The organism is Chitinophaga sp. 9-1-y (genome assembly GCF_059511905.2).
In genome coordinates this window covers 4,033,915-4,091,585 of the sequence record NZ_CM197955.1, presented here as the reverse complement: position 1 = coordinate 4,091,585, position 57,671 = coordinate 4,033,915, and the positions used below count along the sequence as shown (strand labels likewise).

The 57,671-nt window shown below is 45.8% G+C and carries 53 protein-coding genes (2 of these 53 only partly in view); 36 read left to right on the top strand and 17 right to left on the bottom strand.

The genetic code is table 11. The features are described 5' to 3' along the window. The 3 genes from AC5ZC7_RS16035 to AC5ZC7_RS16025 form a co-directional block, all read left to right on the top strand. Positions 1–78, top strand: partial view of a DOMON domain-containing protein gene (locus tag AC5ZC7_RS16035; RefSeq protein ID WP_496157909.1) — the 3' end only. 3,432 nt of this gene lie to the left of the window's left edge; 78 of the gene's 3,510 nt are visible here — the last part of the coding sequence; its start codon lies off the left edge, out of view; its stop codon occupies positions 76–78. 145 nt (positions 79–223) lie between these two features. Then, complete coding sequence (locus AC5ZC7_RS16030) at positions 224–781, top strand: lipocalin family protein (protein ID WP_496157910.1); 558 nt, start codon at positions 224–226, stop codon at positions 779–781. Between the two features lie 246 nt (positions 782–1,027). After that, positions 1,028–2,998, top strand: coding sequence for an FAD-dependent oxidoreductase (locus AC5ZC7_RS16025; protein WP_496157911.1), 1,971 nt, complete (start codon positions 1,028–1,030; stop codon positions 2,996–2,998). An 84-nt stretch (positions 2,999–3,082) separates the two neighbouring features. Here AC5ZC7_RS16025 and AC5ZC7_RS16020 read toward each other — a convergent pair whose 3' ends face one another. The 4 genes from AC5ZC7_RS16020 to AC5ZC7_RS16005 all read right to left on the bottom strand — a co-directional run bounded on the left by AC5ZC7_RS16020 (position 3,083) and on the right by AC5ZC7_RS16005 (position 6,716). Continuing rightward, on the bottom strand, positions 3,083–3,214 hold the full coding sequence (locus tag AC5ZC7_RS16020; RefSeq protein WP_496157912.1) for a hypothetical protein: 132 nt from the start codon (positions 3,212–3,214) through the stop codon (positions 3,083–3,085). 64 nt (positions 3,215–3,278) lie between these two features. Then, positions 3,279–3,407 carry a hypothetical protein gene (locus AC5ZC7_RS16015; RefSeq protein ID WP_496157913.1) on the bottom strand — a complete coding sequence of 43 codons (129 nt, stop codon included), beginning with the start codon at positions 3,405–3,407 and terminating at the stop codon, positions 3,279–3,281. A gap of 10 nt (positions 3,408–3,417) precedes the next feature. Beyond that, positions 3,418–3,555 (bottom strand): hypothetical protein, encoded by a 138-nt coding sequence (locus tag AC5ZC7_RS16010; protein ID WP_496157914.1) that lies wholly within the window; start codon positions 3,553–3,555, stop codon positions 3,418–3,420. Positions 3,556–3,587: 32 nt separating this feature from the next. After that, a complete protein-coding gene (locus AC5ZC7_RS16005; RefSeq protein WP_496157915.1) occupies positions 3,588–6,716 on the bottom strand; it encodes a thiopeptide-type bacteriocin biosynthesis protein in 3,129 nt (1,042 codons plus the stop codon). Positions 6,717–6,969: 253 nt separating this feature from the next. On the opposite strand from AC5ZC7_RS16005, the gene AC5ZC7_RS16000 reads away from it, so the two are divergent. The 4 genes from AC5ZC7_RS16000 to AC5ZC7_RS15985 all read left to right on the top strand — a co-directional run bounded on the left by AC5ZC7_RS16000 (position 6,970) and on the right by AC5ZC7_RS15985 (position 9,705). Further along, positions 6,970–7,131, top strand: a complete 162-nt coding sequence (locus AC5ZC7_RS16000) for a hypothetical protein (RefSeq protein ID WP_496157916.1) — start codon at positions 6,970–6,972, stop codon at positions 7,129–7,131. A gap of 224 nt (positions 7,132–7,355) precedes the next feature. Continuing rightward, complete coding sequence (locus tag AC5ZC7_RS15995) at positions 7,356–7,544, top strand: hypothetical protein (protein ID WP_496157918.1); 189 nt, start codon at positions 7,356–7,358, stop codon at positions 7,542–7,544. 209 nt (positions 7,545–7,753) lie between these two features. Then, positions 7,754–8,965, top strand: a complete 1,212-nt coding sequence (locus AC5ZC7_RS15990; protein WP_496157919.1) for a lanthionine synthetase LanC family protein — start codon at positions 7,754–7,756, stop codon at positions 8,963–8,965. Positions 8,966–9,090: 125 nt separating this feature from the next. Next, entirely contained in the window at positions 9,091–9,705 is a 615-nt protein-coding gene (locus tag AC5ZC7_RS15985; protein WP_496157920.1) for a response regulator, read from the top strand. Between the two features lie 17 nt (positions 9,706–9,722). Here AC5ZC7_RS15985 and AC5ZC7_RS15980 read toward each other — a convergent pair whose 3' ends face one another. Then, positions 9,723–10,583: a universal stress protein gene (locus AC5ZC7_RS15980; RefSeq protein WP_496157921.1), complete on the bottom strand. Its 861-nt coding sequence runs from the start codon at positions 10,581–10,583 to the stop codon at positions 9,723–9,725. Between the two features lie 238 nt (positions 10,584–10,821). Between AC5ZC7_RS15980 and AC5ZC7_RS15975 the strand changes: the two genes are divergently transcribed. The 12 genes from AC5ZC7_RS15975 to AC5ZC7_RS15920 all read left to right on the top strand — a co-directional run bounded on the left by AC5ZC7_RS15975 (position 10,822) and on the right by AC5ZC7_RS15920 (position 22,333). Beyond that, the gene (locus AC5ZC7_RS15975) at positions 10,822–13,236 is read left to right on the top strand and encodes an ABC transporter permease (RefSeq protein WP_496157922.1); all 2,415 of its coding nucleotides are present in this window, start codon (positions 10,822–10,824) and stop codon (positions 13,234–13,236) included. Between the two features lie 858 nt (positions 13,237–14,094). Then, positions 14,095–15,033 (top strand): hypothetical protein, encoded by a 939-nt coding sequence (locus tag AC5ZC7_RS15970; protein WP_496157923.1) that lies wholly within the window; start codon positions 14,095–14,097, stop codon positions 15,031–15,033. Then, positions 15,008–15,598 carry a hypothetical protein gene (locus AC5ZC7_RS15965; protein WP_496157924.1) on the top strand — a complete coding sequence of 197 codons (591 nt, stop codon included), beginning with the start codon at positions 15,008–15,010 and terminating at the stop codon, positions 15,596–15,598. Before AC5ZC7_RS15970 ends, AC5ZC7_RS15965 begins: the two co-directional genes overlap by 26 nt. Positions 15,599–15,780: 182 nt before the next feature. After that, entirely contained in the window at positions 15,781–16,884 is a 1,104-nt protein-coding gene (locus tag AC5ZC7_RS15960) for a deaminase domain-containing protein (RefSeq protein ID WP_496157925.1), read from the top strand. Positions 16,885–16,889: 5 nt separating this feature from the next. Beyond that, entirely contained in the window at positions 16,890–17,318 is a 429-nt protein-coding gene (locus AC5ZC7_RS15955) for an SMI1/KNR4 family protein (RefSeq protein WP_496157926.1), read from the top strand. 117 nt (positions 17,319–17,435) lie between these two features. Continuing rightward, complete coding sequence (locus AC5ZC7_RS15950; RefSeq protein WP_496157927.1) at positions 17,436–17,711, top strand: hypothetical protein; 276 nt, start codon at positions 17,436–17,438, stop codon at positions 17,709–17,711. Between the two features lie 231 nt (positions 17,712–17,942). Next, on the top strand, positions 17,943–18,335 hold the full coding sequence (locus AC5ZC7_RS15945) for a hypothetical protein (protein WP_496157928.1): 393 nt from the start codon (positions 17,943–17,945) through the stop codon (positions 18,333–18,335). A 46-nt stretch (positions 18,336–18,381) separates the two neighbouring features. Continuing rightward, entirely contained in the window at positions 18,382–18,801 is a 420-nt protein-coding gene (locus AC5ZC7_RS15940; RefSeq protein ID WP_496157929.1) for a DUF4279 domain-containing protein, read from the top strand. Between the two features lie 36 nt (positions 18,802–18,837). Continuing rightward, entirely contained in the window at positions 18,838–19,338 is a 501-nt protein-coding gene (locus AC5ZC7_RS15935) for a hypothetical protein (protein ID WP_496157930.1), read from the top strand. 627 nt (positions 19,339–19,965) lie between these two features. Then, a complete protein-coding gene (locus AC5ZC7_RS15930) occupies positions 19,966–20,544 on the top strand; it encodes a hypothetical protein (RefSeq protein ID WP_496157931.1) in 579 nt (192 codons plus the stop codon). Between the two features lie 102 nt (positions 20,545–20,646). Beyond that, complete coding sequence (locus AC5ZC7_RS15925) at positions 20,647–21,528, top strand: oxidoreductase (RefSeq protein ID WP_496157932.1); 882 nt, start codon at positions 20,647–20,649, stop codon at positions 21,526–21,528. A gap of 19 nt (positions 21,529–21,547) precedes the next feature. After that, positions 21,548–22,333 carry a helix-turn-helix domain-containing protein gene (locus AC5ZC7_RS15920; protein ID WP_496157933.1) on the top strand — a complete coding sequence of 262 codons (786 nt, stop codon included), beginning with the start codon at positions 21,548–21,550 and terminating at the stop codon, positions 22,331–22,333. A 43-nt stretch (positions 22,334–22,376) separates the two neighbouring features. Here the strand turns inward: AC5ZC7_RS15920 and AC5ZC7_RS15915 are convergent, their stop codons facing one another. The 4 genes from AC5ZC7_RS15915 to AC5ZC7_RS15900 form a co-directional block, all read right to left on the bottom strand. Continuing rightward, entirely contained in the window at positions 22,377–23,288 is a 912-nt protein-coding gene (locus AC5ZC7_RS15915) for a bestrophin family protein (RefSeq protein ID WP_496157934.1), read from the bottom strand. Between the two features lie 14 nt (positions 23,289–23,302). Next, positions 23,303–25,666 (bottom strand): FdhF/YdeP family oxidoreductase, encoded by a 2,364-nt coding sequence (locus tag AC5ZC7_RS15910; protein WP_496157935.1) that lies wholly within the window; start codon positions 25,664–25,666, stop codon positions 23,303–23,305. A gap of 114 nt (positions 25,667–25,780) precedes the next feature. Continuing rightward, the gene (locus AC5ZC7_RS15905) at positions 25,781–26,566 is read right to left on the bottom strand and encodes a glucose 1-dehydrogenase (protein WP_496157936.1); all 786 of its coding nucleotides are present in this window, start codon (positions 26,564–26,566) and stop codon (positions 25,781–25,783) included. A gap of 70 nt (positions 26,567–26,636) precedes the next feature. Continuing rightward, positions 26,637–27,539, bottom strand: a complete 903-nt coding sequence (locus tag AC5ZC7_RS15900) for a helix-turn-helix domain-containing protein (protein WP_496157937.1) — start codon at positions 27,537–27,539, stop codon at positions 26,637–26,639. Between the two features lie 165 nt (positions 27,540–27,704). On the opposite strand from AC5ZC7_RS15900, the gene AC5ZC7_RS15895 reads away from it, so the two are divergent. The 13 genes from AC5ZC7_RS15895 (at position 27,705) to AC5ZC7_RS15835 (ending at position 49,595) form a co-directional block, all read left to right on the top strand. Then, positions 27,705–28,313, top strand: coding sequence for a sterol desaturase family protein (locus AC5ZC7_RS15895; protein WP_511911596.1), 609 nt, complete (start codon positions 27,705–27,707; stop codon positions 28,311–28,313). Between the two features lie 161 nt (positions 28,314–28,474). Then, complete coding sequence (locus AC5ZC7_RS15890) at positions 28,475–31,705, top strand: S41 family peptidase (protein WP_496157939.1); 3,231 nt, start codon at positions 28,475–28,477, stop codon at positions 31,703–31,705. Between the two features lie 340 nt (positions 31,706–32,045). After that, positions 32,046–32,600, top strand: a complete 555-nt coding sequence (locus AC5ZC7_RS15885; RefSeq protein ID WP_496157940.1) for a sigma-70 family RNA polymerase sigma factor — start codon at positions 32,046–32,048, stop codon at positions 32,598–32,600. A 99-nt stretch (positions 32,601–32,699) separates the two neighbouring features. Then, positions 32,700–33,848 (top strand): FecR domain-containing protein, encoded by a 1,149-nt coding sequence (locus AC5ZC7_RS15880; protein WP_496157941.1) that lies wholly within the window; start codon positions 32,700–32,702, stop codon positions 33,846–33,848. 407 nt (positions 33,849–34,255) lie between these two features. After that, a complete protein-coding gene (locus tag AC5ZC7_RS15875; protein ID WP_496157942.1) occupies positions 34,256–37,687 on the top strand; it encodes a SusC/RagA family TonB-linked outer membrane protein in 3,432 nt (1,143 codons plus the stop codon). Positions 37,688–37,705: 18 nt separating this feature from the next. Further along, positions 37,706–39,127, top strand: coding sequence for a RagB/SusD family nutrient uptake outer membrane protein (locus tag AC5ZC7_RS15870; RefSeq protein ID WP_496157943.1), 1,422 nt, complete (start codon positions 37,706–37,708; stop codon positions 39,125–39,127). Between the two features lie 21 nt (positions 39,128–39,148). Next, positions 39,149–40,234, top strand: coding sequence for a redoxin domain-containing protein (locus tag AC5ZC7_RS15865; RefSeq protein ID WP_496157944.1), 1,086 nt, complete (start codon positions 39,149–39,151; stop codon positions 40,232–40,234). 21 nt (positions 40,235–40,255) lie between these two features. After that, the gene (locus AC5ZC7_RS15860; RefSeq protein ID WP_496157945.1) at positions 40,256–41,464 is read left to right on the top strand and encodes a redoxin domain-containing protein; all 1,209 of its coding nucleotides are present in this window, start codon (positions 40,256–40,258) and stop codon (positions 41,462–41,464) included. A 104-nt stretch (positions 41,465–41,568) separates the two neighbouring features. Beyond that, positions 41,569–42,285, top strand: a complete 717-nt coding sequence (locus tag AC5ZC7_RS15855; protein WP_496157946.1) for a response regulator — start codon at positions 41,569–41,571, stop codon at positions 42,283–42,285. Further along, positions 42,282–43,601 carry a PorY family sensor histidine kinase gene (locus AC5ZC7_RS15850; protein WP_496157947.1) on the top strand — a complete coding sequence of 440 codons (1,320 nt, stop codon included), beginning with the start codon at positions 42,282–42,284 and terminating at the stop codon, positions 43,599–43,601. The genes AC5ZC7_RS15855 and AC5ZC7_RS15850 overlap by 4 nt, the downstream gene beginning before the upstream one ends. Before the next feature lie 121 nt (positions 43,602–43,722). After that, positions 43,723–45,105, top strand: coding sequence for a TolC family protein (locus AC5ZC7_RS15845; protein ID WP_496157948.1), 1,383 nt, complete (start codon positions 43,723–43,725; stop codon positions 45,103–45,105). Between the two features lie 61 nt (positions 45,106–45,166). Continuing rightward, positions 45,167–48,445, top strand: coding sequence for an efflux RND transporter permease subunit (locus tag AC5ZC7_RS15840; protein ID WP_496157949.1), 3,279 nt, complete (start codon positions 45,167–45,169; stop codon positions 48,443–48,445). Positions 48,446–48,473: 28 nt separating this feature from the next. Beyond that, positions 48,474–49,595, top strand: a complete 1,122-nt coding sequence (locus AC5ZC7_RS15835) for an efflux RND transporter periplasmic adaptor subunit (protein WP_496157950.1) — start codon at positions 48,474–48,476, stop codon at positions 49,593–49,595. A gap of 58 nt (positions 49,596–49,653) precedes the next feature. On the opposite strand, the gene AC5ZC7_RS15830 is transcribed toward AC5ZC7_RS15835, so the two are convergent. From AC5ZC7_RS15830 to AC5ZC7_RS15820, 3 genes are all read right to left on the bottom strand, one after another. Further along, positions 49,654–50,388: a hypothetical protein gene (locus tag AC5ZC7_RS15830; RefSeq protein WP_496157951.1), complete on the bottom strand. Its 735-nt coding sequence runs from the start codon at positions 50,386–50,388 to the stop codon at positions 49,654–49,656. A gap of 70 nt (positions 50,389–50,458) precedes the next feature. Then, positions 50,459–50,860, bottom strand: coding sequence for a sugar phosphate isomerase/epimerase family protein (locus AC5ZC7_RS15825; protein ID WP_511911600.1), 402 nt, complete (start codon positions 50,858–50,860; stop codon positions 50,459–50,461). A gap of 1 nt (position 50,861) precedes the next feature. Then, on the bottom strand, positions 50,862–51,299 hold the full coding sequence (locus AC5ZC7_RS15820; RefSeq protein WP_496157952.1) for a hypothetical protein: 438 nt from the start codon (positions 51,297–51,299) through the stop codon (positions 50,862–50,864). A gap of 127 nt (positions 51,300–51,426) precedes the next feature. On the opposite strand from AC5ZC7_RS15820, the gene AC5ZC7_RS15815 reads away from it, so the two are divergent. Together AC5ZC7_RS15815 and AC5ZC7_RS15810 are read left to right on the top strand one after the other, a co-directional pair. Then, positions 51,427–51,564: a hypothetical protein gene (locus tag AC5ZC7_RS15815; protein ID WP_496157953.1), complete on the top strand. Its 138-nt coding sequence runs from the start codon at positions 51,427–51,429 to the stop codon at positions 51,562–51,564. Positions 51,565–51,599: 35 nt separating this feature from the next. Beyond that, entirely contained in the window at positions 51,600–52,331 is a 732-nt protein-coding gene (locus AC5ZC7_RS15810) for a DUF481 domain-containing protein (protein ID WP_496157954.1), read from the top strand. On the opposite strand, the gene AC5ZC7_RS15805 is transcribed toward AC5ZC7_RS15810, so the two are convergent. Then, positions 52,332–53,087: a hypothetical protein gene (locus AC5ZC7_RS15805; protein WP_496157955.1), complete on the bottom strand. Its 756-nt coding sequence runs from the start codon at positions 53,085–53,087 to the stop codon at positions 52,332–52,334. A 120-nt stretch (positions 53,088–53,207) separates the two neighbouring features. On the opposite strand from AC5ZC7_RS15805, the gene AC5ZC7_RS15800 reads away from it, so the two are divergent. Both AC5ZC7_RS15800 and AC5ZC7_RS15795 read left to right on the top strand, forming a co-directional pair. Next, complete coding sequence (locus AC5ZC7_RS15800; protein WP_496157956.1) at positions 53,208–54,326, top strand: helix-turn-helix domain-containing protein; 1,119 nt, start codon at positions 53,208–53,210, stop codon at positions 54,324–54,326. Between the two features lie 88 nt (positions 54,327–54,414). Next, the gene (locus AC5ZC7_RS15795; RefSeq protein WP_496157957.1) at positions 54,415–55,593 is read left to right on the top strand and encodes a serine hydrolase; all 1,179 of its coding nucleotides are present in this window, start codon (positions 54,415–54,417) and stop codon (positions 55,591–55,593) included. A gap of 147 nt (positions 55,594–55,740) precedes the next feature. On the opposite strand, the gene msrB is transcribed toward AC5ZC7_RS15795, so the two are convergent. The 4 genes from msrB to AC5ZC7_RS15775 all read right to left on the bottom strand — a co-directional run. Then, on the bottom strand, positions 55,741–56,256 hold the full coding sequence (gene msrB, locus AC5ZC7_RS15790) for a peptide-methionine (R)-S-oxide reductase MsrB (RefSeq protein ID WP_496157958.1): 516 nt from the start codon (positions 56,254–56,256) through the stop codon (positions 55,741–55,743). Positions 56,257–56,365: 109 nt separating this feature from the next. Further along, positions 56,366–56,755, bottom strand: coding sequence for a DUF302 domain-containing protein (locus AC5ZC7_RS15785; protein ID WP_496157959.1), 390 nt, complete (start codon positions 56,753–56,755; stop codon positions 56,366–56,368). Next, positions 56,745–57,296 carry a carboxymuconolactone decarboxylase family protein gene (locus tag AC5ZC7_RS15780; RefSeq protein ID WP_496157960.1) on the bottom strand — a complete coding sequence of 184 codons (552 nt, stop codon included), beginning with the start codon at positions 57,294–57,296 and terminating at the stop codon, positions 56,745–56,747. Before AC5ZC7_RS15780 ends, AC5ZC7_RS15785 begins: the two co-directional genes overlap by 11 nt. Before the next feature lie 110 nt (positions 57,297–57,406). Beyond that, on the bottom strand, positions 57,407–57,671 hold the 3' portion of the coding sequence (locus AC5ZC7_RS15775) for a TetR family transcriptional regulator (RefSeq protein ID WP_496157961.1). Its footprint extends 296 nt past the window's final position; the window shows 265 of its 561 coding nt (coding positions 297–561); its start codon lies beyond the right edge, outside the window — the gene reads right to left on this strand; its stop codon occupies positions 57,407–57,409.

Sequence of the window (57,671 nt, the reverse complement as noted above, 5' to 3'; positions counted from 1 at the left end):
AAACGCAATGCGAGGGCCTTTCATCCGGACTGGAAAGCACATTGGGCCAATGAGGTGGAATTTGGTGTAGCACGATAACGCCCCTGTTTTATGATGAAATATCCCCGGAGTGTAGCGGAAAAGCCACAGTAGTACCCGGCTGACTATTGTCAGCGCCTGCTGGTAGCGGGGGATGGTAAAGGCAATGTATTTGCATGCATTTATCGACAAAACGGAGATATGTATGAATAACAAAAAGTTGCTTGCGATTGCGGTAACAGCAGGTGTATCTGCTGCTGCAGCCATTATTTTATACAATAGCTTTAAAGTATCTATCCCCAGGGGCGCCAGGGCAGTATCGCCTTTTGACGTCCGGAGGTACCTGGGAACCTGGTTTGAAATAGCCCGGCTGGATTATAAGTTTGAACATAACCTCACCAATGTAACAGCTACCTATTCCTTAAATGATCAGGGAGAACTGGAAGTAGACAATAAGGGCTTTAGCCCGGAGAAACAACTTTGGAGAGAAACCACCGGTATCGCAAAGTTTGTGGAAACACCAGATGTAGCACGACTGAAAGTATCTTTTTTCGGACCGTTTTACGCAGGGTATAATGTCATCGATATCGATCAACATTATAAGCATGCGTTGGTAGTGGGCAACAACCGGAAGTATCTGTGGATTTTATCCCGTACTACCACGTTGCCGGCATTAACTAAAAAACGTTTCCTGGAACAGGCGGAAGCCCTGGGTTATGATACCGATGCGCTGATCTGGACGAAACATGATTTATACGCATGATGAAAAGTAAAAAATTAGATTTGTTTTTACTAAAAATATTAGTATTTTTGTAACAGAAAGCAAATGAATAATGCAGAAAAGTCTTAAATGCCATGCTGTAGTGGTGTTTGAGGCTTTCCTGTTTTTATGAAATACTAAATAAATTAGTGCCGGTGAAGCCCGTTTGTCCTGTTAAAGAATAAGCACATTTCCTTTTTTACTTAATCAGCGGTATATTGATCTGTTCAACAACAGTAAATACTTACTATGCTACTGAAAAAAATCATGACGCTACCCTGCGTACTGTTACTGTCAGCAGGCCTGGTCCACGCAGGCACACCCAAAGAAGTAGATGTTTGTGTATACGGCGGCACCTCCGCCGGTGTAATTGCGGCCTATACGGCGAAGCAACTCAACAAAACTGTGTTGCTGGTTTCTCCGGATAAACAATTGGGGGGACTTAGTGCCGGAGGTTTAGGTTATACCGATATTGGCAACAAATCAGCGATTAGCGGTATCTCCCGTGATTTTTATCGCCGGGTGGGCCGTCACTACGGTAAGTTCGAGCAGTGGATTTTTGAACCTCATGTGGCCAGCGAAACCTTTCAGCAATATATCCGCGAAGGCAAAGTAGACGTGCTGTATGATGCCCATCTCAGCAGCGTTAAAAAAGAACAGGGATACATCACCGAAATAAAACTGGACGGCCAGGTGGTGAAAGCCAAAATGTTTATCGATTGCTCCTACGAAGGAGACCTCATGGCCAAAGCCGGGGTGTCGTATACCGTAGGGCGCGAAGCCAACAGCCTGTACAACGAAACCTACAATGGCGTACAGCTAATGAAAGAACACCAGTTCCCCGATGGCATTGATCCTTACCAGGTACCTGGCAAACCGGAAAGTGGACTGTTATGGGGCATTAGCCCTGCTACGCTGGATGCACCAGGTACCGGCGATAAGAAAGTACAGGCCTATAATTATCGTATCTGTTTAACCAACCAACCGGAAAACCGGATACCCATTACCCAGCCGGATAATTACGATGCTGCCCGGTATGAATTGTTATTAAGGGTTGTAAAAAAGATAGATCCCAAAGTCCTGAATAATATCCTCATCATTAGCAAAATGCCCAACGGGAAAACGGATATCAATAACAATGGTTCTTTTTCTACGGATATGATTGGGATGAATTATAATTATCCCGAGGCAGATGAAGCTACCCGGAAAAAAATAATCGCCGATCATGAGGCCTACACCAAAGGATTCCTGTACTTTATTGGTCATGATGAACGCATGCCTTTACATCTGCGCCAGGAAATGCAAACCTGGGGTTATCCTAAAGATGAGTATGTGAACAACGGGCATTGGTCGCCCCAGCTCTATATCCGCGAAGCGCGGCGTATGGTAGGCGCTTATGTTATGACACAGGCCAACTGCCAGGGCAAGGCAACTGTGACCGATGGCGTAGGGATGGCTGCCTACACGATGGATTCCCATAACTGTCAGCGTATAGTCGTAAACGGTATGGTGAAAAATGAAGGGGATGTGCAGATAGGGGGCTTCGGTCCGTACCCTGTTTCTTATCGTTCCATCATTCCCCAGGCAACGGATTGTAAAAACCTGTTGGTACCGGTTTGTTTATCTGCTTCGCATATTGCCTATGGATCTATCCGCATGGAGCCGGTATTCATGGTGCTGGCACAATCTGCAGCTACCGCCGCTGTGGAAGCGATTAACAGTAAAACCACGGTGCAGGAGGTGAATGTAAAGAAAGTACAACAGCAGCTCACCGATAATCCGTTGGCCAACCATCATACCCCGGAAATCCTGGTGGATAATGATGATCAGCAGCAGGTGGCTGTTACTGGTAACTGGCAGCGTATTACCTGGGGTGGATATGGGCCTTCCCTGCTCAAAGCGGATCCGAAAGATGGTGGCGAAAAATCCGTTCGCTTTACGCCGGCGATTAAAAAAGGAGGACGTTATCACGTGTATACTTATGTGCCGCGTGTGGATGCACATGCCACCAGCACTGTTATTAGTGTAAATGACGGTAAAACAGTGAAGGCGGTGCCATTATTATCCGGCTCGGTAAAAGTAGAAGGACAAACTTCCGGTGAGTGGGTAGATCTGGGTACTTACCAGTTCAAAGCGGGTAAAAGTGCTTATGTAGAAATCAGCAATCATGGTGCTGATGGCGCAGTAGTGGCGGACGCCGTGCTGTTTATAGCAGAATAATAAAACAATACCGGGTAACTTGTCTACTGTAGGAGAAAGTAAACAAGCTACCCGGTATTAGTAATTCATCAAATCACCGGTTTGTTAGCAGTCGAAAGTACGATGGGTAGTCGTCGTAAAAATGGTGTGATCTTTCTTACCTGCTTCTTTGATAGCATCTAATTTGGCTACCTTAACGGAACCCAGTTTCATTTTTTTCTCGATTTTCTTTTTCATACAAGCTTTTTTTGATAGATTTTAAAAATGATGAGGATAGGCTTTACGCTATTCCTGGCAATACTCATCCGCAGTTAAAGCTAACGTGGGTAAGTATAGTATGATAGGTTTTACCTGCCCGTTCGTTGCTGGCATTTAAGCTGGCCACTTTAACGGCGCCCAGCTTCATTCTCTTTGCGGTTTTCTTCTTCATATAAGATTGTTTAGCAATCAAAAGTCCGGTGCGTTGTTGTTGTATAAACAGTGGTGGTAGGGATTTTACCAATTTGCTCATTGGTAGCATTTAACTTAGCCACTTTAACTGAACCGAGTTTCATTTTCTTTTCGTTTTTCTTTTTCATACAATTTGTTTTTTGGTGAATAAAAAAATGTATTACGGTACAGCTTTAGGTTGTTTTTTAGCAATGGCCAACATGGATTCATAGTACCTGCTAAGGAAATGATAGAGTACCAGTTCATGTTTGCGTTGGTTGGATAATAACATCCGGTTGAGGAACATATGAATATAGCTGCCCAGTAAATCATCCCGTTGTTCGGGTGTGAGTGCGGGCAGATGCGGTTTTATTTGCTGGGAGCGGGTGGCAAAGAAAGCAGCAGCTTCCTCCAGGTTGTTAGTGGCATCCTGTGAAGGATCGAGAATACTGCTGATTTCGCGCATCTCATCGCGGTATTTATTATTGAGTTGGAGCAGTAATGGTTTACCGCCACCAAATTCTTCATAGAAGCCTTGTTGCAGCATTTTTAGCAGTGCCGATTTTTCAGACAGGGTATAGCCAAAATCCTGCAGCAGGGTGTCTATGCCACGCAAGGACAGCAGCCAGCGATAACGTTCTCCTTCTTCTTCATCCAGCAGGTTGAGCACCTGTAATACGCATTCACTGTCGTAATGGAAAAAGGTTTCGCTGAATGCCATGGTAGTGGCGCCGTAGCGTTCAATTTCTCTTTCGTAGGTATCTGTTTGTATGCGATAGATGTTATCGGTAGCATGTGCAAGGGTATCGTATAGTCTTTCCAGTACGATTTTCCAGAAGTCTTTGTGCATCCCTTGATGGAACCGGATTCTCAGGTGATGTTCGGGATCTGTGTACCGAATAAAGAACCATTTATCGATCACCTCCTCAGCTATCAACTGCTCCGTGAGGGGGAGGAGTACTTCTTTCAGGATGTTTTCAGCGCTGCGGGTGCCGGTATATAGTTTTACGTATAGCCATTCACTGCCGGTAATAAACTTGCGTACAGGGGTATCTGTTATTGCTTCCGCTGTTATTGCCGGTGTATTTTTTATTTTTTCGGGAGAAGTATATCGCAGTGGGATGATCAGTTCGTTGGTATATTTTCCATCAGTTCCGTTTATCCAGCACTGATCGGGTGTATGGAGAAATTCCTGCAGGGTAATTTGTTCTTTTTTGAGCAATTGTGTTAGCAGGAGATGTACGGCAACTTCATTGTCGAGATCGGCGGGCAGTTCATTGTCGCCTTCCGTGATGACCACATAACGGGGGAGGTCCAGTTGTGTTCTTATCTCCCGGAATATGTCCATAAAATCGGCCGGTGCAGCTTTACTCAATGCCGGATAGGATTTTTTATGGAGTATCCAGCTGCTTTTGCTCAGGATGATATGACCGTATTGCACCCGTGGGAAGAAAGCTATTTCGCCGGGAAGTTGCCATTGCCAGGCGATACCACTGTGGTGGTCCTGGTTTTGCAGGTCGCAGAGGAACTTATATACGGGTAAGCCGTGGCGGTAGTTATGTGCGGTGCTTAACCGGGGGATAACAATTTTATTTAGCCTTTTAGACCGGAGTATTACTTTGCCGCGTTGTACGCTGACCATCAGGTCGGAGAGGTGTATCTGGTGAGCTTCCGGCGCGAGGCTGTTAGCCAGGTACACAATTTCGTACTGCCGTAGCTGTGGCCGCATCAGGATATTGCCGGTCCTGGATTCGGGCAGGTGTACTACTTCGGCATAAATTTTTTCCGGATCGGCGGCTTCTTCTGCGGCGAGTGTTTCCATTACCTTGGTGCTCAGCTGTTCGTCGCCATGACAAAACCTGCCGAGCAGGTTAGCGGCGGAAGGGCCGCTGCAGCCGTTCATATCAAAGAGGTAGTCGCCGTTATCGATGGCGGTGGCATCGGTGCTGAGAATACTTCCCATGAGGTACAGGCTGTGCGGGAGCGCGGGTGTATCACGGTCTTTTAGTGTATCCAGTTGTTCTTTGGTGAGGTGAATAATTTTTTTATGGGCTTGCAGGCATTGGTGCAATTGCTGTAACTGGAATTCCTGCATTTTGGTGCGGGGGCTGCCGGTAGCGGGGCCTCGTTGTGCAGCGGCTATATCGTCTACCAGTGGCGTATGATCGGCGCTGTGCTGGCTGTGGGCGCCGTAGCCAATTCCGGCTTCGGTGTCGAGTGCAATACTCAATGGTACTTCCTGTTCTTCGTAGCGTTGCTGAAATGCCTGGCGGAAACTTTGCAGGTCAGTGTTGTTATTGACAGCCGACAGCTTCCAGAGTTGTCCAATCTGAGCGGCCAGTTCATTGATAACCGTATGACTCAGTGTATTGTTGCTGGTGGATAGGAAGAGGTCTGTTTGAACGAGGTCTTTGCTGTTGGTATTGGTGAGCATTGACTTCACCAGGGCATGTGTGGTGGTGTATTTGTCGATACCGGTATGCTGCTCCTGCAACAATTCCCGGATGCGGGAAAGCGGGATGGTAAATTCTTCTGTAGCGGCCAGTTGTTGTAACCGGCGGGTAAGGTGTACAAAAAATTCTGTTCCGGTAACGGTAGGTTCCAGTTCGCTGACCAGCAATTGGTTCTCCAGCAGTTCTGTAATGAATTCGGAGGCTTCTGCCTCACTGATTTCCTCTTCTTTGCTGACAATACTATTACGTATATCCTTTAACGTTGCACCGCCGGCTACTGTGTGTAATATTTTATCCAGGTAGGGGCTTTGGTTAACGGCGGTCAGGTAATAGCTACGGACTTTATTTTTAACGGTATAGGCGGCGTAGCGGTATTGTTTGCCGGTAGCATATAAAGAATTGTTGGGATAGTACAGGAGTTGTTCCCTGATTTCGGGAACGGCGGTGATGGCGGCCGCCAGTTCGGCCACATAGTTCATGTCGAGACGGCCATGTTTTTTATGATGTTTTTTATCTTCCAGTTGAATGCTGGTATGGTCTGCGGGTTCGCCGGTGGCGCAACCGGCAAAGAGTCCGTATGGTGTGCAGCGGGTACTCATCCGCAGGAGGTAACGATACAGGGAGGAGGCCAGCTTGTAGTTATCTTTTTCATTGGTAGATGCTCCCTGCCAGCACTTCTGCAGCTCCATGTATAATTCCGGGGAAGCAATATAAATGGCTTCCTGCAGGTATTCGTCCCGGAATATTTCTTTGATAGTAGCGGCGAGTGTGTCGTTTGTGATGGGTTGTAAGGTAGTGATGATATTCACTGGCAACAACGGTGTTCTTACAACATAAAAATTTTCAGCTCTGATCATGGCCCAGGTCATCATTAGGTGCTGAAGGTAGCAGTTTCTCCTGCACCTGCCTATCACGTAAAACAGGGAAATTTTATGTTTAAACATGCTTTCGGAAAAATCACGTTTTTACGTGAGTGGCTGGTAAACAGTTTCTGCCTACATTTACGATATCCTGTAATGATGATGAAAACCTGTATTTTTTTTTATGGCCCTATTTTTACAACCTGCCAAACAATAGTCTTTATTTTTTCAACCACATAAATTTGCTATTATGAGAAAAGAACCTGTTAAAAAACTTGCCCTCGGTAAATTAAAAGTAGCCAAATTAAGCATCAGCAGCCTGGAGCAGGCAGATGAAAAAGCCCCAACCCGTACCGGTTGCAGCCTGATGGCGAAATGTACACCTCCTATTTCAAAAGATACCTGTTTCTAAACGCCGCATGATGAAAAAGCTATCAGCAAAAAAATTAAGTCTGGGTAAAATAAAAGTGGCCGACCTCAGTAAAGTCAATGTAAATGAAGATGCCTTCATGCTATCACTTCGTTGCGTGCCTAGTGAAAAAATCACTTGTCTGAGCCAGGGTTCGCCCATGTGCAGCGCAGACATCTGCCTTTTCTGAATTATTTAATTTACTGTACTGCTAAAAATCATTTGTTATGAAAAAGCTATCAGCAAAAAAACTAAGTTTGGGTAAAATAAAAGTAGCCAGTCTTTCAGCGGCTTCCGGCCAGCAGGAAATGGCAGCAACGGTGGGTACCTGTTCCGTCCTTTGCTCCCTGCGCATCTGCACTGACAATATGAGCCAGGGTGCTCCTATATGCAGTGTAGATTCCTGCCGCTACTAATTTAAATAGCTTTTAGCCATTAGCTTTTGGCGGTTAGCAAATGCGGTAAAGAACATAAAACGTTCATTTTCGCTGCATTTGCTAAAAGCCAATGGCTAACAGCTAACTGCTCGTAAATTTATTATCCGCAACCTGACTGTATGGCAAAACATGTATGCACTAAGCAATACATGTTTTGCCATTATATGTTTATAAAGGCATTTCAGCACATGAATCATAAGAATGAAGTAAGCTTAATCCTGCAAAGGATCTGTACAGAACTGGACGGGTTTACCACCACCAATACCAACAGTGGCCTCCTGGGAGGTTATACCGGTGTCGCCCTGTTTTATGCCTATTATTATCAGCTTACCGGCGATGAAACACATCTTGGAAAAGTATATGAGATTATAGAAAAATGCCTGCAGGACTTATCTGACATACCTATGGATGGTTCTCACTGCAGCGGTATTGCAGGGATATCCTGGTGCATACAGCATTTAACGCAAATGGGCTTTATTGAAGCAGATGAGGATGCCGACAGCTTTGCCGATATCGACGCGCAGATAGCAACATTTATGCGTACGGAATTATCCGCCGGGCGCAATGATTTTCTGCACCAGGGCCTGGGGTCGGCACTTTACCTATTGGAAAGATGGCCTGCCGGTGCAGCTGGCAGAGAATTGGAGATGCTGGTACAGCAGTTGGAAAAAAGCGCTATGCCCGTTCCCGGCGGCATCGCCTGGAAGGATCATTTTTCCAGTCGCAGCCAGGAAAACCCGGATAAGGATCTGTTTAACCTCGGCCTCGCGCATGGTAACCCCGCTATCATCGACATACTGGCCCGTTGTTATGAAAAAGGGATTGCCCGGGAAACCACCTTGCCACTCATAGAAAAAAGTATACAATGGCTGTTGGGAATCCGGCAAACGGCCGATAACAGCCAATCCCTGTTCCCGGTGCTGGTGGACGGCAATAACCAAATAATGGGAGAGGCCCATAGCCGCCTGGGCTGGTGCTATGGAGACCTGGGCATTGCTACCATGCTCTGGAATACCGGCCAACGCCTCCACAAAAAAGATTACCAGCAGGAAGCGATTACGATGTTACAGCATATCGCGCAATACCGCAATGTGAAAAATGGGGCTGTACATGATGCCTGTTTATGTCATGGCAGTGCCGGCATTGCACACCTCCTTCAGCAAGCCGGACTGGCTACCGGTGATACCTTATTGCTGGATGCATCGCAGCAGTGGCTGCATACCACTTTACAAATGAATACCTGGACGGACGGCCCCGCAGGGTATAAATTTTATCATCATCCGAACTACGTGAGCAGCCATAATGTGCTGGAAGGAATTGCCGGGATCGGGCTGTCGCTTATCAGTTTTGCGGACCCTGAAATTAAACCTGACTGGGGCGCCTGTATGTTGATGGTTTAAACTTGTCTTGTCGTTAAACCGACGGTTTTTTTTACTATCTTAGATACCTGGTAAATGACTAGTTCACTTGTTCGCCCAACATCATTATGCCATCGTATACCAACGTTACAGCAAACTGAAAAACCATGATTCGTTTATATTTTGTTGATGATCACCCATTGATTTTAGAGGGATTAAAATCCCTGCTCAGCCTGGAATCAGATATTCAATTGACGGGTGAAACCAGGAACGGCATTTCCTGTCTTCACTTCCTCGACCACCATACCGCAGATGTTGTTTTACTCGATACCCTTTTACCTGATATCAGTGGCGCTGAACTTTGTGCCAATATCAAGAAACGCTACCCTGAGGTAGCCGTACTGGGATTAAGCTATGATAAAAACGACAGCGGTATCGCTGATATGTTAGACAGTGGCGCCAGTGGTTGCCTGATGAAAAATGCCGATAAAGAGGAACTGTTAAAAGCTATACGCGACGTATATTCCGGACGCACCTATCTCTCAGCAGCCTTAAAACAAGCCCTCAAAACAGATGGTATAGGGCATTTACACATCACCAAGCGGGAGAAAGAAGTGTTGTCGCTCATTGCCAACGGACATACCAATCACGAAATAGCCGAAAAACTGTTTATCAGCTCAGACACCGTCGATAGTCACCGGCGGAATTTACTCGGCAAATTCAATGCACGTAATACTGCCATGCTGATCAAATGTGCCGTCGATAATAAAGTATTGATTTAAATAAAAAACCGCTGGCATTATTCGCCAGCGGTTTGATCTCCACCGGGAGCCGGTGGTAAAGACAACAACGGAACATTGGAATTATAAGCCAGTTTTTTTGAAATACTGCTTTTAAATAAGGAAGAGAGGAAACCGGTTTTCCGCGGAATCATAATAATCATGGAAGCGTGGTGCCGATCGGAATACGAAAGAATGCCATCTACGGTATCATCGTCGTTGATATAATCGAAAGTGGCGTTGTACTTTTCAAAAATGTTATGCAGGCTGGCCATCGTATTCCGGGCTTCTTCAGCATATTTTTCGGATGCTTCCTTCTGTACATTCACTACCTGCACCGGCACCCGGAAAGCATCCAGCACTTCATACAATTGATGCACCGGAATACCCGTATGATCTTTCAGGTCGGTGGTGAAAACCACCGATTTCATGCCTCTGCCGATATGGGTATCTTTCGGTACAATTAATACGGGTACTTTACTCTGCTCAATCATCATGGAAGTGGTATTACCCAGCAGTAACTTTTCCAGTCCGGATCGGCCGGATACGCCCATCACCACCAGATCTATTTCTTCATTTTTACATAATTCACCAATATAGGAGGGCAGGGAATAATCTTTTGTGTGAAGGTCTATCCTGATATCTTTCACCATTGATTTCAGGCGATCCTGTACCAGCGCCAGCTGGGAAATGCTCTCCAGGTACATCTCCTGCGTACCCTGTGAATTGCCGATGGGTAAATCTGTGCCTCCAATAACGGTTTGATAGGCATGATATAACACGATGCGGCTAATTCCTAAAGGCTCCGCTATTTCTGCAGCGTATTCGGCCGCACGGAAGGCATTTTCAGAAAAGTCAGTTAATATTAGCATCGTTTTCATATATGTATTTGTTTAAGAAGATATAAAAAACAGCTACCTGAATGGATAAACAATTTAAAAGGAGGGATGTTCGGAAAAGATTGTTTTACTGACCTGCGAATGTCCATTTCTGTAATAAAGTGTCCGTATTTGAACAGCAGGGGAGCTTGTTGTACCTGCCATTCCGCCGTGGTAGCGGATTCCTTTAAATGGCATTTTTTTGGCTGATGGAAGCATACCTTGTTATAATTTTACATTTATGATCAAAAACTATATAAAGATCGCCTGGCGTAGTCTTTCCAGGAGTAAAGTTTACGCGCTGATCAATATTACCGGTTTAACCGTAGGTATCGCCTGCTGTGTGCTCATCATCCTATATGTAAAAGATGAACTTTCTTACGATCGTTATCACAAAAATTACAATGAAATATACCGGGTACTGCAGGCATTCCGCAATCCAACCGGGCAAAAAGATATGCCCCCACCTGCTTCGGAGGAATACCAGGTATGGGGTTGTGCACCGGTAGGACCAGCCCTGGCTGCTCATTTCCCGGAAGTACTAAAGGTAACGCAGTTTACCAGTCCGTTGACGGTGCTGATGCAGAACGGTGATAAGCGCTTCCAGGAAAGCAATCTGCAGTTTGCTGATTCTTCCACCTTCGATATCTTCAGTTGGAAAATATTATCCGGCGACCGGGCCACCGTACTCAAAAATCCATATAATATTGTGCTGACGCAAAGTATGGCGAAGAAATATTTTGGTGATGCAGATCCTGTTGGAAAAGTGTTTAAGGCAGATAATATTACGCTGACAGTATCTGGTGTAATGGAAGATGTGCCCGCCAATTCCCACTTTACATTTTCTGCGTTGGTATCTATGAGTACCTTCCGGAAAATACGTCCGGAGATTTTTAACGAGTGGGGATATGTAGATTTTTACACCTATTTCCTGGTACCCGAACATACTGATATAGCGGCGATGCAAACCAAAGTGCCGGGATTTTTAAAACAATACAACACCGGCGGAACAGAGAATAACTATACCATCACTTTTGAACCATTGAAAAATGCATACCTGCATTCGCAGGCAGGACGGCAGCCGGGTCCTACCGGCAGCATCGCCAATGTGTATATATTTTCGCTGGTAGCGGCTTTCATCCTGTTTATTGCAGGTATTAACTTTATCAATCTTACCACCGCCCGTTCTATGGAAAGGGCAAAAGAAATAGGTGTACGTAAAGCAGTAGGCGCCTATCAGCAGGGACTTATTTTCCAATACCTGACAGAAGCCGTATTGATTGCGGCATTGGCTACCATCGCGGCGTTGGGATTAGTGCTGCTGTTGTTGCCGCTGGCGCGTGAGTTGTCTGGTAAGCCATTACTTTACGCGGATCTGCTGAACTGGAAAATGGGATTGCTGCTGGCGATAACACCGTTCATGGTAGGCATACCCGCCGGTATTTACCCTGCCTGGGTATTGGCCCGTTTTAAACCAGCGTTGGTGTTGAAAGGTAAGTTCGATTCTTCCACCAAAGGTATACAGTTAAGAAAAGGGCTGGTAGTATTTCAATTTAGCTTATCTATCGCCTTGATTGCCTGCACTGCTATCGTATATTCCCAGCTGGATCACCTGCGCGCCCAGAACCTGGGCTTCCGGCAGGATCAGATGTTGGTCATCGATTATGGCGGCGATGCTACCGTCAACAAAAACATAGAAACCGTAAAAAGCCGGTTAGCCGAAAATGCCGCTGTGCAATCCATTACTGCTTCCCGGGCAGTGCCGGGCGATTTTTTCCCGAACGCCGGCACTGGTATCACCACCAGCAACGGTGACATGCAGCATTACGATCCTGCTATTTACGAAGTGGACTATGATTTCTTCAAAGCCTATGAAATGAAGATGGCGGCCGGCCGTGCCTACGCCAGGGAGTTTCCGGGAGACACCACGTATTCCCTGATCGTTAATGAAGCCGCTGCCCGCTTATATGGATACGCCCAACCGGCCGACATTGTCGGCAAAAGTTTTGAGCAATGGGGCCGCAAAGGTACCGTAGTAGGGGTGGTGAAAGATTTTAATTACCAGTCGCTCCACAAGAAAGTAGAACCACTCACCTTAAGAATGGCGGACGATGACAGTAAGAATAAAATATCCCTGCGCATCAAATCAGACAATCTTCCTAAAACAATCGCAGAATTGGAGCATACCTGGAATGCTATGGAGCCACAGCGGCCATTCCGCTATAACTTCCTGGATCAGGCCTTTAACGACCAATACAAACAGGATGTGCGCTTCGGGCAAATATTCGCTGCGTTTGGTAGTTTGACCATCTTCATTGCCTGTTTAGGCTTATTTGGTCTGGCTACTTATTCCACAGAAAAACGATTGAAAGAAATCGGTATCCGTAAAGTATTGGGTGCTTCTGTTACCAATATCGTAGCGTTGCTATCGGGCGACTTTGTAAAACTTGTCTTGATCGCCGTATTGATTGCTACACCATTAGGTTGGTGGGGCATGCATCGCTGGCTGGATGGTTTCGCATACCGCGTCCATATTCACTGGTGGACTTTTGGTTTAGCCGGTTTGGCGGCAGTGCTGATAGCGTTGCTGACAGTAGGATTCCTGGCGCTGAAAGCCGCGATGATGAACCCGGTGCGGTCGTTGAAGGCGGAGTAGAGGTGAAAAGATATGGTGAAGAGCTATTGTTGCGGAATGCGGCAATAGCTTTTTGTTTTTGACTATTTTGTAGATGGCGGCTGTGTTTTACTGACCGCTATTTTCCAATTAAAAGAATAACCACTACGCAAATAAGATGCGTGAACCCTACCGAATTTCAAACCATAATTAACCAGATAACGTTTTCACACGAAAGTGTTATTGGAGTTGTTGATCTGTAATTTTAATATTGCATCTATTATAAGCAGTAATCATAATAAACTATTCTGTATACTTGTTGATTTTAGATTTGTTTGCCCTTATCTGTGAACAGATGTTGTCCTATATTAACGTGAAGTACTATGAAATATGTATTGTTGGTCCTAATTGTCATCTTGTCAATGCCCGTGTATTCCCAAACGATTGTTGAAATCCGAAAAGATATGTTTGTTTTTAGCCTTACCTCCAGGTTTTAGATTTGATATCCGGGGTGAAGGTTATTCCGTTTGGACAAGTCAGTGACATCATAGAGTACTCTCTATTGTATACACTTCTATTGAAATAGTTTCGGTAAGTAATAAGGTCCTGCAATAATAGGACCTTATTACTTATATTACATTGTAAGTTGTTAATGGGTATATGTTTATGTTTATGGCTTATTCTGAAATAGGCTTACACATTTTATGTATATTTATTTTTTTAAAATTCTTTTTGAATTAGAATAAGGTACCTATGACGGAGCATAGTATTCCCTTGCTTAGATTATTCGGTGTTCAAATGTGAGGAGTCATTTATTTCTTGAGAGTTCTTTGATAGTAATAGTTATGTGTATGATGCCCTTAGCTGTTAAGTCGGCTATGAAAACTGTCATCAAGATCGGTGGCTTACAGGTATGGGTTTAATGGGCAAGAGAAATCAGATGAGATTAAAGGAGAAGGAAATAGCTATACGGCTCAGTACTGGGAGTATGATCCGAGGATAGGTAGGAGATGGAATTTAGACCCTACACCATCAATAGGAATAAGTGAATATTCTACTTTTAGAAATAATCCTATTAGCTACACGGATGTTTATGGTGATACAGCGGTTTTAAATATGGGAAAGAACGACGAAATGCGTTATGTAGGTGGAAGTTGGATTTTTACCGGTAGTCGAACTGCAGTTAATATAGCAAATATTAAGGATGCAAATGTAAAGAGACTTGCAAGTGATTATAATACTTTAAATGGTATTGCTGATTTTAATATGGTTACAAGTATTATTAATAGAAAGAAAAATATTGTTAATCTGATGGGCAGAGGAGGACCAAATACTCAGGGGTCTGAAACTGCCTCAGTTAAATATTTTAGTGAGCTGGCTAGTGGTATCCAGACTCCACAGATTGACGTTTATTCAATCGCAAATGATCCGCAAGACCGGACATTATATGAAGGTAAGAAAAGCCATACTGTTCCAACGTATATTGCATTGGGACATGAACTGGGGCATGTGTGGGATATTCTAACAAATTCTCCAAGGGCGTTTAATTTTACACAGGTACCAAACGTATCTCCCAATATTTCATATTCTGAAAAAAATGCAATGTATTGGGAGAATGTTTTGAGAATTCATGGAAATCTACCGTTAAGACTTTTTTATAATAATAATCAGGGAGTTTTAGAGTTCCCTGCTAACGTGAATTTTGGCGGAAGACAAATAAGAGGGGGAAAGAGTGGGCTGAATAATCCTGTATTGACTCCTGTTAAAATTGGCGTACCAATAAGGTTAGAACCTTTAAATCCATTCCCTATTTATGAATTTTTTAGACCACTTCACTAGTATGAGACATTTTACTATTGCTCTTATTGTTTGGGTCTTTTTAAATTTGAGCCTGAAAGCTCAGATTAATTCTTGCAATCAATCCAATGATAGAATAATACCCAAAGTAGAAGGAATTAAAATTGTTTCACCAAGAAATAGTATCTCGGTCTTACTGCAGGACACATGTACTTATTGGAATAGATTTGAAGAAATTTTCTTTTACCCAAATAGTAGACCTGAAAAGAACGAAGAGTTTTTACCTGCTGTAATAATTGACTCTGTTAGGCTCGGTAAAGTGGAATCTTTTCTATTATCTTATCTTAGAATCAATAAAAGCTTAGGACACGAATTAAGCAGACCTTTTCGAAAAGATGTTAAACTTTACATGGGTTGTTATGATGCTAAGAGTAAGTCGGATTTTATTATCATTCAATTTGTGACAAATAAAGATTTTGATAGGAATAAAAACTATAGTAAAGCGCTTTCCCTTTTAGTAGGGACCGAAGAATTACGCTATATCGTGTTGAAGTGTAATAGAGACGAAATCTCATTTTTTAATTCTTTTCCCAAGCTGAGAATGTAAAGTTTCGTTGGATAGATCATTATCTTTAGGGTATTTTGATAGAATCTGTTAGGAACATAGGTTGCCATCTCGCATCTTTTTAATCTGAATTTTAAGAGTAAGAGAGCATGGTACTCTTGTGAGAAGATATTTCTGGATATTGTGTCCGTATATTAAAGTAGTATCTGCACAGAACTATACCTTTGGTATTCGGCCTGGCGGAAGAGAGATGGTGTTTAGGATCGGTTGGTTATAGGTATGGGTTTAACGGGAAGGAGAATGATAATGAGGTGAAGGGAGAGGGAAATCAGCAGGATTATGGGATGAGAGTGTATGATCCACGAATTGCAAAGTTCCTAAGTGTAGACCCGTTGACTAGTGAATATGCCTTTTATACACCTTATCAGTTTGCAGGCAATAAACCAATATTATTTATTGACCTAGATGGGAATGAGGTATCGATTGCACCAATCAACAAGTTTCAGTATGGAGATAATTTAGTATTAAACGCTGTTAATGTTGCCAATAATGGAGCGATTAATGTAATGAATGGTCTAATAGATGTATTTAATTCCGGATCTTACACAATTACCTCCTTAGCAACTAAATCACCAACTGCGAATTATAGCGAGATTAAGTCTGAGTTTCAGGAATTAGGGCGCAATATTGGAAAGGCGGCAGTAGCGCAATATACATACGCAACAAAAACACCATGGAGACAACAAATTAAAGAAACAGGTAAGGATTTATTAACTGCTAAGGCGTGGGAACAGGGAGCTACATTAGCATTGGGCTTTGCGACAAGCAAAATGGACTTTAGCGCAGTTTCGAACGCCACCAAATCGGCAGCAGGTACAATTTTAAAAAAATTAGATGGGGCTATTACATCTGCGATAGAAACAAGAGAAGCTGCTAGTAAGATAGATTTTATAAGGAATTTATATGGCATTAAGGGTGGACTGAATGGGCATAATATAGCATTGTTGGAAGGAGAGGTGAATGGAATTAAAATAAATCAATTTGCCTTTAGTGGTGCGGAGGAAGTGTCTGGTGCGGTGGGTTTGACCGCTGAGAATAATAGGGCATTTGAATATGTAAAGGTTGGGTTTGATCGATTTAAGGACTCTGAAGCTAAATTATTTGAAAATTTAAATCAAATGCTTAAAGGTCAAAAAGATGTAAAGGGGACGTTAAAATTGACATCAGAGCGGCCTTTCTGCGCATCTTGTTCTGGTGTTGTGGAACAATTTCAGAGGAAGTTTCCAGATGTTAAAATTCAATTTGTAAACGGTATAGGAGTAAAGTAAGTAATATGGATATTCAAGCACTTGAACAATTTCTTATAAAGAAGGGATGTAGATTGAAAGGTTGTAGCAAAGCTGATATAAATCGAATTGAGTGGTATTTTAGTACCTCACTTCCTGGAGTATACAAAGATTTTTTGTATGCTATGGGGAAGGATGCTGGTAAGTATATGTTGGGGTCGGATGTATTTTTCAAGCATATATTTTCACTGAGGGAAAATTTTGAAGGGATACTATTTGAAAAAGAACTGACGATACCTGAAACAGCGTTTGTATTCTGGTCGCATCAAGGATATCAATATGCTTATTTTCTTACAGATGACGGCGACAATCCAATGGTCTATTTTTACGATGATGGTGACTCTATTAATAGAGATGGTTCATTATTGGATTTTTTTACCGGACAATTAATAATGTCAGGATTTAGTATGGATTGAGTATGGTTATTTAATGAAAGAGAAGAGTCTTGCAACAGACCCAGCTTTTGCTGGGTCTGTTGCGTTATAGCAAATTATTAATGAGTATAAATCTGTTTAGTTTTAACGTCCCTTATAATGGCAGCAATGACACGCAATAGTGCTGCTTTATCCTCACCTGGTAGTGTTTCACTTGATTATTTTAGCGCAATAGAGAATGATCGAATTAGCTACCAAATGCTTCAGGCATCTGGTTTATTACATATTGTATTCTTCATAGATTTTGATATGAAAATGTTTATTAGTTATTTTAATGATATAGAGGTGGAAACACACTTGCCAGACAGCTCATGGAAGGGGATTTTTGATGATCCTGACAAATATATCCCGTTGAGATCATTGAAGCCAGAATAAGTGTGAAAAAGACATATCGAAACGCCCTAAAAGGAAAGTAATCTTCATCTGGCAGAATAAGGACTCTTACTCACTTGAGAAGTATCCGGGGAAAAGTTACAGAATACTTTTATTGGATGGGAAGTCGATGAATCATATCGATTGCATGATCTTGAGGATGTATTAAGAGGAAATGACACTTGAACTCAACGTGGATTGATAATACTGTGAATTTTAAAACAATAGAATTCTATGAAGCTTATTGGAAGCATGGTGGAACAGCAGTATCGGGAGCGGCTTATTGGCTCGCATGAACGGTTATTTAGTTCTGATATTTTCCCTGCTGGCGAAAGGGGAAAAGGGTTATTGGAGGTTTTAAAGGTGCATTATCCACAAATGATTACGGCCTACGTAATTGGTCATATTCCAGAACAGGGAGAGGATTTTTATAAGGTATTAATTAATGATGAATTAGTAGCAAAAATTGAGCTCAGTCATGACAGCCATGTTGCGCCAATAATTGATTCGATAACCGTTAAGCAATATTTACAAGGGCTTAGCAAAACCAATCAAATACAATTGGCGGTGGCACTTGACCTGGTTAAATATGATCTTAAAAAAAATAGATCGGCTGGAGAACTATAGAAGTATGGATCAATGTGAAGTTTTTATCATAAATAGAACATAACTAATGAACGCCATTTCTATCGCCATTAAAATCTCATCGCATACTTGTGCGACAGAGGTTTTAACTGCTACATTAGGTTTAATTCCCACGGACTCACACGGCGTGGGTGAAAGTTATATTGTCAAAACGCCCGGAGGAGAAGTTGAAAAGAAGTTTGACTACAATTACTGGGAATATAGGGAAGAGTTTACAACGAGTGAATGGGTTCAAACATTCATTGATAAATTCATAAGAGAGGTGGTATTGTCAAGAAAGGATATATTAAAGAAGATTTCCACAGAATTTTCTATCGAGTTTTTTGTAGGGGTAAATTATCATGATGAAGTAAATCCGGGTTTTCACTTTGGCCTTCAGGCAATAGACGTATTGTCCTATATTGGAGCTGAATTAGATATAGACCTGTATTGCTTTCAGGGCGAGTGATATGATAATGAAAGATAAGGAATAGACATTAGACATATGGATACATGGAGATATACAGCAATAAGGATTACTAAATACGGCTATTTACAGCAAACAAGCAATACAAATACCATAATAGCTGAAGAATGGACATCTTATTCAGATATTGGGAAGAAATTCAATGGTATTGACTTAACGCTTAACGAATATTTGGAAACAGAACAAAGGTATATCGATGCCGCTGCATTGATACTCAATTTGAATAAGGGGTACCAGGTTATAGTCAGGAAGTTAGAAAAGTATTCCGGAGAAGGAGCACCAGGAGAACTATTAGAGATGTATGAGAAAATAAGCGATAATTATACTGCTAGCCTGGAAATGTTACCCGCGTTAATGAAACTGATACTAAGAGACTATGTATGGTGTGAGCTGTATTGTAGCGTTAATGATGTATGTATAAGGTTTGGCTATGACTATTATATGTATGTGAATGGAGTAGAAGAGAATTCCTTTATTTGGCAAGAAATAATAGATAGAACAGGTTTGTTTATCGGGTAAAGGTAATCCCAGGAAATTGTGTTGTAAGAACCTGTATAAACTCATTGAAATCCGTTATCTCTATTATTTTTTCTTCCTTATAATTATCTTCATCGAAAACATCATTACCATCTAAGATGTAGGAATGTAATTTGAACAGTTGATTGCTAAAGCTTAAATGTATGGTATAGGTTGTATCGCTGGCTTTTCTGTACGAAGTCGTAATTTTTGCTCCGTTTTTAAGGCGTAAGAATATTTTCTTCGTATTCATATAACTATAGCTGTAATAAACAAATATAGAATATCTTTATTGTGTACGAGCTTTTTAGAAGAGCTGGTTGCTGGAGGATTTAATGTAAGGATTAATCACTATCACGCTGATCTGCCCGAAATAGAGACTGGTATCGTGTTTCTATATGCCTGTTGGAGTCATAGTCTTATCCAGTTAAGGAGTTTATTTCAGTCATAAACAAACTATCCGCACATTCCATTATTTATTTGGGGGCACTGAAAACTTCTATGCCTGGCATTTATTGCTGGATCTGTGTTTTGCTACTATCATTTCAATAGCGTTGGTGGCGATATATGAAAAGTGGTCTAAACATCGGGAGAGTGTAGATCACATTGCTCCAATAAATTAATATCATTATGAAAATCAAATTTGAGCTGGAAACATTAGGGTACATAACCGCATCTTTTTTTGATGGAGATAGAAAGATCAAAATCTTACATAGTGATGATTATGGAGACGGTTTTCAAGAACTGTTGAACAACTTGTTTTTTATATACGATGTTGTGATAAATAACCAACAACAATATTATCCGTACTCATTCGAAACGCAATGGAGAGACCATTTTATCATCTTTTCGTGGAATGTTAGCATTGAATCACCAGGCGCTAACCTTATTGTACAGGTGAATGAATTATCACCTGCTAATAGTGGCTATAAGGTTGAACTAATTAATACGGCAATGTCTTTAAAGGAATTGTTTGATGAAATTTACTCGTCCCTGGATGATATTTTCAATAGGTTTGGTTTTGTAGGGTACAAAAAGAATTGGGGGGTCGGTAATTTTCCGGCATTTGAATATATTACTTTGAAAAGCAATGCACTGGGATTGAATCTAACTGACGCTAAATATAGTAATGAAGAGGAAGAATGGAAAGGAAAAGTGGACGCCGGCCAGGAGGCCAACATCCTCAATTTTTCCTATAAAAACCAGTAATTTCTCTGTTTGCCCTGAGCCTCCCAACAAACCACATTTGAGCCGCTCAACAAAACCCCACTCCCCATTCTCCCCGACCTTTGTCTAAACAAAAACATCATCATGACAAAGATTTGGTTTATCACAGGAAGTTCCCGCGGCCTTGGACGTAGTCTCACTGAAGCAGTATTGGCAAAAGGCGATCGCGTGGCTGCTACCGCCAGAAACACCGCACAATTAGAGGATCTCGCATCCCAATATGGAGAACAGTTGTTGGTACTAAAACTGGATGTTACCAGCAACGATGAAATCCAACAGGCCGTAGCCACTACTATTGAACACTTCGGCAAGATAGACGTCCTCGTTAATAACGCCGGCTTCGGCATTTCCGGCGCAGCGGAAGCATATACAGAAGAACAGGTCCGCAGTCAACTGGAGACCAATTTATACGCACCTATTACGATTACGCGGGCAGTATTGCCACATATGCGGCAGCAACGTTCCGGCCGTATTTTACAAATCAGTTCTATTGGTGGAAGAGTCGGCAATGCAGGATTAACGATGTATCAGGCAGCCAAATTCGGACTGGCAGGCTTTACAGAAGCGCTGGCAAAAGAAGTGGCGCCACTGGGTATCCGCGTCACCTCCGTAGAGCCGGGCGGTTTCCGCACGGATTGGGCCGGCGCATCTATGACTTACGCACCCAAAGTAGCAGGCTATGAATCTACGGTAGATTGGATGATCAACTTCGTGAGAAATGGTAATCACGTTCCCATTGGTGATCCGGATAAAGCAGCGAAAGTGATGCTAGCACTGGTAGACCATCCCAATCCTCCGGTGCACCTGGTGTTAGGCAGTGAAGCCGCCACCATTTTGAAGAAAGCAAACGAAACAAGACAGGCGGAGTTTGAAGAATGGCTGCCCGTAACAATTTCCACGGATCATGACGATGCCGTTAATTTCCTGGATACCGAAGTAGGACGGGCATTTACCGCAAAGCAATAAAATAGTATCTTGTAGTTGTATGTCGAACCAGATAGTATATTCCTGTTACGTGAACAGGAGCAGGGAAGGGGAACAGTTTGTGCCGGTACATGTGTTTAGTTACCAGATCTCCGGTTCCATCACTTTCAATGATGGCAGGCAATCCATTGTCCGGAATGAGGGGGAGTTCGGATTTTTCCGTAGGAATAGCCTGTTGAAATTCATCAAACAGCCACCGGACAATGGCGAGTTTAAAACCATCTCTGTATACCTGGATGAAGACACACTTCGGGAGTTTAGCATGGAATATGGTTATACGGCCGATAAACAAGCTAATGGGCCCGTAGTAACCCTGCTGAAGCCGCATCCACTCTATACAAGTTATATGCAGTCGTTGCAGCCGTACGATGCCCTGAATAATGAGGGCAATGAGCACCTGATGAAATTGAAATTAAAAGAAGCCATTTTGCTGCTGCTGAAAGTAAATCCCGAACTGAAAGACATCCTGTTCGATTTCAGTATCCCCGGTAAAATAGACCTGGAAGCATTTATGCAGCAAAACTTCCATTTTAATGTGGAGCTGAAAAGATTTGCTTACCTGACCGGCAGAAGCCTGGCTACTTTCAAACGCGACTTCGAAAAAATATTCCATACCTCTCCCAGTCGCTGGCTACAGCAAAAGCGCTTGCAGGAAGCATATTACCTGATTAAAGAAAAGCATAGGAAAACTTCCGATGTATACCTGGAAGTAGGTTTTGAAGATCTCTCCCATTTTTCGTTTGCCTTTAAGAAGGCCTACGGCGTAGCGCCATCGGCAGTACAATAAGATAGTATCATTGGCATCCGGTAAAATAATATTTTACCGGATACTAATCTATAATATGCCCATGGCTCTTTTGAACCGTTTCATAGGGCATGTCTGCCAGTTCATGGATGGTATGCTCAATCATGGCACACATATTATTCAACGGAAGGTCATTCGCGTCGGTCCCGAAAGGCTGTTCAATTTCATCGGCGATAGCTTCAAAGGCCACAAAGGTATAAGCCACAAAAGCTACGATAAATGGGGTGAACCATCCCAGGCCATCGACCAGGCCGAAGGGTAATAAGAAGCAATAGATGTATACCGTGCGATGCAACAACACGCGGTAGCTGTAGGGTATCGGCGTAGATTGAATCCGCTCACAACCGCCTGTAATTTCTTCCAGTTTGTCCAGGTTCTCATCAAAGCGGGCCTGTTGAATGGAGTCGATCTGGTTTTCCTGTCGCTTTTGCTGCACCCATTCCGCCATCAACCGGGTTAATATCACCGGTTTATATTTGGCAGCAGCTACTACCGCAAATTGCTGCTCGTTCAGGCGTGTTTCCAGGTCCGTCCGGGGATCAGTTCCCCGTAGCTGGTGCTTGAGCGCATAGGTAAAGGCGCTGAGTAACTGCACGAAATCGGGTACAGATGTGGAGGGTCCATGGCCCAGTGTCAATGCCTGCCGGGTGAGCGCCCGCGCATAATTGAGTAAAGCCCCCCAGAGCTTGCGGCCCTCCCAAAAGCGTTCATAGCTGGCGTTGTTGCGGAAGCCCAGGAATAACGCCAGCACAAAACCAAATAAGGTTAAAGGGGCGGGGTTCAACGGAACCTTAAAAGTGAAGATCGTTCCATGAAGATATACCACTGCAACAGACAACAAAAACAACAGGATCAGCCGGGGCACCAATCGTGGTAATACGGAGCCATGCCAGACAAAAAGCATCCTGAACCAATGTTCTTTATTTCTTATAATCATACTAGTGCTTAAATCTACTGTGGCAGTTTCCGGTATACCCCAGGATCATGTTTCTTTATTTTTATTTTTACATATTTGGAAGCGGGCATATTGCTGCCTTTCACCACGTTATTAATAGAAACCAATACATTGGTTTCCGGGAAATACGTAACAGTACTCTTCTGCGGAATACGATACGAAACAATAATAAACAAAGGTGCGATGCGCTCTATGCCATCATCAAAATTATACAAATCTACTTTATCTCCTGCTTTAAAACCTGCGTTGTCAATATCCTGCTGATTCATAAAGATAACGCGACGCTCATTTTTGATGCCCCTGTAACGGTCGTCCAGGCCATAAATGGTGGTGTTGAACTGATCATGGGGCCTGGTGGTGGCCATCATGTATTCATCTTCTTCCAGGTGATTGGTGGGAATTTCTGTGAGGGTAAAAGGTGCGCGTCCTCCCAACTCTTTGGCAAAGCGTTGTTCATCCCTGGCTTCATTCGGAAGATAGAAACCGCCTTTTTGACGAACACGTGTATTGTAATCTTCAAATCCTGGAATACATTGTTCAATAGCGTCTCTTACGGCATCATAGCTATCGTGATAAAGGGGCCAGTTTACGACAGACTTTGATCCCAATGTAGCCATTGCCATCCGGCATACAATCTGCGTTTCATTCACCAGGTTTTTAGAAACGGCATCCAGCACACCTTTCGATGCCTGCACAACACCCATGGAGTTTTCTGTGCTGATGATCTGGAGCACTCCGTTAACGATGTCTTTATCGCTCCGGCCGTAGGTAGGCAGAATTAAAGCTTCTTTTCCGTGAACCAGGTGCCCTCTGTTCAGCTTTGTGGACACGCAAACCAACAGGCGTAGCTTCCTGAGTGCATTGGCGGTATAAGTAGTATCGGGCGTGGCCGAAAGAAAATTTCCGCCCATGCAAAACATCACTTTTACCTTTTCTTCGTGAATAGCTTTGATGACCCTGACTACATCGTAACCGTGTTCACGTGGCATTTTAAAACCATAATGTTGCTCCAAACGGTCAAGCTGTTCATTGGTTGGTTTCTCATCAATCAGCATGGTCCGGTTTCCCTGTACGTTGCTGTGGCCTCTTACTGGGCAAAGCCCTCCGCCCGGAATGCCGATACTTCCTTTCAGCAGTATGATGTTGAGAATTTCCTGCAGCATATCTACACCATTGGGTTGCTGCGTTAAGCCCATTCCCCAGCAGAATATAATTCTTTTGTGGAAGGCAATCATCTCGGCAGCTTTGTGCAAGTCGTCTGTTGAAACCCCACAAAGTGCCGACAGTTCACTAAGTTGATAATTCCTGTCTTTAAACTGTTGTATAAAATCTTCATATCCCACGGTTTTGTCTGCAATGAATGCTTTGTCCAGCACTTTCCCGGGGAATTTATCTTCCAGTTCAAGGAGTAGGAGGGCGATAGCTTTTAACAGGGCCATATCTCCATTGATCTTCACCGGCAGGTATAGATCTGCCAGTTTCACACCACCACCAATGGCGCCTTGTATCGACTGCGGATTATGAAATCCCATTAAACCCGCTTCGGGGAGCGGGTTGATGGCAATAATTTTTGCGCCGTTCTTTTTCGCCTTTGCCAGTGCACTCATCATCCGGGGGGCGTTGGTGCCGGGATTCTGGCCAATGATAATAATCACCTCAGATTCATAAAAGTCTTCCAGTGTGACGGTACCTTTCCCGATGCCTATTGTGGGGCGCAACGCTGTTCCCGACGTTTCATGGCACATGTTGGAGCAGTCGGGCATATTGTTGGTCCCAAATTCTTTGGCGAATAACTGGTATACAAACGATGCCTCGTTACTGGTTCTTCCGGAGGTATAAAAAGCAGCCTGGTGGGGACTATCCAGTGCATTGAGATGTGTGGCTATTTTTTTAAACGCGTCATCCCAGCTGATGGCCTGGTAATGAGTGCCGCCTTCCGGCATATACAGCGGGTCTGTGAGCCGTCCCAGCTTGCCCAGGTGGTAATCATCCAGTTTTGATAATGCATACACCGGATTTTCCTTGAAAAAATCCGGTGTAATTTTTTTGGTGGTAGCTTCTTCCGCTAAGGCTTTGGCGCCATTTTCACAATATTCGCCGATGGGGGAGCGTTCATCATCCGGATCGGGCCAGGCACAACTTGAGCAGTCAAACCCTTTGAACTGATTCATACTAAGTAATGCCCGGTTACCTCTGAAAAATGCTTTTGCTTCCACCAGGTCACTCATGGCTGCTATCACCGCGGGGATGCCGGCTGCCCACTTTTCAACAGGCGTTAGCTTCAGGTTTAACAGGGTATAAGGATTCTCCGCATCCGGTTGATGTGCTGCTTTCTCGTCTTCATGTTGATGTGCTCCCATGACAGTAATTTTGCTTGATGGAATAATAGCATGCAAAGTTGGTGTAGCGGAATGGCAATGTTGATTTTCACCTGCTGAATCCGTCTTTCATAAATTTAATGAAAAAGCAGGGTTCTACCATCTTTGTCCACCTATTGCCAGGCCGCCATCTACCAAAATACTTTCACCGGTAACAAAAGATGCTGCCGGGCTGCTCAGCCACAACACCAGTTCCGCTACTTCTTCTGGTTTCGCAAAACGGCCAACAGGTGCATGTTTCAGGAAAGGAGCCTGTATCTCTTCCACATTTTCAGCCGGGAAAAACCGCTCGAACATAGGCGTATGAATATAGCCGGGTTGAATATTGTTGATGCGGATGCCTGCGGGGCCTCCTTCCAGGGCCAGGGAACGAACCATGCCATCCAGGCCGGCTTTGCTGGCAGAGTATACCGAAGAACCAACAGCAGCACCCCGTGCCAGCCAGGAAGAGGTATTTACAATGGCGCCACCGGTACCTTGTTTTTTAAACTGTTCCATCTCGTATTTGGCGGATAACCAAACCCCTTTCAGGTTAATGGCGATCACCTGGTCAAATTCGTCTTCAGTAGTATCTGTTATTGGGGCAAAATGACCTTCTATACCGGCATTGTTAAATGCAATATCCAGTTTGCCGAAACGTTGTACCGTTTCCGTTATCAGTTGTTGTACCGCATGGCTTTGGGAAACATCGGCTGCTACGAAATGGATATCAGGGCTGATGGATTGTAACTGGGCTACGGCGGCTTGTCCTTCCTTCTCACGGCGACCCGCAATGACTACCTTAGCGCCATTTTTAAGAAATAAAGCGGCAGTGGCTAAACCAATACCGGTGGTACCGCCTGTGATGAGGGCTACTTTGTCTTTCAAAATCTCTTGTGTCATATTTTTTTCTGTTTATGACACAAAGATAGTTGGGGCTATATCCGGGAAATTATGCGAATCAAACAGCAAGTTATGAAATGGAAACAGTTGCTTTCCGGAATTGATTAGGTGTTTGTCCCGTTTGTTTTTTGAAGAAGATGTTAAAGTTGGAAGCATGCTCAAAGCCCAGGCAATAGCCAATTTCCGCGATATCGTAATGACTGTGCAGGAGCAGCGCTTTGGCTTCCTGGCTGATTTTTTCAGCTATCCATTCGCTGGTGGTTTTACCGGTGGTTTCTTTTAATGCCCGGTTCAGGTGATTGGTATGCACAGATAGTTGTGCCGCAAACTCGTTGGCATTTTTAAAGCGGATGGCCTGATGCGGGGGACTGGCCGGGAACTGTTTTTCCAGCAGGTTTTGGAACAAATCGCTGATACGTTGGGCGGCATTGCCAGCCTGGTAGTAGGTATCAGGTGCCTCCATTTTCAGCGCTTCGTGCATCAGTATCTGTACATAGCTTTTTAATAAGTCATATTTATGGGCATAGCTGGCACCGGTTTCCCTGATCATGCTCTCAAAAATGTTTTGCAGGAAAACTGTTTTTTCCGGATCAGGAAAGAAGACATGATTGCCGCCAGCCTTAAACAACGGAGATTGTGCCAGGCCGCCATCTTTTAAGTGGTGGTCGATGAACGTTTCGGAAAACAGGCAGAAGTATCCGGTTTGATGATCCATGGCAGGTTCCCAGGAATAGGGAATCATGGGGTTCATGAACGAAAGGGCGGGCCCATTCATCCGAAGTGATTTATCTGCATAAGATAAGGTGCCTCCACCCTGGATGATCAGCGATATCTTGTAAAAATCCCGCCTGCCGGAAGGGAGGTTAGTATCGCTGCAACCAAATTCTTCCAGCCGGTTAACGGTAAACTGTTCCCCGGAATGGGCCTGTCCATGTAGCTCAAAAAATGCTGAAACGGTTTCTTTCGCTTTCATCTCTCAAAGTTATGCGGATCAAATGTAACGGAAAATAGGACAAACGGACTGCGGATGAATGTCTTTTTTCTGCAATTCATCTCCCTAATCCAACAGCTCATTGGAAATTGGCTGGCCAAACCGGGAGAGGACTACATTTTTGCAGAAGCTATCAAATCAGCTGTTATGAAGTTTGAGAAAATACATAATAAAGGCCAGGCGCAGATATTTAGTAACCAATACCTGGAGCTGCTTACGAAAACCCATCCGGTGGTGATTTTTGGGATGTACCTGCCGGTAATCGGTTATATGTTGTACTACAGCAAAACTTCTTTGCAATATAGTTATGTCCGCATTGCATTAGTATACCTGTTGGCCGTATTGGGCTGGACCCTCTTTGAATACATCGCACATCGCTTCCTGTTCCATTGGGTGAGCGAACACCCGGTAGCCCGTAAAATTACCTATACCATGCATGGTAATCACCATGAGTATCCGCGCGATAAACAGCGCCTGTTTATGCCGCCGGTTCCCAGTGTGATCATTGCCTCGGGTCTTTTTGCCATTTTTTACCTGCTCATGCAGCAAAATGCCTTTGTGTTCTTCCCGGGCTTTATTTCCGGCTACCTGGCTTATGGTAGTATGCACTACGCCATCCATGCCTGGTCGCCGCCTTTTAAGTGGTTAAAGCCGCTGTGGCGGAATCATCACCTGCATCACTGCAAAGATGAAGCGCTGGGTTTTGGAGTCAGCTCCACGCTATGGGACCGGGTTTTCGGTACTATGTTTCACTAATTTCATTCGCATTAATAGCTTTTTGCTTTTCGCTTTCTGCTTTCCGCCTTCGGCAATTGTTTCTGTCCACTTGTCCCTATCATGTTTGTAAAGCGCAGCGCTTTTTTTTACTTTGGAGCATCGGCTTGTTAGCCGTTAAGCAACAGCACTAAATCGCGCTTATGAAGAAACTTTTATTTGGGTGTGCCGCCATGTTGATGGCGGTTACCACCTATGCCCAGGAAAATGCCCTGTGGCTGAGAAATCCCGCTATATCTCCGGATGGCAACACCATCGCCTTCGGCTATAAAGGCGATATTTACCGGGTTGACGTCAAAGGTGGGGTAGCAGTACCGCTGACCATCCACGAAGCCCACGACATGATGCCCATATGGAGCCATGACGGTAAATATATTGCCTTCGCCAGCGACCGATACGGCAACTTTGATGTGTTTGTAATGCCCGCTACCGGTGGCACCCCGGTCAGGTTGACCAGCAACAGCGCCCCGGATTTCCCGTACGACTTTACCCCGGACAACAAACAGGTACTTTTTGGAAGCACCCGTAACGCACCCGCCGCCAGCGTCAGGTTTCCCTATCGTATTTTCAGAAACATGTACACGGTACCCGTTACCGGTGGACGTTCTGTGTTAGTCAGTGCTGCCGGCGCAGATGTGGCACACTACAACAAAGCGGGTAACAAAATTATTTTCCAGGACCGCAAAGGCTATGAAGATCCGATGCGTAAACACCACGTATCTGCTGTTACCAGGGATATATGGGTCATGGATGTAGCCAAAGGCAGCTATGAAAAAGTGTCTGCCTATGAAGGGGAAGACAGAGAGCCTGTTTTCGGTAATGGCAACGATATTTATTATCTCAGCGAAAAAGGCGGTATTTCCCAGAATCTCTTCAAATCGTCGCTGACCGCTAACGGCAACATGCAACAGCTGACCAGCTTTACCAAACATCCTGTACGTAACCTGTCTAAAGCAGATAATAATACCCTGTGCTTTACCAATAACGGGGAAATATATACGCTGAAAGAAGGGGAACAACCCCGTAAGCTCGCCATCAATATCTTCAACGATGGCCGTGCCGCCATCGTGAAAAATGTACCGGTGAGCGGCAATACCACGGAGTTTGCCATGAGCCCGGATGGTAAAGAAATGGCTTTCATTGCACGCGGCGAAGTATTCGTTACCAGCGTGGAAGGAAATATCACCAAGCGCATCACCAATACCCCACAACAGGAAAGAATGGTGGCCTGGTCGCCCGATGGTAAGAAACTGGTCTATGCGGCAGAACGTAATGGTAACTGGGATATCTACCAGACTACCAAAGTACGCAAAGAAGAACCTTACTTTTTTGCGGCTACCCTGCTGAAAGAAGAACCGGTAATCGCCACCGCCGCAGAGGAGTTCCAACCCCAGTTTTCACCCGATGGCAAAGAAATAGCCTACATAGAAAACCGGAATGTGTTGAAAGTATTCAACATCGCTTCCGGGAAAACCCGCACGCTGTTGCCGGAAGGCCATAACTACTCTTATTCGGATGGCGACTGGAGCTTCGAATGGAGCCCGGACAGCAAATGGATCCTGACCGATGATGCACAGGGTAACTTCTTCTACGCCAATGCTGCGTTGATACCCGCAGATGGAAAAGGAACATCCGTTTACCCGGTACGCAGTGGTTTTGGCGAAAATAACAGCAAATGGGCGGCAGAAGGTAAAATGCTCACCTGGACCAGCGACCGCGAAGGACGTAAATCGTTCGCCAATCAAGGCAGCCGCGAAGTAGACATCTTCGGCGTATTCTTCGACCAGGAAGCATACGATAAATATAAATTGTCGAAAGATGAGTTTAACCTCCTGAAAGAAAAAGAAGCCACCGGTGGTAAATCAGCCAAAGATTCTACCCTGAAAGCGAAAGATTCTGCCGACAGCAAAAAAGGTTTCCAGCCCGATTTCAATAACCTGGAAAACAGGAGAGTAAAATTAACCATTAACAGCGCCTCCATCGCTGATTATGTGCTGAGCAAAGATGCCAGCAAACTGTATTACATGGCTGCTTTTGAGAAAGGGTATGACCTGTGGGTAACAGAGCCCAGAACAGGAGAAACAAAGATTCTCGCCAAACTGGGTGGTTCTCCGGGCAGCATTGCGCTGAGTAAAGATGGCAACACCCTCTTTGTTAGCAACAGGGGCAGCGTGGTGAAAGTAGAAACCGGCAGCGGAAAAATAACACCGGTATCTATCAGCACGGAGTTGTCGCTTAACCAGGAAGAAGAACGCAAATATATTTTCTGGCATGCATGGAAACAGGTGAAAGAGAAATTCTATGATCCTACACTACGCAACATGGACTGGAAAAGTTATGGCGATAACTACGCCCGTTTCCTGCCTTATATCAGCAACAACTACGACTTTGAAGAACTGCTCAGTGAAATGCTGGGTGAACTGAATGGTTCGCATACAGGTGGCCGTTATTCGCCGCAACCGGTGAATGGCGACAACACCGCGGCACTGGGATTGTTATACGACGAGAAATCCACCGCCGACGGACTGAAAGTAGAAGATGTGATTCCCGGTGGTCCGTTTGATAAAGCCATCAGCAAAATGAAGAAAGGCGATATCATTGAGAAAATAGATGGGGAAAGCATTACAGATAAATCTGACTGGGCATCACTGCTGAACCGCAAAACAGGCAACAACGTACTTGTTAGCATTTACAGCCCGGATACCAAAACGCGTTGGGAAGAAACGGTGAAACCTATCAGCGGCGGTGAAGAAAATGCCCTGATGTACAAACGTTGGGTAGCCCGTACCCGCGAAATGGTAGATAAACTCAGCAATGGTAAAGTAGGATATGTACATGTACAAGGTATGAACGACGCCAGCTTCCGCACCGTGTATGATGATGCCATGGGCCGCAACCGGGAAAAGAAAGCCCTGATTGTAGACACCCGTTTCAATGGCGGTGGATGGTTGCACGACGATCTGTATAATTTCCTCGGTGGTAAAAGCTACCTGAAATTTGCACCACAGGGTCATGAACTCAAAAGAGGAGAGCCAGGTACCAAATGGCAGGAGCCGAGCTGTGTGCTGATGAGTGAAGGGAACTACAGCGATGCATTCATCTTCCCATATGTATATAAACAAGGGAATATCGGTAAACTCATTGGTATGCCTGTACCGGGCACCGGTACGGCTGTATGGTGGGAAACCCAGATAGATCCAACCCTGGTATTTGGTATTCCGATGGTGGCTACCATCGGAAAAGAAGGCCGTCCTACAGAAAATTTACAGGTGGAGCCGGATATCCGCGTACCACTCCGCTATGAAGAATTCCTGGCGGGTGAAGACGCACAGCTGGAAGCAGCCGTGAAAGAGATGCTGGCAGAAATTAAATAGGTAAATTTCTTATTATTTAGGCCTCTGAGCGGTTTTTTGTCTTGTTCAGGATTATACTGATTATACTGATTTTATTTTTTTGATTTTTTAAGGAGATAATAGCAAATATTCGCTTCTCATCTTTTTTAATCAAAAAATAAAATCAGTATAATCAGTATAATCCTGAACAAGACAAAAAACCGCTCAGGGGCTTTTTCGTGCGTACTTTCCGCGATAAATCGTATTATTACATAGTCAGGGTATTGTTTCTATTTGGATGAAACGTTAGCTTTGAGATATCAGGTGAACATTCATTGATCAACCATTCATTATTGCCGGCCATAAAAGTATTACGCTAGAGATGATGACCGATTACGCCCATTATGGAGATGACACGCTGGTGCAGATGATGAGCGATGATGATCACAACGCCTTTACAGAAATTTATAACAGGTATTGGAAACGCCTGTATGTGTTGGCATATGATCGTTTACGCTCCCGCGAGCTGGCGGAAGATGTGGTGCAGGATGTGCTCACGGGATTGTGGCAGCGCAGAGGGCAAACCATTATCCGGTCTTTACCTGCCTACCTGGCTACTGCCAGCCGGTATGCCGTTTTTACCCAATTATCCAAACTGGTGCCGGTTACCACCGTGGAGGCCTTGCCGGAAGCTGTTCAGGCGGTAACAGATGACACCGCCCAGCTCCATTTTCTTCAGCAATCTATGCAGGAGCAGCTGAAACAGTTGCCCGAAAAATGCCGGATCGTATTTGACTATAGCCGCAATAAAGGACTCTCTAACCGGGAAATAGCCACGGAACTCAATATCTCCGAGAAAGCCGTGGAAAAGCATATCAGTAAGGCATTGCAACGCCTGCGTCTCCAGTTCCGGAATTATTTTCATGCCTTGTTCTGATTTGTTGCCCCCCTCTTTCCAAATTTTTTTTCTACAGAGGTAGGGTAACGCTCTTTTTACCAGACTTAACTATATAGCACCTGTAAATTACAAACACGGATGAATACGAATGAACTGGCTTTACTGTCAAAAAAGTACCTTGCCGGAGCGGCCAGTGATGAGGAGAAGGAGGAGTTACTGCAATGGTATAATGCCTATGATGAACAGTCGCTGACCGTTCATTTGATAGGGGAAGACAACGAAACGGAAGCGCTGCTGGAAGCGCGGATGCGCCAACGCCTGCAAGCGGCAACACAGCCTGCTGTAGGGAGGAAGCTGGTGCCTGTGCAACGTTTCAACTGGAAAGTGGCCGCAGCGGTATTACTGTTGTTATCAGCAGGCGCGGGTTTTTACGCCTGGCAGTCTGGCAGAAAAACGGCGGTGGTGGCTAAAGCGCAGCCTATTTTGCCGGGTGGCGACAAAGCCACACTGACACTGGCAGATGGCACCGTGGTAAACCTGGACAGTGCCGGAACGGGTGTTTTAACGGTGCAGGGCAATACCAAAGTGGAGAAAACAACACACGGGCAAATCGTGTATAAAAATAATACAGCCGCAGGAGCAGGAGTGGCCTACAACGTGCTCCGTACGCCGCGTGGAGGGCAATATAAAATTACGTTGCCGGATGGTACAGAGGTATGGCTGAATGCTAGTTCTTCCATCAGCTATCCTACTGCTTTTGCAGGGAAGGAAAGAAATGTAAGCATTACGGGAGAAGCCTACTTTGAAGTAGCCACGGATGCGGCACGCCCCTTCACGGTGAAAGTGAACCGGATGGAGGTGTTGGTGCTGGGTACGCATTTTAATATCAACGCGTACGAAGATGAAAGCACCATCAACACCACGCTGCTGGAAGGCGCCGTGCTGGTAAGAGCAGGTAGCACGGCGAAACTGCTGATGCCCGGCAAACAATCCAGGGTAAGCCAAACCGGGGACATCACCAACGAAGTAAAAAGAGTGGATGCTACGAATGCCATCGCGTGGAAGAATGGATATTTCTCTTTTGATGAGGCAGATATCCCCACAGTAATGCGGCAATTATCGAGATGGTATAATATAGAAGTGAGGTATAATGACCGGGTACCAGAAGGTACTTTTACAGGAGAGATAGGCAGAAGCCTTACGCAGGAGCAACTGTTGAAAGTTTTATCGCAGGCGAAAATAAACTTTAAGGTAGAGGAGGGCAGACGGATTATTATTTATCCATAACTAACATCTAAATCAAATACCAACCACCGCTGATACCACCAATATCAGCAAACCAACCATGTGACGGCGCAAACCAACGCCGGCACAGACAACTATCCGTAATCATGTTATGAAGTAATGAGGTCCACCGGACAAGGAGATCTTATGTTCATCCATAAAAAAAACCTGGTGTCAAGATTGGCGTCCGCACCAGGTTTTAGAAAATGGTTAACCCTGTTTAGGAAAGCTTTTCACTACTGCCTGTAAAAGGTGGGTGAGAAACATTTGTCAACCAAAAACCAATCTAAGGTATGAAAATTAATGTTGTTCGCAACCTGCGTGGGAGATCCGCGCTATTGGTTGGTTCACTTGTTCACAGCGAGTCCCCTCAACCAGGGACTGATTATGTAACCAAAATCTGGCGAGTAATGAGAATGACCGCAGTTTTATTAACGGTGCTGGCTTTGCACGTTTGTGCCAGTGGAGTATCACAAACGGTAACTGTTACCTGCAAAGAAATGCCACTACAGCAGGTATTTACTGTTATCAAACAACAAACCGGGTACGTCTTTTTTTACCGGAGCAAAGACTTGTCAGATGTCACTCCCGTGTCGGCCAACTTCAAAGAGATGCCACTGAAAGTAGCCCTGGCTAAACTTTTGCAGGACAAGCCGCTTAGTTTCGACATCGAAGGCAACACCATCGTTATTTCCAGGAAGGTCACCACTAACCCGGAACATAACACAGATGGTGATCTGGCCCCACCGGAAGATATCCGCGGAAAAATCGTGGATAACAAAGGACAACCCGTACCCGGTGCCACCGTGCGGGTGAAAGGCAGCAACATTGCCGCTATCACAGATCAGGCGGGTTATTTTGTGTTGCACAATGCCGGCTCCCGCTCTGTATTAATGATCTCCTGTGTAGGCTTTGAATCCCAAAGCCTCAACACAGGCGGTAAGCAAACCATTGAAATAGAACTGAAAACTAAAGTAGATGACCTGAATCAATACGTGGTAGTAGGTTATGGCAGTACCAAAAGAAAAGACCTCACCGGCTCCGTTGCTTCCGTGAATGTAGACGAAGTGAAGAATGTACCTTTTACCAGCATCGATCAGGCGCTCAGTGGTAAAGCCGCAGGCGTACAGGTAACGCAATCCGACGGCTCTCCCGGTGGTGTGGCTAAAATCCGTATCCGTGGCGGTACCTCCCTGTTGGGTGGAAATGATCCGCTGTATATCATCGATGGGGTACAGGTAACTATTCAGAACAGGTATATACAAAACCAGGCGGAAGCCGTAAATCCCATAGAAAGGGCAGGGAACGATGATCCCAATAGCTCTGTCAGCGGTTCTTTCTCCCGCGGGTTAAACAGCCTCGCCGGTTTAAATATCAATGATATTGAAAGCATCGACATCCTGAAAGATGCTTCTGCTACAGCGATCTATGGCTCCAAAGCAGCCAATGGCGTGATCATCATCACCACCAAAAAAGGGAAGCTGAATCAAAAACCGATTTTGGAAGTGAACTACTATGCTGGTTTGAGTACAGCGATAAAAGAAAAGTTACTCAATGCAAAAGACTATATCTCTCTATTAACGGAGGCCGCTAAAAACCTGAATGACGCCCGGGCACTGGCCGGTGATCCGCCCAGTACTAAAGCTAATAATGTCCTGAATAATCCCGCCAGTTTAGGTACCGCCAACACCGATTGGTTAAGCCTGGTATTACGCAACGCTTCTTCGCAGAATGCAGATGTCTCTGTGCGTGGCGGAGGATCCGGCTCCCGGTACTATACCTCGCTGGCTTATAATAAACAAAATGGAGTGGTGCTGGGAACAGATTTTTCCCGCATCTCCGGTAAGATAAGCCTGGATAATGAAATTACCAGTAAGCTGCGCATCATCACCAACCTGGACTACGGCTTCACGAAGAATAGCATTACCAACGGCGTATATCCCGCCGCATTTTTCGCCCCGCCTACTTTGCCGGCGCGTAATCCCGATGGGTCTTACTACCGTTTCCTCGGCTCGCAAATTGGCGGCTATGATTACCAGGGAAACCAAAATCCGTTGATCCTGTTAGATGGTATCAACCAGGGAAAAACATCTTCGTTGTTGGGATCATTATCCGGCGATTATGATGTGCTGAAAGACCTGAAATTCCGGTCTACGCTTTCGGTGAACTACAACAATTATCACCAGCTGAACTACGTGCCCAGCGCTGCGGTGATTGCCTCTCCCAATGGTGTGGACGATTCCAATGGTGGCACCGGATCACAGGCGCAAACAGAAGAAGTGAACCTGTTTTTTGAAAACACCCTCACGTGGGATAAACAGTTTAATGAAAACAACCGGTTAACACTGTTAGGCGGAACCTCCTGGCAGAAATATCGTTTTAATTCTTTCTCTGCCAGCGGACAAGGTTTTCCGGATGATAAATACCTCAATAATCTTTCTTCTGCGGCGGTTACTTTACCCAGTACCGGTACTTCCGGCCAGAATGCTCTGCTGAGCTTTTATGCACGTGCTAACTATGCTTTCAAAGAAAGATACCTGCTTACTTTCACCGGTCGTTCTGATGCGTCTTCCAAATTCCCTGCGCATAACCGGGTAGGTTACTTTCCTTCCGGAGGGGTGGCCTGGCGTATTTCAGAAGAACCGTTTATGAAAGGCGTTACCTGGCTGAATGAGCTGAAACTGAGAGCCAGCGGAGGATATACCGGTACGCAAAACTTTGGCGACAACCTGTATTATACCTTATATACACCCGGATCTTACGGTGGTGTAAATGCATTGGTACCAACACAATTGGGCAACGATAAAATCAAATGGGAGTCTACCCTGCAGAAAGACCTGGGACTGGATTTTGAAATGTTTGGTTCCCGCCTGCGTGGGGTGTTAGGCTACTATGAAAAAAATACGACCGGCTTGTTAATGGCCACCCAACTGGCTCCCAGCTCGTCTTACAACAACGTGATTTCCAATTTCGCTACGATTAATAACAAAGGGCTGGAGCTGGATCTGCGCATGGACTTTATAAAACACAAACGTTTCCAATGGAGTGGCGCCCTGAATGTATCCGGCAACAGAAGTAAGGTAACCGATATCACGCACGACTTCACCGATGCAGGATCCATCGACTCCTATATACAAGGGAATATGATTGTTAGAAAAGGAGAGCCGCTGGGCCTTTTCTATGGCTATAAATTTAAAGGGATCATTCAAAATAAGCAGCAACTGGACGATTATAAAAAAGTATTTACCTATGCTGAATATATGGCGCCTTACCTGGGCATTGGCGATCCCATGTATGAAATAGACGAAACCGGCTTCTACAAAAGTGACGTGATTGGTAAATCTCAACCTAAATTTTTTGGAGGGCTCACCAATACATTTACCTATAAGAATTTCAGCCTGATTGCCCTGACCACGTTCTCTTATGGTGGACAGTTACTATACCTGACAGATATTCAAAACAAATCGTTCGATAGCTATGCTAACAGAGGTGTCCGGATCAAAGGACGCTGGACGCCCGAACATCCCGGCAACGACCGTCCACGGTTGCTGCTAGGAGAAAATGTTACGCAAACTTCCAGCAATGATGTGTATGATGGTTCCTATCTCAAACTAAAATCTATTACGCTGACGTACCAGTTGCCGGTGAAAGTAGCCCGCTCGCTGCATATCCGGGAAGCATCGATGTACGCTTCCGCTACCAACTTATTCACCATTACCAAATACCCGGGTCCTGATCCGGAAGTAAGCAACAATCCTTACAGTTTAATCAATGGTAGCACGGATGTGAGCACGTTTCCCACTACGAAGCAATATAATATCGGTCTTCGTTTTGGATTTTAAAACAACAAAAAAGATTTTATGAAAAGGATCATATATGTAATGCTGGGTGCGGTGTTGGTCACAGGAGCGTCCTGCAAAAAGGAATTAGGAAAGTTACCGGAAAATGCGAAAGTTGATGGTAATACCATCCTCGACCAGCGCACCTCTGAAATTGCATTGAATGGTGTTTATTACCGCTTTGCTAATGTAGATGCGGGCAATAATGTAACAAAATGGATGGAGCATGAAGTGCCTCCCGCTGTATTTGCAGGATATATGGGCTATGGCTATGGAGAAGATCGTGCAGAGCTGAATAATTATGTGGGTTCTTTTTTCTCCGATATATACTGGACTTCTTCCTATCAGATCATCAATGCCGCCAATGGCGTCATTAAAGGTGTGACCGCACTCAACGACAATGGATTTACCGGCAACCGGAAAAAGGAAATACTGGCAGAAGCCCGGTTCCTCCGTGCTTACAGCCATTTTAAGCTGTTGAGTTATTTTGGACGTTGGTTCGATTTAAATAGTCCCTACGGAGCTTTGCTGCGGGATGAATTTGTAACAGTAGGGGAGATAGCAAAGGCGCGCAGTTCCGTGAAAGACAGTTATACGTCCATCCTGACCGATCTGGATGATGCCATCACCAATGGGCCGGCACAGAACAAAGCGTTTTATGCCACCCGCTGGGCCGCTATGGCATTGAAAATGCGGGTGTTGATGAGTCACGGGCAACAGGCAGACTATCCACAGATCATTGCGCTGGCCGACAGCATTATCCTTAAGAGCGGATATGCCCTGGAGCCGCAGATGAAGGACATTTTTTATACCAGGGGATTATCCAGCACTGAAGTAATCCTGGGTATCAAGCCGCAACAAAACCAGGAAAGTTATTACTATGTGCTTGGCGCCCAATACTGGCCCGGGGCGTCCTCCCTGTATGTGGCAAAAACTGCACTGAAAGACTTGCTGAAAAATGATCCCCGTGGGGCCTGGATGGTGGGTTCCGCCAATCGCTATTCAGACGGTACCTATTATTTCCTGAAGTACATCCGGGAAGGAAATAAACCTACGCCAATCTCTGAAACAGCGTATGCCATCCGCCTGTCGGAAGTATACCTGCTCAAGGCAGAAGCCATTGTACGTAGTGGTGGTAATATCTCCACTGCCCGTGATATCCTCAAAAATATCATGGCACATGCCGGTGTAACAGATTTCACAGTCGTAGACAATGCTACCAGCACAAATGATATGCTGAAACAATTGTACCTGGAAACCTCCAGGAACCTGGTAGGAGAAGATGGGCAGGAATGGCTGGCCTTATTGCGACTTCCACCAGCGTTGATCCAGGAATTGCGTCCTACTGCTAATGATATCATCAAATATATTTTGCCCATTCCGCATGATGAATTCCTGTCGAATCCAGCTATCGGGGAGCAAAATCCTGGTTATCAGAAATAATTAACCACATAATAAGTCAATATGAAGATCCACACAAAATTACTCACAGCGGCCGCCTTGCTCGCCGTCGCCTGCCATCAGCCACAACCGCCGGTGGCCAGTATTACCGCTGCCATCACCGGGCTAAAAGATTCGGTGGTGTATATTTCTGTCCCCGTAGCGGATTCGGCTAAAACAGATACGGTACGGGTAAAAGACGGACAGTTTACCTGGACCGGGAACATGAACGAACCGCAGAAGATTTATATCATGACATCTTCCCGCTATATAGATGTATTCATGGAAAATGCAGCAGTAACCATCAAAGGCAACATCGACTCTGTAGATCAGTTGCAGGTTACCGGCTCCGCTTCCCAGGATGCCTATAAAGCATATCAAAAATCGGTGGAAGACCTCTCTGCACAGCGGGATACCCTTTATTCAAAATACCAGACCGTACAAGGTAACGATACCGCTGAATTAGCACTGGAAAACCAGATCGAAGCTTTACGGGCACAGAACAGGGCCCGCTCCGTGGCGTATATTAAAGCACATCCGGAAAGCCCGGTAAGCCTTGATCTCGTATCAGAGATGGCTACCTTCGGAGAATATGCACCAGTGGATAGCGTATACAAATTATTATCACCCACTGCACAGCAAACAGGGGTAGGTAAACGAATCGCAGCAAGATTAGCCGTTATTAAGAAAAGCGCTATCGGTCAGCCCATGATTGATTTCACCCAGGCAGACGTAAACGGTAAACCCGTGCGCTTATCCGATTACAAAAGCAAATATGTACTGCTCGATTTCTGGGCCAGCTGGTGCGGTCCTTGTCGCGCAGAGAATCCCAACGTGCTGAAAGCCTACAACAATTTCAAAGACAAAAACTTCACCGTCGTAGGCGTATCACTCGATGACAAAGCCGATAAATGGAAAGAAGCCATTGCGAAAGATGGTATGCCCTGGATGCAGGTGTCTGACCTGAAAGGCTTCCGCAATGAAGTGGCCCAACAGTACGGAATCCAGGCTATTCCCTGCTCTTTCCTGATAGATCCGCAAGGTATCATTATCGCGAAAGAGTTAAGGGGCGCTAAGTTGCACACTGAACTGGCAGCTATACTTAAATAATCATCCATCAAAATAAAACGCATGAAACATATTTTTTTCGCTGCGCCACTGGTACTGTTACAGGTATCTGCCATGGCACAACAACAACAACCATTTACCCTGAAGGGAGATATTAAAGGACTGCCCAACCGCTACGTATACCTCAGCTATGCCAGGGGCGGAGAGCAATACCGGACAGATAGCGCGATGTCTAAAAACGGAAAATTTACTTTCCAGGGGCAGTTGGTACAGCCGGTAGAAGGCCGGATGTACCTCGATAAGAAAGCGGCCATGTATGGAGAAGGGGACTTCACCTCGTTTTTTATGGACGCCGCCCCTATGCAACTGAAATCGGCCACCGGCAAGCTGAAAGATGCAAAGCTCACCGGCTCACAGTCGCAGGCAGACCAGGATAAACTGACCGCAGCCCGCGCTCCGGTGCAAAAGAAGTTGAAGCCATTGTCCGATGCCTTCAATAAGCTCAATAACGAATACATCACTGCGAGCAGGGCAAAGAAGCCAGAGGCGGTACTCGAGTCTTACAAAACAAAACTCGACAAAATAAAAGAGCAAATGGAGCCTTACTACGATGAAATGGAGAAAATTGATAAGGCCTTCCTCGATCAAAACCCCAATGCATATGTATCTGCACAGCTATTGCGTTACCGCGTAAGTAATATGCCGTTGTCAGAAGGCGAAGCCTATTACGCTAAAATGTCGCCGGCCATGCAGCAGAGCCTTGATGGTGTTGAAATCAGGAAAGAACTGGATGGCTTGCGTGCCGGCTCTCCGGGCAGTGTGGCACATGAATTCACCAAAACAGATATCGATGGCAAAACCATCAACCTGGCGGATTATAAAGGCAAATACGTGATGCTGGACTTCTGGGCCAGCTGGTGCGGTCCTTGCCGCAAAGGCAATCCGCATTTGAAAGAGTTGTATGGTAAATACAGCACCAAAGGCTTTGAAATCATCGGGATCTCTGACGACGATTCCAACCATGATGCCTGGAAGAAGGCCGTGAACCAGGATGGTATCGGCATCTGGCGGCATGTACTCCGTGGGCTCGACTGGGGTAAACGCGAAAAGAACCTGCCTAACCCGGAAGATGTAAGCGATTACTACGGCATTCATTCCCTGCCGACCAAGATACTGATAGACCCGAAAGGGGTGATTATTGGTCGCTATGGCGGTGGCGGAGAAGACGATGAAGCCATGAATAAGAAATTGAAAGAGATATTTGGTTCCTGAGCCTTTTTTTTTCCGGAAAACATCCCTGCGGCCCCATGCTGCGGGGATGTTTCGTTTTAGGGGAGCCCGATCTCTCCAAAACTTCAAAATTGCTATAAATTTACATGGCACCTTCACACCGGGTATGTTTTATGAAAGTATTGATTGTAGAAGATAACAAGGAACTGGCCAGCGGGATATCCGATTATCTCAACGGCGAAAAGTATATCTGTGAGCTGGCGTACACTTTCGAAGCGGCGCGGGAGAAGCTGTCGCTTTTTACCTACGATTGCATCCTGCTGGACATCATGCTGCCGGATGGGAACGGCCTGGAGTTGCTGAACTACATCCGCAAAGAAAATATCAATAGCGGGGTACTCATTATCTCCGCCAAAGATGCGCTGGATGACAAGGTTAACGGACTGGAAGGCGGGGCGGATGATTACGTGACCAAACCTTTTCACCTGCCGGAGCTGCATGCCCGCCTGCGGGCCATTTACCGCCGGAAAAAACTGGAAGGGAGTAATAATAACCTCGTCACTTTCAATGAGATAGTATTGAATACAGATACGGTAGAGGCTACCGTAAATGATATCCTGCTGGATGTTACCCGCAAGGAATTTGATCTGTTGTTGTATTTTGTGGTCAATAAAAACCGCGTATTATCGCGACAGTCTATTGCTGCCCACCTTTGGGGGGATTATACCGATAACCTGGCTAATTTCGATTTCGTTTACCAACATGTAAAAAACCTGAGAAAGAAGATCAGTGCAGTGGAAGGAACAGATTACATTGAAACGGTATATGGCTTAGGCTATAAGTTTAATACATCCAAAACATGAAGCTACTCAACAAAATAACGCTTTGGTTTATCGGTATCGTATTCCTGATAACGCCCATTACCATGGTCATCTCCCGGAATAATATCAAAAAACACCTGGATCAGGCGGAAATAGAGCGTATGAAGGCCGTCAACGACCGGGTGGCCCAACAACTCCTCGCGGGCGAAAAACCGGACCGTTATACCCATGGACGGCCTATTGAAATCAGCCTGTTACCCGGTGCTTTACCTGCCGAAAAGGTGACCGTGACCAAAGATAACTATGTAGCAGAGGACCTGGGACAGAAAGAATGCCGTATTACCGTGAATTCTTACTACGAAGTAGGGGCGCAACATTATAAAATTTCTTCTTTCAACTACGTCATCAAATCTGAAGAAATATTCCAGGGCATGCTCTCTGCGGTAATATGGAAAATGGTGCTGCTGACTATTGCCGTTTCTATCACGGCACGCCTGATCTCCGGCAAAATCTTTTCCCCGTTGCGCCGCACCATGAAGGCCATCCACCGTTTCGACCTGAAACAAAAAAAGAAAATACAGCTCCCCGAAACCAGTACCACCGAATTCAAAGAACTGAATGCTTTCCTCCGCAAAATGACGGATAAAGCGATAGACGACTACGCCGCCGTGAAAGAATTTAGCGAAAATGCTTCGCATGAGCTGCAAACACCGCTGGCAGTGATCCGCAGCAAAATAGAATTGCTCTCCGAAACCAATATCGATAGCACACAAGCGGCATTGATAGGGGATATGCAGAATGCCATTGAAAAGCTGTCGCATATCAACCGCTCCCTGATCCTGTTGACCAAGCTGGAAAACCAGGAATTCAAGACCACTGAAAACCTGAAGTTTTGCCGGGTCACCAAAGACGTGCTGGCTACTTATGAAGACTGGATCCTGATGCGGGAAATTAAATTGTCCACGCATTTGGATAAAAACGTACCGCTGAATATTCATCCGGCGCTGGCGGAGATGTTGATGAACAACCTGCTGAGCAATGCGATCCGCCATAACCGCGACGGCGGACAAATTGACCTGTTGCTGACCCATCGGGAATTTTGTATCAGCAATACTGGCTTGCCTCCGCAAATCCCTACCAACGAGCTATTCCAGCGGTTTAAGAAAAGTAATCAGAGCAATGATAGTATAGGCCTGGGCCTGGCGATCGTAAAACAAATCTGCGAGGTAAATAATTATACCATTGATTATACCTATGCCAATGGCTGGCATCGTATTCATATCTACTTTTTTAAAGAAGACGAATCAATTGTGATGAACGGCGAAGCCTTGCCCACAGCGGCAGAGATGCCTGCTTAGGTATCCATCTCCCTAAAAAAATCCCAATTTTGAATTTCCTTCAAAGTTCCTTCAAAATGATACAGTCATTTTGCGGATGAGATATCCCTCCGGGAATTTCAACCGTAAAATCTATTTATTCATGTGGAGTAAAAAATATTGCCTGCTGGCAGTTGCAGCGGTACTTACCGGATACAACGCAAGTGCACAACAGGTGTTTACCCTTAAGCAAGCCATTGATACTGCCGTTGCAAATTATGGCACCATCAAGGCGAAAGCCAGCTACACGGCAGCTGCCCGGGAACAGGTGTCACAGGCACGCCGCGATTACCTGCCTAATTTCAACGTGGGCGTACAGCAGGACTATGGTACCATCAACGGTCAAAACGGCCCGATGTATGGCTTCGGCGGCCTCAGTGCAGCATCTGCCGGCCCTGCCCTCGATCATCAGAACTGGAATGCCTCCTTCGGCGCATTATACCTTACTAATATCAACTGGGACTTCTTTGCCTTTGGCAGAGCAAAAGAAAAGGTGAAAACGGCAGTAGCGGCCGCCACACAGAACGATAAAGACTGGCAACAAGAGATTTTTAAGCACAAAATTAAAGTGGCGGCCACTTATTTAAACCTGGTGGCAGCACAACAGCTCACCCGTTCCTACCAAGAAAACCTGCAACGCGCAGACACCATCCGCCGCGTGGTAGTGACCCGTGTGAAGAATGGCCTCATTGCCGGAGTAGATTCCTCCCAGGCCAATGCAGAATATTCCAGCGCCAAAATTGCCCTCACAAAAGCCAGGGATTTTGAACAGGAACAAAGTAATCAGCTGGCGCAATTACTGGGTGTAACACCACGGTCGTTTACGGTAGACACTACCTATATGACACGCATTCCGGCCTTGCCGCAACAAAGTTTTAACCCGGATAATCATCCGCTGCTGCAATGGTATAAAAGCCGTATTGCCCTCAGCGATGAACAGGCGAAGTACGCTAAAACCCTTTATTACCCGGCGTTTACACTGGTAGGATTATTACAGACGCGTGGCTCCGGTTTTGGCAGCGGCTATGTAACCGATCAAACCGATTTCACCCACAACTACTGGGATGGCGTAAAACCTACCCGTACCAACTACCTGTTTGGCGTAGGCGTTACCTGGAATATTACACAGCCGTTCCGCATATCCCGGCAGGTACGGGCGCAACAGCAGATCAGCAAAGGGTTAACGTATGAATACGAACTGGCAGACCAGCAAATCCGCGCACAACTGGACCTTTCCGATATTAAAATAAAGAATGCCCTGGATAACTACCGCGAAGTACCCGTGCAGGTGAAAGCCGCTTCAGATGCCTATCTCCAGAAATCAGTATTGTATAAAAACGGACTGACTAACCTGGTAGATGTAACACAGGCGCTTTATGTGCTCATCCGGGCAGAAACAGACAAAGACATCGCCTATAGTAATGTTTGGCAGGCTTTATTGCTGAAAGCAGCAGCAGTAGGAGATTTTAGCATATTTGAGAACTAGCGCAGATCGCTTTCGTTAAACGGACGCCACTTATGGCTTTATTTATCAACACGTCGTTATTATGAACTTAATCAGTTTCGCACTAAAAAAACCTATTACCATACTGGTACTTGTTGCCGGCCTGTTCTTCTTCGGGATAAAAGCGGTCAATACGATTAAGATCGACATCTTTCCTAAGCTGGACATGCCGGTACTCTATGTATCGCACCCTTTTGGCGGGTATACGCCTGTGCAAATGGAAGCCTTCTTTGCCAAACAATACATCAACATATTCCTGTTTGTAAACGGGATCAAAAGCATTGAAACCAAGAATATCCAGGGCCTCACGCTGATGAAGATCAACTTCTATCCCGGCACCAACATGGCCCAGGCAGCAGCGGAGGTCAGCGCGTTTTCCAACAGGATACAGGCGGCGTTTCCACCTGGCTCCAATCCGCCGTTTATCATTCGCTTTGATGCCTCCACGTTGCCGGTAGGGCAACTGGTATTGAGCAGTGATAAACGCAGCAACAACGAATTACTCGATATGGCGAATGTGTATGTGCGTTCGTCGTTTACCTCTATCCCCGGCCTGGTGGCTTCCCCGCCCTTTGGTGGGAACGTGCGTACCGTGGTGATCAAAGCAGACCCGGTGTTGCTGCGCCAGCACAACATGACACCCGATCAGCTGGTGGAAGCGATGCGCCTGAATAACCAGACCGCTCCTTCCGGGAATGTGCGCATCGGCGACAATAACTATATCGCTTCCGCCAATACCACTATCCGCTCTATCAAGGATTTTGAAAATATCCCGTTGTTTAAGGGAGATGTACAAAATCTGTATCTGCGGGATGTGGCGACCGTAGAAGACGGCGCAGACGTTACTGCTGGTTATGCATTGGTAAACGGGCGGCGTTCTGTATACCTGAGTATCGCCAAAAGCGCGGATGCGTCCACCTGGGAAGTGGTACAAAACCTGAAAAAATCTATTCCTAAAATGCAGGCCCAGCTACCGGAAGATGTGAAGCTGAGCTACGAATTTGATCAGTCCACCTACGTAATCAACTCCGTGAAGAGCTTACTCACCGAAGGTACTATCGGGGCCATTCTCACCGGTCTCATGGTACTGCTCTTCCTCGGGGATCCAAGAGGGGCGATGATTGTAATCCTGACCATTCCAACATCTATCATTTCGGCGGTACTGTTCCTGAACCTGTTCGGACAAACCATCAATATCATGACCCTGAGCGGATTGGCGCTGGCCATTGGTATCCTGGTAGATGAAAGTACGGTGACGATTGAAAATATCCACCAGCATCTGGATATGGGCAAACCCAAGGCCCTGGCCATCTGGGATGCCTGCCAGGAAATTGCCTTCCCGAAATTGCTGATCCTCTTCTGTATCCTTGCAGTATTTGCCCCGGCATTTACCATGGGTGGTATCCCTGGTTCACTGTTCCTGCCGCTGGCCCTGGCCATTGGTTTTAGTATGATCATCTCTTACTTCCTGGCGCAAACTTTTGTACCGGTGATGGCTAACTGGGTGATGAAAGGAAAACACCACAAAAAAGCAGATGGCACCAATATGTCGGATGCCGAAGAATTTGCGGCATGTGGCCTGGCAGGCGCCGGAGAACACGATACCTGGGAACAGAAGAAAATATTGGTAGAACGCGCCGATAGCAACCGCGATGGAAAGGTGAGTGGCTTTGAAAAGCTGCGGCGCCGCTACCTGCGCTTTATTGGCCGGATGATGCCTTATCGCCGCCCGATCGTAATTGGCTACCTGGTAGTTGTGTGCGCCGTGGTGGCGCTGCTCCTCAGCACCATTGGACGCGACGTATTACCGAAAGTAAATGGAAGCCAGTTCCAGGTGAGAATGCGTATACCCGATGGCACCCGTATTGAAATCACCGAAGCCAAAACGCTTCAACTGCTCGATGGCATCAAAGGTATTGTGGGAAAAGGGAATGTTGATATCACCTCTGCTTACGTAGGGATGCACCCGCAACTGTTTTCCATCAGCCCTATCTTCCTTTGGATGGCCGGGCCGCATGAAGCGGTGTTGCAGGTGACCCTCAGCGAACACTATAAAACTAACCTGGATGAATTAAAAGATAAGATCCGTGCGCGCGCCAAAAGCATTGACCCGCAAATGAAATTATCTTTTGAACCGATTGAACTGACGGATAAAATTCTCAGCCAGGGGTCGCCTACACCAGTAGAGGTGCGCTTTTCCGGCCGCGATAAAAAGCAGAATGAAAAGTATGCACAGATCATGGTAGATGAGCTGAAGAAAATCAATTATCTCCGCGACGTGCAGATTGGTCAATCTATTAAATACCCGGCGCTCAATATCAACGTAGACCGTGTCCGCGCCGCCCAACTGGGTGTAGATATGAGCGATGTATCCCGCTCCCTGGTGGCGTCTACCTCGTCTTCCCGCCTGACGGAAAAGAATGTATGGGTAGATGAAAAGGCAGGATATAGCTATAGCGTACAGGTACAGGTGCCGGAAAATAAAATGGCCAGCAAAGAGCAGGTAGGAGAAATCCCGCTGTTGAAAAACACCTCCCGCCCCATACTGGGCGACGTGGCCGCCATGACTACCGACACTACTTACGGGGAAGCCGATAACCTCGGTGCCATGCCTACACTAACGGTAACGGCTAACCTGAATAACAAAGACCTCGGTACGGCGTCTACTGACGTGAAGAAAGCCATTGCCGCCATGGGTAAATTACCCCGTGGTTTAAATGTGGAACTCATTGGTTTGAGCAGCACACTCACCGAAACGCTGGATAGCCTGCAGGGTGGTCTGGTGGTAGCCATCGTCGTAATTTTCCTGATGCTGGCAGCTAACTTCCAGTCGTTCAAAGTATCCGCGGTGGTGCTGGCAACGGTACCAGCAGTATTATTAGGTTCGCTGGCATTGCTGATGTTGTGCCGGTCTACTTTAAATTTGCAGTCTTACATGGGCATGATTATGTCGGTAGGGGTGTCTATTTCCAACGCGGTATTGTTGATCACCAACGCAGAGCAGTTGCGCAAACATAACGGCGATGCGTTGTTATCCGCCACGGAAGCGGCAGCGCTGCGTTTACGTCCTATTCTCATGACGGCATTAGCCATGGTGGTAGGTATGATCCCGATGGCCAGCGGTTTGGGAGAAGCCGGTGATCAGTCGTCGCCGCTGGGACGTGCGGTGGTCGGAGGCCTCGTAGCATCTACCTTCGCAGCATTGTTTATCTTGCCGCTGGCTTTTGCCTGGGGACAAGGTAAAGCAGGTACACAGAGTGTGTCACTGCATCCGAGAGATGAAGAAAGTGTGCATTACATTCCTTCAGACGAAAAAGCATAATCATCTAATTTCTATTAAAATATATTTTATGAACAGCGGTTTCCGTATCACCTTTCCTTTATTATCAGCAATGATGCTCACTGTAGGACTACAGAGTTGTAGCTCCTCCGGCGCCAAAGAAGGAAAAGACCCATCCGCAACTGAAACAGCGCCCCCGCTGGACGTCTTCTCCCTGGAGAAAGGCAGTCTTTCTTCTTCTATACAAATTCCCGGAGAGCTGGTGGCTTTCCAGCAGGTAGACCTCTACGCGAAAGTGAGCAGCTTCGTTAAAAAGATGAATGTGGACGTCGGCAGCGAGGTGGCCGCCGGGCAATTATTAGTGACCATGGAAGCGCCGGAGATTAATTCACAATTATCTGGTGCAGAGTCCCGGCTGAAGTCGCAGGAGGCCATTTATTTATCCAGCAAAGCTACTTACGACCGCCTGCTGGAAACCAGTAAAACACCCGGTACCATTTCCCAGAACGACCTGGACGTGGCATTTGCCCGCCAGAAATCGGACCTGGCACAGCTGGACGCCGCCAGGGCCGCCCACCGCGAAATAGGTGATAACCGGAATTACCTGGAAATACGCGCCCCGTTCAGTGGCGTGATTACTGCCCGTAACGTGAGCGCCGGCGCCTATGTAGGTCCTTCCGGTAAAGGCTCTGAAATGCCCATCTTCACTTTACAGGAACAAAAGAAACTGAGACTGGTAGTGAGTGTACCAGAAGCTTATACCAGCTACCTGAACAACCAGAGCGAAGTGGATTTTACCGTGAGATCACTGGCAGATAAACAATTTAAAGGAAAAGTAATCCGCCTGGCCGGTGCGCTGGATCGTAAGCTCCGCGCCCAACACATTGAAATTGACGTAGCCAATAATGATAAATCCCTGTTACCGGGTATGGTGGCAGAAGTAGCCATCCCGCTGACCGGTAATGCCAGCAACTTCCTGGTACCGACTACGGCTGTACTGAATTCAACGAAAGGCGTATACGTGGTGAGAATACAAAACAAAAAAACAAAATGGATACCAGTAACGACGGGTCGTACCGAAAAAGGGAAAACCGAAGTATTCGGGGAACTGAATGCCGGTGATACGCTGGTAACGGTTGCCAGTGAAGAAGTACGGGACGATGCACCCGCCAACAATGTAAACGTTAAGTAGGTAGATAGATGATGAATCGAAGGGGCTGTCTCCGTAAGGAGGCAGTCCCTTTTTAATGTCAGGACCCCGGCACCAGCAGAGACCCGTAATTACCGGTACTCAACTGCTGCGCGGTATAATAGATGCTGGTATATGGTCCGGTTTCCAGGTCAAGTGTAAAGGAGGAGTCATTGTTGAATGTATCAAAGCCCATGTTAAAAGGTATTATCTGGCCGGATGTAAGTGTTACATTGGCGGTGACCACAAAATCGTCCGGCACCCAGAAACTTTTATAAGAATTCACGGTGATCGGGCATCCACACATCATTTTTACAAATACAGACGCCTGACCTGATGGGGTGGGATTAGGCTCCAGCAGTAAACCGGGTACGATCAGGGTAAAGCTATATTCCGCGTAAGAAGGTAATAAGGCGACCTGCTGTGTAATAGTGATGGGAGTATTACTGCCGGGATAAGGAATGGAAGCCGTAATGGTAGCGGGCGTCATTGCTGTAATATTGGCCGGCAGGTTAAGATAGCAGGTGCCACATACGGAGTTACTATCGGTGGCGAGGTAATCTACTTGTCCGCCATTGGTATTGTTTGGTGTAATAATCGGCAGCAGGTAAGGGGTACTGCTGGCTACAAATGGGGTAATATTACCATCATCGATACTACTGCTGGCGTTGTAGCTAAAGGGGTAAGTGGTGCCAGCTACATTAATGGATACTGTGATGGAATTGTAGCCGGGATTCCAGGCATTGGGGCCAAGGAGTTTGCCGCCCAATGCCTGCAGGTAAACTGTTATTTGCATCGTAAAGCTATTTTGAGCGTGAGAAAATAGAGCATTAATTTAACCATATTCTCCCGGCTCACAAAATAGTTCAGCTGTTGACCGTGCGGATCACACCCCTGAAAAAGCCCGCTGATTCAGCAATTCCCGGTAGTGGATCACTCATGTCTTTTTCATATTCGATACTGCATACACCCTCGTAGCGAATGCTGTCCAGCGCCGTCACCAGTTTTTTAAAGTCAATCACCCCTCTGCCTATTTCAATGGCTTTGGCATCTTTGGCGGCAGCGCTCACGTCTTTGATATGGAGGTCGAAGATCCGGTTGTTGTACGCCAGGATAGCTTTGGAAGGTTCTTCGCCGGCGCGCATCGCATGACCAATATCCAGGCAAAGTCCCAGGCGCGGGTCCCGGTTTTTGATGAGGTCATAGGCGTTTTTGGGACCAGGATAGAGGGCATCTTCCGGGCCGTGGTTATGTACGGCGAGGCGGATATTATAGGCTTTGATTTTTTTCTTCTGTATAGTCCAGTAGTTCCGGTGTAGGTACGCCTACAATCAGCGGTACACCTACGCGTTTGGCATATTCAAAGGCTTCATCTACTGCTTTTTTTGTTTTCATATAGATAACGCCTACCGCATATACTTTAATGCCGGCAGCGGTAAATTTCCCCAGCACTTCCTGTATTTTCTCTGGTGTACTGTTTAAGGGGAGATGGATATCCTTTACAGAGATGTTCGTAATATTCACCCGGTTCATGATGGCAATGGCCTGGTCCAGGTCAAATTTGGCAAAGGTATAACCGGCCATGCCTACGGCGAGTGTTCCTTTTTCTTTGTGGCCGGTGAGGGCGGCCGTGGCTGTGAAAGGCGCCATAGTAGTGGCTGCCATGCCCAGGGCGGTTTGTAACAGGAAATTTCTTCTTGATGACATATCGTTGTTTTACGTGGTGATAGCAATATGGATGTCGTTCTCTACGAGGGCGACAGGCCAACTAAGATCTCTAAAATTTGTTGTTTTTTTATGTTAACGGGTCGGTTTTTTAAGGAACCACCTCACAATGCTATCAATAAGACGACCAATGAACAGCGACAGCACTAATGTCAGCAACACTGCCAATGGTAATAACAGCGACAGCGAACGTTTTGAGCATAACATACCTATCATTAATCCAGGACAAATTCTTCAGGCACGTTAATTGTGCAGCGGGGAATTGCATTTTAATACCTGATCATGAGGAGAATAGCTTTACTATTATTGTTGTTATGTTATTGTTTGACCAGCTCCGCGCAATTCAGCGACTCGGTGCATTATTATATGAAATATGCGTCTACCGGATCGATCAACAGAACCAACAACGGAAATTCTTTCTTACTAAATAATAACCTGGGCTTTAAAATCAGCAAGAAGCGGCTGACCATGAATACCGGCGCCAGTTATGTATATGGTAAGCAGGATCACAGCATGACCAACAACGATGTGTGGACTGGCATGGATGTAAGCGTGTACCGGGGTGAGAAGAAGTTTTATTACTGGGGACTCGCCAATTTCGAAAAAAGCTACTCGTTAAAAATCAACAGCCGTTTCCAGGCTGGTGGCGGTATTGCCTACGACGTGATCCATCATCCGCAGGCTACCCTGAACCTGAGCGATGGAGTGCTTTTTGAAGCCAGCAATCTTTACCTGAAAGATACGATTCCGGATGTTTATCAAACCGTGCGTAACTCCCTGCGGGTGTCTTACAAATGGGTAATCATTAATATGGTGGTACTGGAAGGATCTAACTATATACAAAACTCACTTATTCACGGTGACGACTATATTATAAAATGTAATAACAGCCTGTCTGTGAAACTCCGTTCCTGGTTGAGTATTACAGCGGCTATGACTTACAACAAAGTAAATCGTACGGACCGGGAAAACCTGTTGATGAACTACGGGTTGACGGTAGAGAAGTTTTTTTAACTATTTGCGGATAGCTCCCAGCAGCTGCTTAATACCCATGTATATCACCACCAGTGCCACCAACAAACAAAAGGATACCGTAAAGCTAATACCCTCTTTATGGTAACCCCGGTAAGGAATATACAAAAAAGCAATGCCGATACCGATGGTGCCAATGGCGCCGGGTATGCTTGGCTTTTTAGTAGGTACTGGGTTGGCTTTTACCGGCTGTGGGCGATGCGTTGGTTTGTATTTATATTGGTTGGCATCTGCTCCCAGAAAATCGCCGTATCCAATGAGGGTGGTGATCTCTCCGTCACTAAAATACCCGCTTATTTTTTCAGGTTCATCCAATAGCAGGGCGTTAAGGTCTGTCTTGATATGTTCTAGTAAAGTGTCTATATCGTTAAAGCCGGATAAGGCAAAAACATCGAGCTCCAGTGCATCCAGGTCGGTCGTATTCTTATCAAGGAAGGTGATAAAGCCGCGGTAGAGTGGCATGATCTCCGGGTAGTTTTCTTCCAGGAATTCGCTATGCAGGTCGGCATTGCCGAGGGCATCTTCTTTAAGCACCCGGATATTTGAATACTCTGGTGGGAAGTTATCCTCATCCGTTTCCTGTATCGCGGTGAATCTTTTTCTCATGGCAGATTCCGCTCGCTTTACATCTTCTTCCCCAATAAGGGTCAGCCAGAAAAACGGGAGGAAGTTATTCGCTTCAAACAGCACCACAGCGGTATCCGGGCTTGATTTAATCAGGTAAGTGCGATGTCCCATTTGACTGATATTTAAAGGATTGGGTGAGATATCTAAAGTAAGGAAACTATTGATGAAACGATCAATGCGTGTGGACGCAAAGCAATTTTAGCTTATTTTGTTTTCCGGATCAGTACGCACATGAAAGGATTATTACAAACGATTATTCTCTTAGGAACGATACAAGGTATTATCGTAACTGTATTGCTTTTTTTTGCACCGAATAACCGGTTTGCCAACCGGCTGTTGGGTACTTTTATTTTACTGATGGCCATGGCCAGTTTTGGGGTGTATGCCGCTTTCAAAGATTGGTTCGGTTCGCCCTGGCTGGTGTTTTTGTCCAACTTTGTGCCGTTAATTACCGGCATGCTGTTCGGTCCGCTGATGTATTTTTATATCCGCGCTTTCCTGGAACCTGGTTTCAGGTTGGGCCGCCGGGAGCGGTTACAATTCCTGCCGGTGGTGATTGATCTTGTTGCGCCGGTGGCTGCGTTAATTTTTGTTACCGGCGTATTAACCAATATGATTAAGAATGTGCCCGGTCCCTGGATAATTTTTATCGATACCTATAACGTTTACTCAGATATTCCCCGGTGGCTGTCGGTAGCTATATATACCTATCTTTCCCTTAAATACCTGGCACGTTACCAGGCTGCCGGAAAAGCTACACCGGGATTATCCTGGTTACGGCAATTTGCCCTGGGGATGGCTGCTTTTACCGCTGTATGGTTGCTGTACCTGGTTCCTTACGTGATTCCGCGTTATACGGACGTGGTATTGGATAGCCTCGACTGGTACCCGATTTATATACCGATGACCTTATTGATCTACTGGCTGGGTATCCGTGGTTATATCATTTCATATCAACAACTGGTAACCGATAAAAAATCAGACACGGTATTGCCAGCGGGGACGGTTGATGTTGCGCTGGTTTCCCTGAAAAAAGCCATGGAAGAAGACCGCCTGTACCTGGATACCGGGCTTAACCTGCAGCAGGTAGCAGAACATACCGGGTTGTCTCCCAAAACAATATCAGCGGTATTGAATCAACATCTCGGTAAAAATTTCAACGAGTACGTAAATGGTTATCGCGTAAACCTGTTTAAAGAGAAAGTATTGCAGGCGGATGCGGCGCAACTGACTTTTGCCGGGTTAGCGTACGATTGTGGGTTTAGTTCCTCCGCTACTTTCCAGCGGGTGTTCAAACAGCATACCGGCATGTCGCCCTCCGAATTCAGAAAAGGAGCAGTGAAAATGTAGTCAAATCCGTTTTTATGTTTGCTCAAATCAGGATATGAGTAGGTGAAATCCTTGTGAATAGGCAGCTTTGTGAGAAATCGTTACCCGCATGATCAATTGCTCCAACTCCTTTCGCCAGGGATTGTATCCACTACTTTTAGTTTTATTTTTTTCCTGCCGGAGTACCCATACTCCGGCAGTAGTTGCTAAAGTTACGCCAACTGACAGTGTATGGTGTGCTGCCAACGTCGCCGCATTTGAAAAGAAAATAGCGCTGCTGAGAGCGCGCTATCATATCCCAGGTATTTCGGTGGGGATCATGAATGGGCAGCAGCTGGTATGGAAAAAGGGATTTGGCTATGCCGACAGGGAACGCCAGGTGGCACCCGATGAAAATACCATTTACCAGGTGGCCTCTGTGACCAAAACATTTGGCTCCATTATCCTCATGCAGCAGGTAGAGACTGGAAAAATCAGCCTGGATGATCCCATCAGCAAATACAAGATTAACCTGGGCGCCCGCTGGGGAAGTGATCCGAAAATCAAAATTAAGCACCTGCTAACGCATACGGCTATGGGAACTACCTTCAATGGTTTCAAACCCGGCTATAAATTTCGTTACAATGGTGCCTGGTATCAGCAGTTGGGCAAAGCTATTGAGCAGGCCTCCGGCGAATCGTTTGGGGAGTTGCTCATGAAGGAAATTGTGCGGCCATTGTCGCTCAAAAATACCGCACCCAGTACAGACGACAGCCTGAACTTCGCCCTCACAGGGTATGACAAGGCGGCATTTATGCAGCGGGTGGCCAAACCATACGACTGGCAACACCAACAACTCGTTCCCATTACATTTAATTACGGGTTTGGACCGGCAGCCGGAATTATGAGTACCGTAGCCGATTTAGGTGTTTATTCCAATGCCATTGATGCCGGGAAATTCCTGCAGGATACCACCTGGAAACAGGTATTTACACCTTACGTTACGCCAAAAGGGAAACGTATTCAATATGGGTTAGGCTGGTTTGTCGGCTACTATAAAGGCATAAAGGTGGTATGGCATACTGGTTGGTGGACGGGCTACTCTGCGCTTTTTGTAAAGGTTCCGGAGAAAGATCTCAGCTTTATTATACTGGCCAATTCCCAGGACCTGAGCCGTCCCTTTTATCACCTGATGAGAATTGGTCCTATGGGATGCTACCGCCCTTTTAAGCGTAACCTAAACAGGCGGCTGGACGCTTCTGATTTTGGAAAGGCGTTCCTGGAGCATTTTGTAAAGCAGAAGGCATAAACGCTGGAGCACCTGTAAACAAAGCAGAAAGCAGAAAGGATAAAGCAAAAAGCTATTATAGCGATTGATCAGAGCGTATTAATAATCGTATTGATCAATCGCTATAATAGCTTTTTGCTTTATCCTTTCTGCTTTCTGCTCCTCAAATCACCGCGCTCCCGGATCGGGTTCAAAGTCCATTGAAACAGAGTTCATGCAAAACCGTTTGTGCGTAGGCGGGGGGCCATCATCGAAGATATGTCCGAGGTGGGAACCGCAACGTTCACAGAGTACTTCGGTGCGTTGCATGCCCAGGGAATTATCTTCTTTATATATGACGCTGTTGGCCCTCAGTGGTTCGAAGAAGCTGGGCCAGCCACAGGAGCTGGCGAACTTGGCATCCGAACGAAACAGGGGATTACCGCATACTGCGCAATAGTAGCTGCCTTTTACATCTGCATCCCAGTATTTGCCGGTGAAGGGTCTTTCGGTAGCGGCTTCCCTGGCTACGGCGTAAAGGTCTGGGGGCAATACTTTTTTCCATTCTGCATTGGTAACATGCAGTTTTCTGGTGTCTGTCCGGGAGTAATATGGGTTCTTTTCCATTGGTTCTTTATTGCCCGTCTGGCTATGGCAGGCAATCTGCGAAGCCAGGATCAGTGTTAAAAGAAATATTGGTTTCATCTTTTTTGACGATTGATAAGCGTACCTAAATTTACGGATTTAAAGCCGTATCCACGTTTGTTCGTTTATTAGACGTCAGCAAACCGATATCCTTACAAAAAAGATTTTTTTAGGCCGTTTTCCGGAGCTGTGCCACTATGAGTTCCACTTTTACATGTAATTCTTTTCCCAGTGCTTCCAGGCCTTCATAGCCCTGAAAGTGAACTCCCGGGTGGAAATAGCTAAGGGTAGTACCTTTATCGGTTGCCCGCAGCACCAGCTTCAGGGGCACTTCGATTACCGCCGTGGGGTCCCGGTCCAGCAACTGTTTCATATATACCGGGTGGAAGAACAGCAGTTGCCGCACCGGTCCGATGACTATTTGCTGGGTTGCCAGGATGGCCTGTGGATTGATTTCATGTAGCAGCAGGAACCCGTTTTCGGTAATGGCGCTTCTGGCCTGCGACAGTGCCGTTTCAAAAGGCAAATCCAGTAATACGGTAATATTATCAGTTCTCATGGGTGGTAGTGTTTAAAGGGTGAGTAACAGCGGGCCAGTCGACCGGGGTGGCGGCTACCACGTTCACATAGTTGCTGAAGATATTGCGTACTACGTTGCCGATGATTTCCAGGACTTCGCCATTGGTGTACCCGGCTTCCTGTAGTGCCTGTACATCATTGGGAGACAGGCTATGGGGCGATGCTAACAGCTGACGGGTAAATGCGAGGCCCGCATTCACTTTTGGATCGGAGGATTGCATGTTCCTGGCATCCAGCAGTTCGGCTTCCGATAAGCCGGCTTTAGCACCGGTAAAGGTATGTGCGGCCAGGCAATAGTTGCAGCCGTTGTACGCTGCGGAGGCAAGGGCTATTCTTTCGGCCATGGGAGCGCCCAGGGTGCCTTTGCGAAGCGCATTGCTCAATTGGGTATAAGCCTCCAGTGCGGCAGGTGAATTGGCCATTACACTGAACATGTTAGGGACGCGGCCCATCATACGATTTACCTGGGCCAGTACGGGTTGCGCCGCTGCAGGGGCTTCCGTAAGAGAGAGTGGTGACATTGTTTGCATAGTTTAGATCGTTGGTTATAGACAAATTTGTCTATAATAAGTTTAAAAAATTACCCGTAGCTACGGGTGCTGAAAAATAGGGCGGTGGTGAGCGGATAATATTATTCCGGCGCTATCAGCCGTTTCACCATTTTTTTAGCCGTTTTTACCGGCCATATTTCTTTGTATACTTTACTTTCCACGATGGCGCCTTCAAAAAGCAGGTAAATGCTATCTGCCGTGCCGGCAGCCGCCTGGCCGGGAATAGCGGAGAGCAGCTGATGCAGGTAGCGCCTCAATTTCCGCTTGTGTTCCAGTACCTGTTGCTGCATATCCGGTTGAAAATCGCCGATTTCCGCCAGTATATTAATAAAGCGGCAACCTTTG

Bases quoted from the DNA above. Each gene is read 5' to 3' on its own strand.
- AC5ZC7_RS16030 (WP_496157910.1), top strand. From the start codon at position 224: ATGAATAACAAAAAGTTGCTTGCGATTGCGGTAACAGCAGGTGTATCT.
- AC5ZC7_RS16025 (WP_496157911.1), top strand. From the start codon at position 1,028: ATGCTACTGAAAAAAATCATGACGCTACCCTGCGTACTGTTACTGTCA.
- AC5ZC7_RS16020 (WP_496157912.1), bottom strand. From the start codon at position 3,214: ATGAAAAAGAAAATCGAGAAAAAAATGAAACTGGGTTCCGTTAAGGTA.
- AC5ZC7_RS16015 (WP_496157913.1), bottom strand. From the start codon at position 3,407: ATGAAGAAGAAAACCGCAAAGAGAATGAAGCTGGGCGCCGTTAAAGTG.
- AC5ZC7_RS16010 (WP_496157914.1), bottom strand. From the start codon at position 3,555: ATGAAAAAGAAAAACGAAAAGAAAATGAAACTCGGTTCAGTTAAAGTG.
- AC5ZC7_RS16005 (WP_496157915.1), bottom strand. From the start codon at position 6,716: ATGATCAGAGCTGAAAATTTTTATGTTGTAAGAACACCGTTGTTGCCA.
- AC5ZC7_RS16000 (WP_496157916.1), top strand. From the start codon at position 6,970: ATGAGAAAAGAACCTGTTAAAAAACTTGCCCTCGGTAAATTAAAAGTA.
- AC5ZC7_RS15995 (WP_496157918.1), top strand. From the start codon at position 7,356: ATGAAAAAGCTATCAGCAAAAAAACTAAGTTTGGGTAAAATAAAAGTA.
- AC5ZC7_RS15990 (WP_496157919.1), top strand. From the start codon at position 7,754: ATGAATCATAAGAATGAAGTAAGCTTAATCCTGCAAAGGATCTGTACA.
- AC5ZC7_RS15985 (WP_496157920.1), top strand. From the start codon at position 9,091: ATGATTCGTTTATATTTTGTTGATGATCACCCATTGATTTTAGAGGGA.
- AC5ZC7_RS15980 (WP_496157921.1), bottom strand. From the start codon at position 10,583: ATGAAAACGATGCTAATATTAACTGACTTTTCTGAAAATGCCTTCCGT.
- AC5ZC7_RS15975 (WP_496157922.1), top strand. From the start codon at position 10,822: ATGATCAAAAACTATATAAAGATCGCCTGGCGTAGTCTTTCCAGGAGT.
- AC5ZC7_RS15965 (WP_496157924.1), top strand. From the start codon at position 15,008: ATGAATTTTTTAGACCACTTCACTAGTATGAGACATTTTACTATTGCT.
- AC5ZC7_RS15955 (WP_496157926.1), top strand. From the start codon at position 16,890: ATGGATATTCAAGCACTTGAACAATTTCTTATAAAGAAGGGATGTAGA.
- AC5ZC7_RS15950 (WP_496157927.1), top strand. From the start codon at position 17,436: ATGGCAGCAATGACACGCAATAGTGCTGCTTTATCCTCACCTGGTAGT.
- AC5ZC7_RS15945 (WP_496157928.1), top strand. From the start codon at position 17,943: ATGAAGCTTATTGGAAGCATGGTGGAACAGCAGTATCGGGAGCGGCTT.
- AC5ZC7_RS15940 (WP_496157929.1), top strand. From the start codon at position 18,382: ATGAACGCCATTTCTATCGCCATTAAAATCTCATCGCATACTTGTGCG.
- AC5ZC7_RS15935 (WP_496157930.1), top strand. From the start codon at position 18,838: ATGGATACATGGAGATATACAGCAATAAGGATTACTAAATACGGCTAT.
- AC5ZC7_RS15930 (WP_496157931.1), top strand. From the start codon at position 19,966: ATGAAAATCAAATTTGAGCTGGAAACATTAGGGTACATAACCGCATCT.
- AC5ZC7_RS15925 (WP_496157932.1), top strand. From the start codon at position 20,647: ATGACAAAGATTTGGTTTATCACAGGAAGTTCCCGCGGCCTTGGACGT.
- AC5ZC7_RS15920 (WP_496157933.1), top strand. From the start codon at position 21,548: ATGTCGAACCAGATAGTATATTCCTGTTACGTGAACAGGAGCAGGGAA.
- AC5ZC7_RS15915 (WP_496157934.1), bottom strand. From the start codon at position 23,288: ATGATTATAAGAAATAAAGAACATTGGTTCAGGATGCTTTTTGTCTGG.
- AC5ZC7_RS15910 (WP_496157935.1), bottom strand. From the start codon at position 25,666: ATGGGAGCACATCAACATGAAGACGAGAAAGCAGCACATCAACCGGAT.
- AC5ZC7_RS15905 (WP_496157936.1), bottom strand. From the start codon at position 26,566: ATGACACAAGAGATTTTGAAAGACAAAGTAGCCCTCATCACAGGCGGT.
- AC5ZC7_RS15900 (WP_496157937.1), bottom strand. From the start codon at position 27,539: ATGAAAGCGAAAGAAACCGTTTCAGCATTTTTTGAGCTACATGGACAG.
- AC5ZC7_RS15895 (WP_511911596.1), top strand. From the start codon at position 27,705: ATGAAGTTTGAGAAAATACATAATAAAGGCCAGGCGCAGATATTTAGT.
- AC5ZC7_RS15890 (WP_496157939.1), top strand. From the start codon at position 28,475: ATGAAGAAACTTTTATTTGGGTGTGCCGCCATGTTGATGGCGGTTACC.
- AC5ZC7_RS15885 (WP_496157940.1), top strand. From the start codon at position 32,046: ATGATGACCGATTACGCCCATTATGGAGATGACACGCTGGTGCAGATG.
- AC5ZC7_RS15880 (WP_496157941.1), top strand. From the start codon at position 32,700: ATGAATACGAATGAACTGGCTTTACTGTCAAAAAAGTACCTTGCCGGA.
- AC5ZC7_RS15875 (WP_496157942.1), top strand. From the start codon at position 34,256: ATGAGAATGACCGCAGTTTTATTAACGGTGCTGGCTTTGCACGTTTGT.
- AC5ZC7_RS15870 (WP_496157943.1), top strand. From the start codon at position 37,706: ATGAAAAGGATCATATATGTAATGCTGGGTGCGGTGTTGGTCACAGGA.
- AC5ZC7_RS15865 (WP_496157944.1), top strand. From the start codon at position 39,149: ATGAAGATCCACACAAAATTACTCACAGCGGCCGCCTTGCTCGCCGTC.
- AC5ZC7_RS15860 (WP_496157945.1), top strand. From the start codon at position 40,256: ATGAAACATATTTTTTTCGCTGCGCCACTGGTACTGTTACAGGTATCT.
- AC5ZC7_RS15855 (WP_496157946.1), top strand. From the start codon at position 41,569: ATGGCACCTTCACACCGGGTATGTTTTATGAAAGTATTGATTGTAGAA.
- AC5ZC7_RS15850 (WP_496157947.1), top strand. From the start codon at position 42,282: ATGAAGCTACTCAACAAAATAACGCTTTGGTTTATCGGTATCGTATTC.
- AC5ZC7_RS15845 (WP_496157948.1), top strand. From the start codon at position 43,723: ATGTGGAGTAAAAAATATTGCCTGCTGGCAGTTGCAGCGGTACTTACC.
- AC5ZC7_RS15840 (WP_496157949.1), top strand. From the start codon at position 45,167: ATGAACTTAATCAGTTTCGCACTAAAAAAACCTATTACCATACTGGTA.
- AC5ZC7_RS15835 (WP_496157950.1), top strand. From the start codon at position 48,474: ATGAACAGCGGTTTCCGTATCACCTTTCCTTTATTATCAGCAATGATG.
- AC5ZC7_RS15830 (WP_496157951.1), bottom strand. From the start codon at position 50,388: ATGCAAATAACAGTTTACCTGCAGGCATTGGGCGGCAAACTCCTTGGC.
- AC5ZC7_RS15820 (WP_496157952.1), bottom strand. From the start codon at position 51,299: ATGTCATCAAGAAGAAATTTCCTGTTACAAACCGCCCTGGGCATGGCA.
- AC5ZC7_RS15815 (WP_496157953.1), top strand. From the start codon at position 51,427: ATGCTATCAATAAGACGACCAATGAACAGCGACAGCACTAATGTCAGC.
- AC5ZC7_RS15810 (WP_496157954.1), top strand. From the start codon at position 51,600: ATGAGGAGAATAGCTTTACTATTATTGTTGTTATGTTATTGTTTGACC.
- AC5ZC7_RS15805 (WP_496157955.1), bottom strand. From the start codon at position 53,087: ATGGGACATCGCACTTACCTGATTAAATCAAGCCCGGATACCGCTGTG.
- AC5ZC7_RS15800 (WP_496157956.1), top strand. From the start codon at position 53,208: ATGAAAGGATTATTACAAACGATTATTCTCTTAGGAACGATACAAGGT.
- AC5ZC7_RS15795 (WP_496157957.1), top strand. From the start codon at position 54,415: ATGATCAATTGCTCCAACTCCTTTCGCCAGGGATTGTATCCACTACTT.
- msrB (WP_496157958.1), bottom strand. From the start codon at position 56,256: ATGAAACCAATATTTCTTTTAACACTGATCCTGGCTTCGCAGATTGCC.
- AC5ZC7_RS15785 (WP_496157959.1), bottom strand. From the start codon at position 56,755: ATGAGAACTGATAATATTACCGTATTACTGGATTTGCCTTTTGAAACG.
- AC5ZC7_RS15780 (WP_496157960.1), bottom strand. From the start codon at position 57,296: ATGTCACCACTCTCTCTTACGGAAGCCCCTGCAGCGGCGCAACCCGTA.